Origin of the sequence: Curtobacterium sp. PhB190, from assembly GCF_004365385.1 — a bacterium.
Taxonomy (GTDB): domain Bacteria; phylum Actinomycetota; class Actinomycetes; order Actinomycetales; family Microbacteriaceae; genus Curtobacterium.
Genome location: NZ_SODN01000002.1, coordinates 223931 through 280020, shown reverse-complemented (window position 1 = coordinate 280020; position 56090 = coordinate 223931). Strand labels below are relative to the sequence as shown.

Annotated in this window: 54 protein-coding genes (2 of these 54 running past the window's edge); 24 read left to right on the top strand and 30 right to left on the bottom strand. The window is 70.1% G+C overall.

The annotated features are described in order from the left end of the window. Both EDF47_RS04065 and EDF47_RS04060 read right to left on the bottom strand, forming a co-directional pair. Positions 1-555 carry the 5' portion of an iron chelate uptake ABC transporter family permease subunit gene (locus EDF47_RS04065; RefSeq protein ID WP_243648873.1) on the bottom strand. The gene continues 522 nt to the left of window position 1, outside the view, so 555 of the gene's 1077 nt are visible here — the first part of the coding sequence; the start codon lies at positions 553-555; its stop codon lies beyond the left edge, outside the window. Beyond that, a complete protein-coding gene (locus tag EDF47_RS04060) occupies positions 552-1631 on the bottom strand; it encodes an iron ABC transporter permease (RefSeq protein WP_243834002.1) in 1080 nt (359 codons plus the stop codon). The genes EDF47_RS04065 and EDF47_RS04060 overlap by 4 nt, the downstream gene beginning before the upstream one ends. A 28-nt stretch (positions 1632-1659) precedes the next feature. Here EDF47_RS04060 and EDF47_RS04055 point away from each other — a divergent pair, with 28 nt between their 5' ends. Further along, entirely contained in the window at positions 1660-2499 is an 840-nt protein-coding gene (locus EDF47_RS04055) for a siderophore-interacting protein (protein ID WP_133937587.1), read from the top strand. Positions 2500-2682: 183 nt separating this feature from the next. Here the strand turns inward: EDF47_RS04055 and EDF47_RS04050 are convergent, their stop codons facing one another. The 3 genes from EDF47_RS04050 to EDF47_RS04040 form a co-directional block, all read right to left on the bottom strand. Continuing rightward, positions 2683-3597 carry a carbohydrate ABC transporter permease gene (locus EDF47_RS04050; RefSeq protein ID WP_133937585.1) on the bottom strand — a complete coding sequence of 305 codons (915 nt, stop codon included), beginning with the start codon at positions 3595-3597 and terminating at the stop codon, positions 2683-2685. 1 nt (position 3598) lies between these two features. Further along, positions 3599-4570, bottom strand: a complete 972-nt coding sequence (locus EDF47_RS04045; protein WP_111086244.1) for a sugar ABC transporter permease — start codon at positions 4568-4570, stop codon at positions 3599-3601. 84 nt (positions 4571-4654) lie between these two features. Then, entirely contained in the window at positions 4655-6010 is a 1356-nt protein-coding gene (locus tag EDF47_RS04040) for an extracellular solute-binding protein (RefSeq protein WP_111086245.1), read from the bottom strand. 308 nt (positions 6011-6318) lie between these two features. On the opposite strand from EDF47_RS04040, the gene EDF47_RS04035 reads away from it, so the two are divergent. Next, positions 6319-7824, top strand: coding sequence for an alpha-N-arabinofuranosidase (locus EDF47_RS04035; protein WP_133937584.1), 1506 nt, complete (start codon positions 6319-6321; stop codon positions 7822-7824). A gap of 355 nt (positions 7825-8179) precedes the next feature. Here EDF47_RS04035 and EDF47_RS04030 read toward each other — a convergent pair whose 3' ends face one another. Continuing rightward, positions 8180-9214, bottom strand: coding sequence for a LacI family DNA-binding transcriptional regulator (locus EDF47_RS04030; protein ID WP_123292307.1), 1035 nt, complete (start codon positions 9212-9214; stop codon positions 8180-8182). Between the two features lie 191 nt (positions 9215-9405). On the opposite strand from EDF47_RS04030, the gene EDF47_RS04025 reads away from it, so the two are divergent. From EDF47_RS04025 to EDF47_RS04010, 4 genes are all read left to right on the top strand, one after another. Continuing rightward, positions 9406-10353, top strand: a complete 948-nt coding sequence (locus tag EDF47_RS04025; protein WP_133937582.1) for a sugar ABC transporter permease — start codon at positions 9406-9408, stop codon at positions 10351-10353. Further along, a complete protein-coding gene (locus tag EDF47_RS04020; protein ID WP_208320961.1) occupies positions 10350-11339 on the top strand; it encodes a carbohydrate ABC transporter permease in 990 nt (329 codons plus the stop codon). The genes EDF47_RS04025 and EDF47_RS04020 overlap by 4 nt, the downstream gene beginning before the upstream one ends. Before the next feature lie 100 nt (positions 11340-11439). Continuing rightward, complete coding sequence (locus EDF47_RS04015; RefSeq protein ID WP_173169216.1) at positions 11440-12774, top strand: sugar ABC transporter substrate-binding protein; 1335 nt, start codon at positions 11440-11442, stop codon at positions 12772-12774. 70 nt (positions 12775-12844) lie between these two features. Further along, on the top strand, positions 12845-14674 hold the full coding sequence (locus EDF47_RS04010; RefSeq protein ID WP_133937992.1) for a beta-galactosidase family protein: 1830 nt from the start codon (positions 12845-12847) through the stop codon (positions 14672-14674). Between the two features lie 88 nt (positions 14675-14762). On the opposite strand, the gene EDF47_RS04005 is transcribed toward EDF47_RS04010, so the two are convergent. Together EDF47_RS04005 and EDF47_RS04000 are read right to left on the bottom strand one after the other, a co-directional pair. Next, the gene (locus EDF47_RS04005) at positions 14763-15227 is read right to left on the bottom strand and encodes a hypothetical protein (RefSeq protein ID WP_133937990.1); all 465 of its coding nucleotides are present in this window, start codon (positions 15225-15227) and stop codon (positions 14763-14765) included. After that, positions 15224-15523, bottom strand: a complete 300-nt coding sequence (locus EDF47_RS04000) for a biopolymer transporter Tol (RefSeq protein WP_133937988.1) — start codon at positions 15521-15523, stop codon at positions 15224-15226. Before EDF47_RS04000 ends, EDF47_RS04005 begins: the two co-directional genes overlap by 4 nt. A 44-nt stretch (positions 15524-15567) precedes the next feature. On the opposite strand from EDF47_RS04000, the gene EDF47_RS03995 reads away from it, so the two are divergent. Beyond that, entirely contained in the window at positions 15568-16641 is a 1074-nt protein-coding gene (locus EDF47_RS03995) for a spore photoproduct lyase family protein (protein ID WP_133937986.1), read from the top strand. Here the strand turns inward: EDF47_RS03995 and EDF47_RS03990 are convergent. Further along, positions 16629-17285, bottom strand: coding sequence for a TetR/AcrR family transcriptional regulator (locus EDF47_RS03990; protein WP_133937984.1), 657 nt, complete (start codon positions 17283-17285; stop codon positions 16629-16631). The genes EDF47_RS03995 and EDF47_RS03990 overlap by 13 nt on opposite strands. A 92-nt stretch (positions 17286-17377) precedes the next feature. On the opposite strand from EDF47_RS03990, the gene EDF47_RS03985 reads away from it, so the two are divergent. After that, a complete protein-coding gene (locus EDF47_RS03985; RefSeq protein WP_123938477.1) occupies positions 17378-17725 on the top strand; it encodes a DoxX family protein in 348 nt (115 codons plus the stop codon). Between the two features lie 22 nt (positions 17726-17747). On the opposite strand, the gene EDF47_RS03980 is transcribed toward EDF47_RS03985, so the two are convergent. Both EDF47_RS03980 and EDF47_RS20145 read right to left on the bottom strand, forming a co-directional pair. After that, positions 17748-18848, bottom strand: a complete 1101-nt coding sequence (locus tag EDF47_RS03980) for an SDR family oxidoreductase (protein WP_133937982.1) — start codon at positions 18846-18848, stop codon at positions 17748-17750. A 37-nt stretch (positions 18849-18885) separates the two neighbouring features. Next, positions 18886-19137 carry a DUF3253 domain-containing protein gene (locus tag EDF47_RS20145; RefSeq protein ID WP_235035881.1) on the bottom strand — a complete coding sequence of 84 codons (252 nt, stop codon included), beginning with the start codon at positions 19135-19137 and terminating at the stop codon, positions 18886-18888. A gap of 227 nt (positions 19138-19364) precedes the next feature. On the opposite strand from EDF47_RS20145, the gene EDF47_RS03970 reads away from it, so the two are divergent. Further along, positions 19365-20705, top strand: coding sequence for an alpha-amylase family glycosyl hydrolase (locus tag EDF47_RS03970; protein ID WP_243834001.1), 1341 nt, complete (start codon positions 19365-19367; stop codon positions 20703-20705). Between the two features lie 78 nt (positions 20706-20783). Here EDF47_RS03970 and mmsB read toward each other — a convergent pair whose 3' ends face one another. The 3 genes from mmsB to chvE all read right to left on the bottom strand — a co-directional run bounded on the left by mmsB (position 20784) and on the right by chvE (position 24735). Next, a complete protein-coding gene (gene mmsB, locus EDF47_RS03965; RefSeq protein ID WP_133937980.1) occupies positions 20784-21965 on the bottom strand; it encodes a multiple monosaccharide ABC transporter permease in 1182 nt (393 codons plus the stop codon). Further along, complete coding sequence (gene mmsA, locus EDF47_RS03960) at positions 21952-23502, bottom strand: multiple monosaccharide ABC transporter ATP-binding protein (RefSeq protein ID WP_131845834.1); 1551 nt, start codon at positions 23500-23502, stop codon at positions 21952-21954. Before mmsA ends, mmsB begins: the two co-directional genes overlap by 14 nt. Positions 23503-23604: 102 nt before the next feature. Then, positions 23605-24735 (bottom strand): multiple monosaccharide ABC transporter substrate-binding protein, encoded by a 1131-nt coding sequence (chvE, locus tag EDF47_RS03955; protein ID WP_123672475.1) that lies wholly within the window; start codon positions 24733-24735, stop codon positions 23605-23607. Between the two features lie 181 nt (positions 24736-24916). Between chvE and EDF47_RS03950 the strand changes: the two genes are divergently transcribed. Next, positions 24917-25966, top strand: a complete 1050-nt coding sequence (locus EDF47_RS03950) for a substrate-binding domain-containing protein (protein ID WP_131879540.1) — start codon at positions 24917-24919, stop codon at positions 25964-25966. 165 nt (positions 25967-26131) lie between these two features. Here EDF47_RS03950 and EDF47_RS03945 read toward each other — a convergent pair whose 3' ends face one another. The 4 genes from EDF47_RS03945 to EDF47_RS03930 form a co-directional block, all read right to left on the bottom strand. Next, complete coding sequence (locus EDF47_RS03945; protein WP_131879538.1) at positions 26132-27085, bottom strand: carbohydrate ABC transporter permease; 954 nt, start codon at positions 27083-27085, stop codon at positions 26132-26134. A gap of 3 nt (positions 27086-27088) precedes the next feature. After that, positions 27089-28057, bottom strand: a complete 969-nt coding sequence (locus EDF47_RS03940) for a sugar ABC transporter permease (RefSeq protein WP_123672474.1) — start codon at positions 28055-28057, stop codon at positions 27089-27091. Positions 28058-28131: 74 nt separating this feature from the next. Continuing rightward, a complete protein-coding gene (locus tag EDF47_RS03935; protein ID WP_131879536.1) occupies positions 28132-29439 on the bottom strand; it encodes a sugar ABC transporter substrate-binding protein in 1308 nt (435 codons plus the stop codon). Between the two features lie 4 nt (positions 29440-29443). Further along, a complete protein-coding gene (locus EDF47_RS03930) occupies positions 29444-31435 on the bottom strand; it encodes a beta-L-arabinofuranosidase domain-containing protein (RefSeq protein ID WP_131879535.1) in 1992 nt (663 codons plus the stop codon). A gap of 172 nt (positions 31436-31607) precedes the next feature. Between EDF47_RS03930 and EDF47_RS03925 the strand changes: the two genes are divergently transcribed. The 11 genes from EDF47_RS03925 (at position 31608) to EDF47_RS03875 (ending at position 45772) form a co-directional block, all read left to right on the top strand. Beyond that, the gene (locus EDF47_RS03925; protein ID WP_131879533.1) at positions 31608-32621 is read left to right on the top strand and encodes a LacI family DNA-binding transcriptional regulator; all 1014 of its coding nucleotides are present in this window, start codon (positions 31608-31610) and stop codon (positions 32619-32621) included. Positions 32622-33046: 425 nt separating this feature from the next. Further along, a complete protein-coding gene (locus tag EDF47_RS03920; protein WP_131879531.1) occupies positions 33047-34738 on the top strand; it encodes an FGGY-family carbohydrate kinase in 1692 nt (563 codons plus the stop codon). Continuing rightward, positions 34735-35478: an L-ribulose-5-phosphate 4-epimerase gene (locus tag EDF47_RS03915; RefSeq protein ID WP_243698074.1), complete on the top strand. Its 744-nt coding sequence runs from the start codon at positions 34735-34737 to the stop codon at positions 35476-35478. The genes EDF47_RS03920 and EDF47_RS03915 overlap by 4 nt, the downstream gene beginning before the upstream one ends. Then, positions 35475-37004 carry an L-arabinose isomerase gene (gene araA / locus EDF47_RS03910; protein ID WP_131879529.1) on the top strand — a complete coding sequence of 510 codons (1530 nt, stop codon included), beginning with the start codon at positions 35475-35477 and terminating at the stop codon, positions 37002-37004. The genes EDF47_RS03915 and araA overlap by 4 nt, the downstream gene beginning before the upstream one ends. 26 nt (positions 37005-37030) lie before the next feature. Next, on the top strand, positions 37031-38296 hold the full coding sequence (locus EDF47_RS03905; protein ID WP_279432382.1) for a D-arabinono-1,4-lactone oxidase: 1266 nt from the start codon (positions 37031-37033) through the stop codon (positions 38294-38296). Between the two features lie 88 nt (positions 38297-38384). Further along, positions 38385-38849, top strand: a complete 465-nt coding sequence (locus tag EDF47_RS03900; protein WP_131879525.1) for a DUF2510 domain-containing protein — start codon at positions 38385-38387, stop codon at positions 38847-38849. Positions 38850-39354: 505 nt separating this feature from the next. Continuing rightward, on the top strand, positions 39355-40278 hold the full coding sequence (locus EDF47_RS03895; protein ID WP_131879522.1) for a cation-transporting ATPase: 924 nt from the start codon (positions 39355-39357) through the stop codon (positions 40276-40278). 217 nt (positions 40279-40495) lie between these two features. After that, on the top strand, positions 40496-42160 hold the full coding sequence (locus EDF47_RS03890) for an ABC transporter substrate-binding protein (RefSeq protein WP_165932361.1): 1665 nt from the start codon (positions 40496-40498) through the stop codon (positions 42158-42160). Further along, positions 42157-43845 carry an ABC transporter ATP-binding protein gene (locus tag EDF47_RS03885; RefSeq protein ID WP_131879518.1) on the top strand — a complete coding sequence of 563 codons (1689 nt, stop codon included), beginning with the start codon at positions 42157-42159 and terminating at the stop codon, positions 43843-43845. Before EDF47_RS03890 ends, EDF47_RS03885 begins: the two co-directional genes overlap by 4 nt. Then, entirely contained in the window at positions 43842-44777 is a 936-nt protein-coding gene (locus tag EDF47_RS03880; protein WP_123291939.1) for an ABC transporter permease, read from the top strand. Before EDF47_RS03885 ends, EDF47_RS03880 begins: the two co-directional genes overlap by 4 nt. After that, a complete protein-coding gene (locus tag EDF47_RS03875; RefSeq protein WP_123672464.1) occupies positions 44774-45772 on the top strand; it encodes an ABC transporter permease in 999 nt (332 codons plus the stop codon). The genes EDF47_RS03880 and EDF47_RS03875 overlap by 4 nt, the downstream gene beginning before the upstream one ends. 1 nt (position 45773) lies before the next feature. On the opposite strand, the gene EDF47_RS03870 is transcribed toward EDF47_RS03875, so the two are convergent. The 7 genes from EDF47_RS03870 to EDF47_RS03840 all read right to left on the bottom strand — a co-directional run bounded on the left by EDF47_RS03870 (position 45774) and on the right by EDF47_RS03840 (position 51390). Continuing rightward, positions 45774-46751, bottom strand: coding sequence for a squalene cyclase (locus EDF47_RS03870; protein WP_131879516.1), 978 nt, complete (start codon positions 46749-46751; stop codon positions 45774-45776). A gap of 10 nt (positions 46752-46761) precedes the next feature. Beyond that, positions 46762-47127 carry a DUF2087 domain-containing protein gene (locus EDF47_RS03865; RefSeq protein ID WP_131845821.1) on the bottom strand — a complete coding sequence of 122 codons (366 nt, stop codon included), beginning with the start codon at positions 47125-47127 and terminating at the stop codon, positions 46762-46764. A gap of 107 nt (positions 47128-47234) precedes the next feature. Beyond that, entirely contained in the window at positions 47235-47561 is a 327-nt protein-coding gene (locus EDF47_RS03860) for a MazG nucleotide pyrophosphohydrolase domain-containing protein (RefSeq protein ID WP_131845820.1), read from the bottom strand. Next, positions 47561-48880 (bottom strand): GNAT family N-acetyltransferase, encoded by a 1320-nt coding sequence (locus EDF47_RS03855; RefSeq protein WP_131879514.1) that lies wholly within the window; start codon positions 48878-48880, stop codon positions 47561-47563. The genes EDF47_RS03860 and EDF47_RS03855 overlap by 1 nt, the downstream gene beginning before the upstream one ends. Positions 48881-48909: 29 nt before the next feature. Beyond that, positions 48910-50385 carry a cryptochrome/photolyase family protein gene (locus EDF47_RS03850; protein ID WP_133937978.1) on the bottom strand — a complete coding sequence of 492 codons (1476 nt, stop codon included), beginning with the start codon at positions 50383-50385 and terminating at the stop codon, positions 48910-48912. 38 nt (positions 50386-50423) lie between these two features. Next, positions 50424-50786 carry a hypothetical protein gene (locus EDF47_RS03845; RefSeq protein WP_123291944.1) on the bottom strand — a complete coding sequence of 121 codons (363 nt, stop codon included), beginning with the start codon at positions 50784-50786 and terminating at the stop codon, positions 50424-50426. 64 nt (positions 50787-50850) lie between these two features. Next, positions 50851-51390 carry a hypothetical protein gene (locus tag EDF47_RS03840; protein WP_133937976.1) on the bottom strand — a complete coding sequence of 180 codons (540 nt, stop codon included), beginning with the start codon at positions 51388-51390 and terminating at the stop codon, positions 50851-50853. A gap of 156 nt (positions 51391-51546) precedes the next feature. Here EDF47_RS03840 and EDF47_RS03835 point away from each other — a divergent pair, with 156 nt between their 5' ends. Beyond that, complete coding sequence (locus tag EDF47_RS03835) at positions 51547-52167, top strand: DUF402 domain-containing protein (RefSeq protein ID WP_165932360.1); 621 nt, start codon at positions 51547-51549, stop codon at positions 52165-52167. A 6-nt stretch (positions 52168-52173) separates the two neighbouring features. Here the strand turns inward: EDF47_RS03835 and EDF47_RS03830 are convergent, their stop codons facing one another. Next, complete coding sequence (locus EDF47_RS03830) at positions 52174-52671, bottom strand: hypothetical protein (RefSeq protein WP_131879504.1); 498 nt, start codon at positions 52669-52671, stop codon at positions 52174-52176. Between the two features lie 273 nt (positions 52672-52944). Between EDF47_RS03830 and EDF47_RS03825 the strand changes: the two genes are divergently transcribed. Both EDF47_RS03825 and EDF47_RS03820 read left to right on the top strand, forming a co-directional pair. Continuing rightward, on the top strand, positions 52945-53352 hold the full coding sequence (locus EDF47_RS03825) for a hypothetical protein (protein ID WP_131879502.1): 408 nt from the start codon (positions 52945-52947) through the stop codon (positions 53350-53352). Between the two features lie 52 nt (positions 53353-53404). Next, complete coding sequence (locus EDF47_RS03820; protein ID WP_123291951.1) at positions 53405-54253, top strand: ornithine carbamoyltransferase; 849 nt, start codon at positions 53405-53407, stop codon at positions 54251-54253. On the opposite strand, the gene EDF47_RS19720 is transcribed toward EDF47_RS03820, so the two are convergent. The 4 genes in view from EDF47_RS19720 to EDF47_RS03805 are tightly spaced (at most 17 nt apart) and all read right to left on the bottom strand, a layout consistent with a single transcriptional unit that may run on beyond the window. Continuing rightward, positions 54247-54387 carry a hypothetical protein gene (locus EDF47_RS19720; protein ID WP_165901085.1) on the bottom strand — a complete coding sequence of 47 codons (141 nt, stop codon included), beginning with the start codon at positions 54385-54387 and terminating at the stop codon, positions 54247-54249. The genes EDF47_RS03820 and EDF47_RS19720 overlap by 7 nt on opposite strands. Positions 54388-54404: 17 nt before the next feature. Beyond that, positions 54405-54932 carry a hypothetical protein gene (locus tag EDF47_RS03815; protein WP_131879500.1) on the bottom strand — a complete coding sequence of 176 codons (528 nt, stop codon included), beginning with the start codon at positions 54930-54932 and terminating at the stop codon, positions 54405-54407. Between the two features lie 11 nt (positions 54933-54943). Further along, positions 54944-55597 carry a signal peptidase I gene (locus tag EDF47_RS03810; RefSeq protein WP_243698073.1) on the bottom strand — a complete coding sequence of 218 codons (654 nt, stop codon included), beginning with the start codon at positions 55595-55597 and terminating at the stop codon, positions 54944-54946. Continuing rightward, positions 55594-56090, bottom strand: the 3' portion of a protein-coding gene (locus tag EDF47_RS03805) for a hypothetical protein (protein ID WP_131879495.1). It continues 388 nt past the right edge of the window; 497 of the gene's 885 nt are visible here — the last part of the coding sequence; its start codon lies off the right edge, out of view; the stop codon is at positions 55594-55596. Before EDF47_RS03805 ends, EDF47_RS03810 begins: the two co-directional genes overlap by 4 nt.

Genomic DNA, 56090 nt, shown 5'->3' with positions numbered 1-56090 from the left:
GAGGGTCGCGCTCACACCGATGCCGACCAGGATGAGCCGGTAGCTCTGCACCCCACCGCGCCAACCGAGCCCGTACACGACGGCGGCGGCGACGAGCGCACCGATCGTCGCGGCCACCGGGATCCCGCCGCTGAGCACGATCGAGGACACCGAGTACGTGCCCCCGCCGAGCACGATGGCCGCCACGGCGCCGACGCTCGCGCCCGACGTCACGCCGATGATGTCCGGGGTGCCCAGGGGGTTCCGCGTGAAGGTCTGGGTCAGTGCGCCGGCGATGCCGAGGGTCAGCCCGACGAGCGCTCCGGTGAGGACACGGGGCAGTCGGAGCGTGGTGATGATGAAGCCGTCCGGGCCGGTCTCGAGCCCGACCAGGGAGCGGAGCACGATGCCCGGGGCGATCCAGGTCGAGCCGATCGCCACACCGAGGACGACGAGCGCCAGGACCAGACCGAGCGAGGCCACCGTGTACCAGAACACCCGCGGGCGCCAGGCGAGGCCGATCGGACCGATGCGGACACCGGAACGGCCGGGCGCGCGGACCGCAGCGCCCGTCACAGGGACACCAGCGATCGGCGACGGGCGACGGCGACGAACACGGGGCCGCCGATGACGGCCAGGACGATGCCGACCTCGACCTCCGAGAACCCGCCGATCAGGCGTCCGACGACGTCGGCGAGCAGCACGAGCGCCGCTCCGACGAGCCCGGAGACCGGCAGGGTCCACCGGTGCCCGGTGCCGACGAGGGCTCGGGCGACGTGCGGCACGGTCAGGCCGACGAAGCCGATCGGCCCGGCGGCGGCGGTCGCACCGGCTGCGAGCAACGTGATGGCCCCGAGCCCGACGAGCCGCGCGACGAGCACGTTCTCGCCCAGGCCCCTGGCCAGGTCCGAGCCGAGCCCGAGCGCATCGAGTGCCCGGACGTTCAGGATCGCGAGCACCAGCCCGGCGACCAGGAACGGCCACACCGCGCCGAGGATGTCGAGTTGGCGTGCGGCGAGGGAACCGACGACCCACAGCCGGTACGCGTCGAGCGAGTCCTGGTCGGTCAGGACGACGAACGAGGTCAGCGCGCCCAACAGGGCCGAGACGGCAGCGCCAGCGAGGGCGAGGGGGACCGGGCTGGCCGTCCCGCTGCCCGCGATCGTCACCGAGAACACCACGACGCTCGCGACCAGTGCGCCGCCGAGGGCGAACCACACCGTCGCGCCGGTGCTCGTGACCCCGAACACGTAGACGCCGAGGACGACGGCGAGCCCGGCGCCCGACGAGACGCCGAACAGTCCGGGGTCGGCGAGCGGGTTGCGCGTGTGTCCCTGCATCAGGAGTCCCGCGATCCCCAGCGCCGCACCGACTGCGGCACCGATGAGCGTGCGCGGGACCCGGGAGCCCCAGACGATCGCCTCGTCTGTGGTCGACCCGGTCCGGAAGAGGCCGTCGAGCACCCGGTCGACGCTGATCCGGTTGCTGCCGAGGAGCATGCTCGCGACCGCCACCAGGACCAGCACGACGACCAGTCCGGCGATCACCAGGACGCGGCGGCGGACGGCGGTGCGGTGGACACCGAGGGCTGCTGACGCATCGGCGGTGCGGGCCTCCGAGACGGAAGCCAGGGCAGGGGAGGGGGCTGGCACGGAGAACATCTTAGGTTAGCCTTGCCTCATGGCGAAGACTCCGCGGCTCCTGCCCGAGAATCCCCGGCTCTTCCGTGCCCGAGTCCTGCGGACCGAGCGCACGACGCCGTCGATGCAGCGCGTCACCGTCACCGGCGACGACCTGCACGAGTTCCCGTTCCTCGGCTTCGACCACTGGTTCCGCCTGTTCACCGGGCGTCCGGACCAGGACGCGTTCCGGATGCCGGACCTCGACGGCAAGAAGTGGTGGCCGACGTTCCTGGCCATCCCCGAGGACGTCCGCCCACACTGCGCGAACTACACCGTCGCCGCGTTCCGCCCGATGCCCGACGGCACCGCCGAGATGGACATCGACTTCGTCGTGCACACCGACGCCGACGGCGAGCCCGAGGGCCGTGCCGCGATCTGGGCCTGCGGCGCCCGCCCCGGCGACCAGCTGGCGATGCTCGACCAGGGCTGCATCTTCGACTGCCCGGAGGACACCAGCGAGATCGTGATCGCGGCCGAGGAGACCGGCCTGCCCGGCGTGCTCGGCATCGCCGCATCGCTGCCCCGGAACGCCGTCGGACGCATCATCCAAGAGGTCCCCACCGCCGGCGACGTCCGCGAGATCGACGCACCGGCCGGGGTCGCGGTCACGTGGATCGTCCGCGACGAGGTCGACCACCACGCCGTCCCGGGCCGCGCCGCGCTCGCCGAACTGCAGCGGCACGTGCCCGTCGACGACCGCGGGTACGCCTTCGTGGTCGGCGAGTCGACCCTCGCCACCGAGGGCCGCCGGCACCTGCACCGTGCGGGTCTGCCGAAGGCGCGCATCACGTTCTCGGGCTTCTGGAAGCACGAGGCCAAGGAGTCCGTCTCCGCCTGAGCGGTGCCCGTTCCTTCCCATGGCGTGTGCGATGCCTGGTGCTTTCGGGCGTACCGTCACGAAACTTCTCGCCAGGTACGCCCGTTTCCGCCAGCTACGCCCGCGCCTGAGACGCGACCAGCACGACGGACGGGAGGCCCGGTGCCAGCTGGCACCGGGCCTCCCGTCCGTCGTGGGGTGGCGTCAGCCCTTGAGGCCGGAACCCGTCACGCCCTCCACGATCTGCCGCTGGAAGATCAGGTAGAGGATGATCAGCGGCAACGCCGCGAGGATCGCTCCGGCCTGGATGTCCGCGTAGCGCTGACCGAAGCTGCCCTGGACCGTGGCGAGCCCGACCGGGATCGTCATGAGGTCCGGGTTCGACAGCACGAACAGCGGCAGCAGCAGGTTGTTCCAGACGCCGACGAACGTCAGGATCGTCACCGCGGCGATCACCGGACGCGACAGCGGCAGGATGACCGACCAGTAGATCTTCCAGATGTTGGCACCGTCGATGCGAGCCGCTTCCTCCAGCTCCTTCGGGATGCCGTCGAAGAACTGCTTGAAGATGAACACCGCGATCACGGCGGGCACCTGCGGGAAGATGACCGACCAGTAGGTGTTCAGCAGGCCGACGGCGTTGAGCTCCTGGAAGATCGGGATGATCAGGACCTGCGTCGGGATCATGATCCCGAGGATGATGAGCAGGAACGCGATGTTCCGACCGCGGAACACCAAGCGGGACAGCGCGAACGCCGCCATCGAGGCGAACATGACCGTCAGGATGGCCGTGATCACGCTCGTGATGGCGCTGGCGAGGTACCAGTTCCAGATGTCGCCGGCCTGGAACAGTGCCGCGTAGGAGTGCAGCGTCGGGTTCCAGTTCGACAGGATCGAGTTCGCGCCGAGGGCGGCGACGCCGTTGTCGGACAGCGACGTCTTCAGGGCGAACAGGCTGGGGATGAGCCAGATGATCGCGAAGACGATCAGGATGATCCCGGCGACCAGGTTGAAGCCCTTGCCGGAGACGCCGATCTTGGCGGCGTTCGCGGGGGCGGCGGCCGAGACGCCGGTGCGGAGCTTGGCTCGGCCGGTGGTGATGCTCTCGGTGGCGGTCATGTCAGGCCCCGATCTCTCGCTTGGCGGCAGCGCGCTCGACGAGCTGCCGGATGACCGCGATCGCGACGATCACGATGAACAGGAGCACCGACGCTGCCGAAGCGGCACCGAGTCGGTTGTCGGTGAAGCCGACGCCCGTGATGAGCTGCAGCGAGACCTGGGTGGAGATGCCCGGTCCGCCGTTCGTCATCAGGTACACCTGGTCGAAGATCTTCAGGCTCGCGATGATCTGCAACAGGATGACCAGCGTCGTGGTGCGGCCGAGCAGCGGCAGCGTGATCGACTTGATCTGCTGCCAGTTCGACGCACCGTCGACGGCGGCCGCTTCGTACAGTTCGCGCGGGATCTCCTGCAGACCGGCCAGGTAGAGCACGAAGTTGAAGCCGAGGGTCCACCAGACGGTGGCGATCGCGACACCGATCATCGCGGTGTTCGGGCTGGACAGCATGCCGGAGCCCGGGGTGAGGCCGATCGCCGACTGCATGCTCGCCCACAGGCCGGTCGCCGGCGTGAAGATGAACACCCAGATGAGCGAGATCGTTGCCGACGGCAGGATGAACGGCAGGAAGAACGCCAGTCGGAAGAACCACTGGCCGCGGTTCATCCGGTTCGTCAGCACGGCGAAGACGAACGCCAGGATGACGAGCGGCGGCGTCGTGTACAGCGTGAACTGCAGCGTGTGCCAGAGCGACGACCAGAAGTCGGAGCGTCCGAGCATCTCGGCGTAGTTCGCGAACCCGGCGAAGCTGCCGAGGCCCGTGCGGACGGTCGAGGTGTTGAAGAAGCTCGAGACGATCATCCAGACCGTCGGGCCGAGCAGGAAGGCCGCGTAGAACAGGCCGAACGGGGCGAGGAAGAGCCAGCCGCTGCGGCCCTGGCCACGGGTGAGGCTGGTGCCGTAGGTGCGGTTCCGGCGCGGACGCGACGCGGTGGCCGCGTCCGTGGGCCGGTCGAGGACAGGTGCTGTGGTCACGTCATCGTGCCTTTCGCGCGGTGTTCACGGCGATCGCGTGGGTCGTGTGCCCGGAGCGTACGAGCCGGGCGGTCGTGTGCCCGGTCACAGCGGGCTCGGGGTGTTCAGGTAGGTTGCGAGCTGCGACTTGATGGCACTGAGCGCCTGTGCGGGCGACGAGCTGCCCTGCTGCACGAGCGCCAGCTGGGCGCCGACGGTGCCCTCGAAGGTCGAGCCGGAGCCGCCGTACCAGGCGGGGTCGTCGAACACGGCGGTCTCGGCTGCGGCCGCGTAGTTCGACTGTGGCTTGAGCTCCTTGTAGGCGCTGCTGTCGAAGGTCGGGATGTAGGCGGGGACGTGCCCACCCTCGGCCCAGGTCAGGCTCTGCTCGAGCATCTGCTTGATGAAGAGCATGTGCTGCTTGCGCTGCTCCGGCGTGCGGTCCTTCTTCGGCAGCACGAAGGTGTGCGAGTCCGCCTGCGTCGCGGGCTTGTCGTAGAGCTGCGGGATCGGGGCCATGCCGAACTTCAGTCCCTTGATGGACTGCGCCGTGCTGATCTCCCACTCGCCCTGCATGAAGAAGCCGGCCTTGCCGTCGAACATCAGGGACTGCGCCGTGGCGTAGTCGAGCGCCTTGTTCATCCAGCCCTGCTTGACCCACTTCTGGGTGCGGCTGGTGACCTCGTTGTAGGCGTCCTCGTTGACCGTGAGCTTCGCGCCGCCGTCGCTGATGAACGGGGTCGCGTCGTTGATCTGGTTGTACATCGTCCAGAAGAAGCGCCACGGGGTGGCGGTCTCCGGCACGACGTTGGCGACGTTGAGCGCGGTGCCGCCGGTGACCTTCGCGACGGCGGCGAGGGCGCTCTCGAACGTGTCCATGCCGGACAGGTCCTTGAGGTTGCCGTCACTGTCGAGCAGGCCCGCCTTCTTGCACACGTCAACGTTGTAGAAGAGCACGAAGGGGTGGGTGTCGAGCGGGATGGCGATGTTGTTGCCGTCGGTCTTCTGCGCCGTCCACGCCTTCTGGTTGAAGTCGGCGGCGCTCAGGCCGACGCTCGCCAGGTCCTCGGACGTGATCGGGTCGAGCAGGTCGCCGTCCCACAGCGGCTTCGCGCGGGTCAGGTGGGCGACCGCGACGTCCGGCGGCTTGTTCCCGACGGTGGCCAGTGTCAGCTTCGAGTAGTACGGGTTGCCCCACGCGAACGTGGTGGCCTGCAGCGAGCTCGATCCGCCGTGCTGCTTCGCGTAGCCGTCCTCCATCGCCTGCATGCGGAGGCCGTCACCGCCGCCGAAGAGGTTCCAGAAGACGAGCGTCTCGGGGTTGAGGGCGCTGCCGGCCAGGCCGGCCGCGATCGGGCTCGAGCACGCGGCGAGCGGCAGGACCGTCGCGGCCGCCGCTCCTGCGGCGAGGAAGCCGCGGCGCGAGAGGCGCGACGCGGGTGTTGCTGGGCGGTTCGGCATGGCATCACTCCATCGGGATGGGCCGGGCTCGGGAGCAGGGTCGGTGCTCCCGCCGGAGCATCGCTGCTCCGTTCGCGGAACACTGCTGCTCCGTGCACGAGAGCCGTGGGTCGGTGCTCCGTGAGCGCTCACATTAGCGCTCGCGAAGATCATCCGCCACCCCTTTCGCGTCGCCGTGGAACCCGGTAGCGTTTCGGTCAGGTGAGCGCTCACTTTCGTGACGGTCCGCTTCGCTACCCCTGGCGCCGGATCGAACCCGCGCACCGCACGACCCGCAGTACCCGCTCTCGCACGATCGAAGGAGATCCATGCCCCGCACACACCTCGTCCTCGACGCCGCGTTCACCGTGGGGCCGGTGCGACGTCGCCTGTTCGGCGGGTTCGTCGAGCACCTCGGCCGCCACGTCTACGACGGCATCCACGAGCCCGCGCACGAGACCGCTGACGAGCACGGCTTCCGGAAGGACGTCGTCGAGCTCGTCAAGGAACTCGGCGTCTCCGCCATCCGCTACCCCGGCGGCAACTTCGTCTCCGGCTACAAGTGGGAGGACGGCGTCGGCCCCGTCGAGCAGCGCCCGAAGCGCCTCGACCTGGCCTGGCACTCGACCGAGACCAACGAGGTCGGCCTGCACGAGTTCCAGCACTGGCTCGACCAGGTCGGTTCGGAGCTCATGCTCGCCGTGAACCTCGGCACACGCGGCACCGCCGAGGCGATCGAGCTGCTCGAGTACGCGAACATCGACGCCGGCACCGCACTGTCCGAGTACCGCAAGTCCAACGGTCGCCAGGAGCCCTTCGCCATCAAGATGTGGTGCCTCGGCAACGAGATGGACGGCCCGTGGCAGCTCGGCCACAAGAACGCCGAGGACTACGGCAAGCTCGCCGCCATGACCGCGAAGGCCATGCGCCAGATCCAGCCCGACCTCGAGCTGGTCGCCTGCGGTTCGTCCGGAGCGTCGATGCCGACGTTCGGCGAGTGGGAGCGCACCGTCCTCGAGCACACCTACGACGACGTGGACTACATCTCCGCGCACGCCTACTACGAAGAGGACAACGACCTGCCGTCGTTCCTCGCCGCCGGCGTCAACATGGACCACTTCATCAAGACGGTCACCACCGCTGCCGACCACGTGCAGGCGCAGAAGAAGTCCGACAAGCGCATCGATATCTCGTTCGACGAGTGGAACGTCTGGTCGATCACGAAGTGGCACGAGCAGGCCGCCGAGTTCACGCTCGACGAGTGGCCCGTCGCCCCGCGTCTGCTCGAGGACGTCTACACCGTCGCCGACGCCGTCGTCGTGGGTGGGCTGCTCATCTCGCTGCTCCGCCACGCGGACCGCGTCGCCTCGGCCTCGCTCGCGCAGCTCGTCAACGTCATCGGCCCGATCATGACCGAGCCCGGCGGCCCGGCCTGGCGCCAGACGACGTTCTTCCCGTTCTCGGTGACGTCGCGCCTGGCGAACGGCACGTCGCTGCAGGTCAAGGCCTCGGGTGACACCGTCGACGGCGGCAAGTACGGCGAGGTGCCGGTCGTGGACTCGGCCGCCACCGTGACCGAGGACGGCAAGGCAGCGGTCTTCCTCATCAACCGCCACCCGTCCGAGTCGACCACCGTCACGATCGACCTCGCGGGCCTGGCGGCCTCGGGCGACGTCCGTGCCGAGGGCGTCTGGGACGACGACATCCACGCCGTGAACGACCTCTCGTCCACCGAGCGCGTCGGGCTCCGCACGAACGAGACGGTCAGCCGCGACGGCGACACCATCACGATCGAGCTGCCGCCCGTGTCCTGGACCGCCGTGTCGATCGGCTGAGACGCCTCGGCGTTCGCTGCGGCGGGCGTCGAGTGAGCACAGAGGACGTCGGGCGCTCGCGCCCGACGTCCTCTGCTCGTTCGTGCGCTGGCGCGCGGCGCCGGCCGCGACTTCACGGGCCGGGCGACAGTTCACGGGGCGCGGCGCGCGTGAGGTGTCGCTGGGCGCGAAACGTGCGCGGCTGGCGGACGGGAGGACCGTGGCGGGCTGGCGCCGGGCCTCCTGTCCGGCGCGTGGCCGGTCTCACGGGCTGGGCGACAGTTCACGGGGCGCGGCGCGCGTGAGGTGTCGCTGGGCGCGAAACGTGCGCAGCGCGCAGCGCAGCGCAGCGCAGCGCGGCGCGCAGCGCAGCGCGTCAGCGCGCGGCGGGCGGCGGCGCGGTGCTCGCCCGCTCCACCAGGCGCACGGGCACCAGGTCGGGGGCGGAGGACACGGACTCGCCGTCGATCTGGGCGAGCAGGTTGGCGACGGCTCGGCGCCCGACCTCGTCGAAGGACTGGTGCACGGTGGTGAGCGGCGGCCAGAAGGAGTCGGACTCGGGGGAGTCGTCGAACCCCACCACGCTGAGCGACGACGGCACGGACCGCCCGAACTCGTGCGCGGCGCGGAGCACCCCGAGCGCGGTCTGGTCGTTGGCGGCGAAGACGGCGGTGATGTCCGGGCGTGCGGCGATGGTGAGGCCGGCGCGGTAGCCGGAATCGGTGCTCCAGCCGCCGTGGAACACCGGCGGGACGAGCCGACCGGCGCGCTCGAGGGTGTCCTGCCACGCGGCCAACCGGCGTGCGGCGGAGTACGACGAGGTCGGTCCGGCGACGTGCCAGACGGTCTCGTGGCCGAGGTCGAGCAGGTGCTGGGTGGCCTGGCGGGCGCCGTCGGTCTGGTCGGTGTCGATCGCGGGGTGGTCGGTGCTGCCGGTGGAGTCGATGATGACCATGGGCACGCCGTCGGGCAGTACCACCTCGGCCGTGTCGATGATGTGCGACTCGATGATGATCACGACGCCGTCCACGGCCTGTTCGTGCAGGCGGGAGAACGCGGAGCGCACGCCTTCTTCGGTGCGCGAGGCCATCGGCAGCAACGTGATCGTGAAGTCGGCTGCCCCGGCGGCGTCGGCGATCGCCTCGAGCGTGCGCATGTTGCCGAAGGACGCGAGCGTGAACATGATCACGCCGATGGTGCGGAAGCGCCCCGATCGCAGGGCCCGTGCGGCACGGTTGGGCCGGTAGCCCAGGGTGTCCATCGCGCGCTGCACGCGGTCGCGGGTGTCCGGGCTGACGTTGTCGAACCCGCGGGCGACGCGCGAGACGGTCTGCATCGAGACCCCGGCGGCGTCGGCGACGGCGGCCATCGAGGGGGAGCGGCGGGTGCCGGCGGGGGACTCGGTCGTCATCGGCTCGAGCTCCTTCCGTTGCGGGATCACGCAGTCTGCGTTCCCGGACGCTAGCGCATGTTGACGTTGCCATGCTATCGTCCTGACGTTCGATGTTGACGTCAACATCTGCGACCGCCAGAGCGCCCGTCACCGGGCCCGGGTCGCGGCCGAGACACCGGACACCCGAACGCAGCAGACGAAGGAGTCACATGAGCACGCTCGCAGCGCGGCCCGGCGAGGCAGCCGCAGCGCAGCCGGCAGCCCCTCGCCCGGCAGGTCGCCGGACCAAGGCGCGGGGGCGCTACACCGGCTGGCTGTTCGTCGGCCCCTTCGTGATCGTCCTGATCGCCATGCTCATCGTCCCGATCGGCTACGCCCTCTGGCTCAGCCTGTTCCGCGACCAGCTCATCGGCGGCAACCAGTTCGTCTGGTTCGCCAACTACGTTCAGCTCTTCCAGGACGCCAAGTTCTGGTCCGGCTTCGGTCGGGTCGCGATCTTCCTGGTCGTCCAGGTGCCGATCATGCTCGGGCTCGCACTCGTCGCCGCCCTCGCACTCGACAGCGCACGGCTCTGGGGCACGTCGTTCTTCCGCATCGCGGTGTTCCTGCCCTACGCCGTCCCCGGTGTCGTCGCGGCCCTGATCTGGGGCTTCATCTACGGCAACCAGTTCGGTCTGACCGGTGCGGCGAACGACGCGCTCGGCATCGACCTGCTGCAGCCGTTCAGCCCGAGCTGGGTGCTGACCTCCATCGGCAACGTGGTCACGTGGGAGTTCCTCGGCTACAACATGCTGATCTTCTACGCCGCACTCCGCACGGTGCCCGGTGAGCTGTACGAGGCCGCCGAGCTCGACGGCGCCGGCCCCCTGCGCACGGTCTTCTCGATCAAGCTCCCGGCCCTGCGCGGCCCCATGGTCATCGCCACGATCTTCTCGATCATCGGCAGCTTCCAGCTCTTCAACGAGCCGAACCTGCTGAAGACCCTGGCCCCGAACGTCATCGGCAGCGCCTTCACCCCGAACATGTACGCCTACTCGCTGTCCTTCAGCGGCCAGCAGTTCAACTACTCCGCCACCGTCGCGATCGTGATGGGCGTGATCACCGCGGTGATCGCCTACGTCGTCCAGGTCCGCGGAACCCGCCAGGAGAACCGATGAGCACCATCCAGCACCCCGCGACCGGCGCCGCCGGACCGGCCACGGTCGCGGAGGCGACCACGACGCAGCGCGACCCGCGCACCCGCTCGACCCGGGCCTCCCGGAAGGCCGAGCGCAAGGCCGAGCAGCACGTCGACGGACGCAAGCCGAAGCGTTCCGGCCTGTTGACCGCGGTCATGGTCGTCTTCGTCGTCTACTCGTTCGCGCCGCTGTTCTACCTGCTCGTGAACAGCACGAAGACGCAGGCGTCGCTGCTCTCCACGTTCGGGCTCTGGTTCGGCGGGGACTTCAACCTCTGGCAGAACATCGTCGACACCGTCACGTACAACGACGGCATCTTCCTGCAGTGGTTCGGCAACACGCTGCTCTACGTGGTCGTCGGTGCCGGTGGCGCCACCCTGCTCGCGACCGTCGCGGGCTACGGCATGGCGAAGTTCCAGTTCCCCGGACGCCGCGCAGTGTTCGCCATCGTGCTCGGTGCCATCGCGGTCCCCGGCACGGCCCTGGCGGTCCCGACCTTCCTGCTCTTCTCGCAGGTCGGCCTGACCAACACCCCGTGGTCGATCATCCTGCCGTCGCTCATCAGCCCGTTCGGCATGTACCTGATCTGGACCTACGCGGTCGACGCGATCCCCGCCGAACTCCTCGAGGCCGCCCGCATGGACGGCGCCGGCGAGTTCCGGATCTTCTTCACCATCGCGCTCCGCCTGCTCGCTCCCGGTGTCGTCACCGTCCTGCTCTTCGCGGTCGTCGCCACCTGGAACAACTACTTCCTGCCGCTCATCATGCTGAGCGACCCGAAGTGGTACCCCCTGACGGTCGGCCTGAACCAGTGGAACGCCCAGGCCACCGGGTCCGGTGCGCAGCCGATCTACAACCTCGTCGTCACGGGATCGCTCCTCACGATCATCCCGATCGTGGTCGCGTTCCTCTTCCTCCAGCGCTTCTGGCAGTCCGGCCTCGCGGCCGGGTCCGTCAAGGCCTGATCCGTCGGACGGGAGGCCCGTGGCGACCTCGCCACGCGCCATCCGGTCCGGAACGCAGCAGCCCTACCCCCCTCTCCACGAAGAAGTGAAAGGCACCCCCATGAACAAGCGTCTCCGGCGCGGGCTCAGCGCCCTCGCCATCGGCGTCACCGCCACGATCGCCCTCGCCGCCTGCGCGACCGGCGGCTCGTCGTCCGGTGGCTCGTCCGACGACATCACCAAGGCACTGAAGGACGGTGGCACCCTGACCTACTGGTCGTGGACCCCCTCCGCCAAGGCCCAGGTCGCCGCGTTCGAGAAGCAGTACCCCAAGGTGAAGGTCAAGCTCGTCAACGCCGGCACCGGCGCCGACCAGTACACCAAGCTCCAGAACACCGTGAAGGCCGGCTCGGGCGCCCCCGACGTCGCCCAGGTCGAGTACTTCGCGCTGCCGCAGTTCGCCCTGTCCGACTCGCTGCTCGACCTGTCCGGCTACGGCTTCGACTCGCTCGAGGACAAGTTCGCGAAGAGCACCTGGAGCTCGGTGTCGATCGACGACAAGGTCTACGGCCTGCCGCAGGACTCCGGCCCCATGGCGCTGTTCTACAACAAGACGGTCTTCGACAAGCACGACATCGCCGTGCCGAAGACCTGGGACGAGTACGTCGCCGCCGCGAAGAAGCTGCACGAGGCCGACCCGAACGCCTACATCGCGGCCGACTCCGGCGACGCCGGCTTCACCACGAGCATGATCGCCCAGGCCGGCGGTACCCCGTTCACCACCGACGGTGACAAGGTGACCATCAACCTGCAGGACGAGGGCTCGAAGAAGTGGACGAGCACCTGGAACGAGCTCGTCGAGCAGGGCCTGCTGTCGAAGACCGTCGGCTGGACCGATGACTGGTACAAGCAGCTCGGCAACGGTGAGATCGCCACGATGATCACCGGCGCCTGGATGCCCGGCAACCTGGAGTCCGGCGTCGCCCAGGCCTCGGGTGACTGGCGCGTCGCCCCGATGCCGACCTACGACGGCGGCACCGCCCAGACCGCGAACAACGGCGGCAGCGCCGAGGTCGTCATGAAGCAGTCGAAGAACCCGGCCCTCGCCGCGGGCTTCCTGAAGTGGCTGAACTCGTCCAAGGAGTCGACCGGCGTCTTCATGAAGTCCGGTGGGTTCCCCTCGACGACCGCTGACCTCGACTCGTCGGCCTTCCTCGACGAGAAGCCGTCCTACTTCGGTGGGCAGCAGATCAACAAGGTGCTCGTCGACGCGTCGAAGTCCTCGGACAACGACTTCACCTACCTGCCGTACCAGGTGTACGCGAACAGCGTCTACGCCGACACCGTCGGTCAGGCGTACGAGAACGGCACCTCGCTCGACGCCGGCCTCGAGGCCTGGCAGAAGGCCCTCGCCAAGTACGGCAAGGACCAGGGCTTCACGGTCTCGACCAAGTAGCACCGGCACCAACTCCCCGGGGTCGTGCGGACATCGTCCGCACGACCCCGCTGTCTGAAAGAGTCATCTCATGCGATTCGCCATCGGCGACACCGACTTCCTGCTCGACGGCGAGCCGCACCGCGTGCTGTCCGGTGCGATCCACTACTTCCGCGTACACCCCGACCTGTGGGCCGACCGGATCCGCAAGGCGAAGCTGATGGGCCTCAACACCATCGAGACCTACGTCGCCTGGAACGCGCACGCGCCGTCGCCCGGGGTCTTCGACCTGACCGGCGGGCTCGACCTCGGCCGGTTCCTCGACCTGGTCGCTGCCGAGGGGATGCACGCCATCGTCCGCCCCGGCCCCTACATCTGCGCGGAGTGGGCCAACGGCGGTCTGCCGTACTGGTTGTTCGCGGACGGCTCCGTGGGCGTCCGGCGCAACGAGCCCGGGTTCCTCGCGGCGGTCCAGACGTACCTGCAGCAGCTGGCCCCCGTGCTGGTCCCTCGGCAGATCGACCAGGGCGGGCCCATCGTCCTGGTGCAGGTCGAGAACGAGTACGGCGCCTACGGCTCCGACCCCGAGTACCTGCGTGCACTCGAGCAGATGCACCGCGACATCGGGCTGACCGTCCCGTTCACGAGCGTCGACCAGCCGATGGGCACGATGCTCGAGGACGGTTCGCTGCCGTCGCTGCACAAGACCGGCTCGTTCGGGTCGCGGTCCGCCGCGCGCCTCGAACGCCTGCGGCGGGCCCAGCCCACCGGACCCCTGATGTGCTCGGAGTTCTGGGACGGCTGGTTCGACAGCTGGGGCGAGCACCACCACACCACCTCGGCCGCGGACAGCGCAGCGGACCTCGACGTCCTGCTCGCCGCCGGTGGCTCGGTCAACATCTACATGTTCCACGGTGGCACGAACTTCGGCTTCACCAACGGCGCCAACGACAAGGGCGTCTACCGTCCGATCGCGACGTCGTACGACTACGACGCCCCGCTCGACGAGGCTGGTCGGCCCACCTCGAAGTTCCACGCCTTCCGCGCGGTCATCGAGCGCTACGCGCCCGTCCCGCCGCTCCCGGCGTCGATGGAGCCGGGTGGGTCGGGTCGACTCGCGTCCGATGGGGCGGACGGAGTCGGCCTGGAGGCCCGGATCACCCCCGCCACGGACCTCGCCGTCCGCCTCGACCGCGTCGCGTCGCTCCGCTCCCTGCTGCCCACGCTCACGACGTGGTCGGCGCACGACGAGCCGCCGACGTTCGACGCCCTCGGTGCGGCCAGCGGCTTCGTCCTGTACCGCGCCGAGGTCGACCTGCCGACCGGCGGAGTGCTGACCATCGGGGAAGAGGTCCGCGACCGCGCGATCGTGTCCGTCGACGGCGTCGTCGTCGGCGTCCTGGAGCGCGAGCACCACGACCGCGCCGTCGTCCTGCCGCCGGTGACCGGCACGCTCGAACTGCTCGTCGAGGACCAGGGCCGGGTCGACTACGGTATCCGCATCGGCGAACCGAAAGGCCTGATCGGCGGGGTCGCCGTCGACGGTGTCCCGCTGTCGCGCTGGACCGCGGCACCGTTGGCGCTCGACCCGATCGCACCGTCCGCCCTCGATGCGCTGTCCGCCGTGGAACCGGCCGACGGCGAGGTGCTCGCCGGGCCGACGTTCGCCGCGGGGTCGTTCGACCTCGACGCGGTGGACGACCGCTACCTGGCGCTCGACGGCTTCCGCAAGGGTGTCGCCTGGGTGAACGGGTTCTGCCTCGGCCGGTACTGGTCGCGCGGCCCGCAGCAGACCCTGGCGATCCCGGGGCCGGTCCTGCGCTCAGGCCGGAACGAGCTCGTCGTGTTCGAGTTGCACGCGTCGGCATCCCGCACGGCCCACTTGCTCCTCGAGCCGTCCTTGGGCCACACCGAGGGCTGACGAGGCTGGCCGCGTACCTGGTCGAAACGGGCGTACCTGGTCGGAACTTCCGACCAGGTACGCCCGATTCCGCTTTCCACCGCGGGCGTCATGGGACGTTTCGGACTTCGTGAGTCGCTGCCCACGCCCGCACCTCGAGGAGCGCCTCGCGTCGCCAGCGCCAGAGCGGGGCGAACCTCGTGCCGTCGTCCTCCCATGCTCGGGTCAGCAGCCAGATCTGCCGTCGGTGGCCGACACCGCGATCGTCGCGCCACTCGACGTACGCGTCGTCGAGCACCGCGGTGATGCCCGCACGCGGTGCGGTCCACGACGACAGGAAGCCGGAGTACCGGAGGGTTTCGTCGGACAGGTGCACGGCGACGCGACGGAGCCTGGCCGTGGCCCAGGTCCCGCCGGCGATGAAGGCGACACCGAGGACGAAGACGAACACCCGCGCCGATGCTCCGGGTACGAAGGCCACGCTCGCGAGTGCGACTCCTGTCCCGATCATCACCGGGCCGAACACGATGAGGTTCAGGATGCGGTCCAGGCGCGGCGGACGGATCGTCGTCACGGCAGAGCGTCCAGGTCGGCCAGGGCCTGCTCGGCGTCGGCGATCCGATCGGCCTCGGGGCGCGTCCACCACTCCGTGCCGCGTTCGCCCAGACCGTGCTTCGCGAGCCCGTTCCGGTGCCGTGCCGCGGCCAGCGCAGCGTCGTCGCCCGCGCGCTTCGCGGTCTTCACCGCGTTGCGCCCGCGCCCCAGGTGGGAACGGAGCGCGGCCGCGAGTTCCTCGGGCAGGGCCGGGTCGGTGCGGCGCCAGCGTCGGCCGTTCACCAAGAAGTAATGGTCGTCGGCTTCGGCGGTCATGCCCCGAGTCTGCACCGTCAGTGGTCCCCGGTAGACAGGAGTCGATGAGCAACGACCGCGCCCGCCCGATGCTCGACGTCCGTCGGATCTACGCCGAGCCCGCTGCCCTCGAACTGCAGCGCGGGCAAGAGGTGATCGGGCGCTGGCCGGACGCCGAGATCGTGCCGGTGGAGTCCCACTGGAACATCCCCGAGGTGCACGGCGATGAGCGCAACGTGCAGCGGTGGGTCCGGATCAAGACCGAGGCGCTGGTGCTCGGCGTGAAGAAGTCGTTGATCACGCGACCGAACGGCCGCTCCGCCGACTTCATCGCGCCCTCGACGGCGAACGGCTGTGCGATGGCGTGTGCGTACTGCTACGTCCCGCGGCGCAAGGGCTACAGCAACCCCGTCACGGTGTTCGCCAACATCGACCAGATCACGAAGCACGTCGCTCGCAACATCGCGAAGCAGGGGCCGAAGACCGAGCCGAACCAGTGCGATCCCGAGTCGTGGGTGTACGACATCGGCGAGAACAGCGACTGCTCGGTCGACGCGATGATCAGCGACAACGTCCGTGACCTGTGCGACCTGTTCCGGATGACCCCGACCGCGAAGGCGTCCTTCGCGACGAAGTACGTCAACCGCGAGTTGCTCGACTGGGACCCGATGGGCCGGACGCGCATCCGGTTCTCGCTCATGCCGCACGACACCGCGAAGGTCACCGACATCCGGACGAGTCCCGTCGCCGAGCGGATCGCTGCGGTGAACGAGTTCGTCGACGCCGGCTACGAGGTCCACCTCAACTTCTCGCCCGTCATCGTCACCCCGACGTGGGAGTCCGACTGGACCGAGCTGCTGCGGCAGGTCGACGACGTACTGTCACCGGCCGCCAAGGCGCAGATCGCGGCCGAGGTGATCTTCCTCACGCACAACCAACCCCTGCACGAGGTCAACCTCGGCTGGCACCCGAAGGCCGAGGACCTGCTCTGGCGCCCCGACCTGCAGGAGCAGAAGGTGTCGCAGAACGGTGCGGTGAACGTCCGCTACCGGTCCGGGATGAAGGGGCAGCTCATCGAGCGCTTCCGCGAGCTCGTCGCCGAGCACCTGCCGTCCTGTCGGATCCGCTACGCCTTCTGACGGTCGGCGGGCTGGTGACGCTCCGCCAGTGCCCGACGGACCTGGTCGCCGCGCAGGGGGCGTCCGGCCAGCACGCCGCGCGGGATGTCCGCCGCCCGGAACCCGTCGAGCACCAGGTCCACCCAGCGTCGGTACGCCTCGGGCGCGACCCGGCCGAAGGTGCGGATCGTCTCCGCGATCGACAGCTGCAGGAGTGCGACGTCGGCCAGCGTGGCGTCGGCGCGGAGGACCGCGGCCGCCTGCCCGGCTGTGAAGAGGGCGTCGATCCCGTCCTGCACGGCGATGCGGAGCCGGAGGAGTTCCGGAGCGTCGCGGTAGTCGGTGGTCATGAGTTCGCTGAACCCGGTGCGGCGCGCCTCGATCGCCGCCGTCTCGCGGACGAAGGTCGCGAAGCCCTCCCACGGGTCCGAGGCGGACAGCTCGCGGCAGTGCTCGACGAGGTCGAGCACCTCGTGCATCGGCTCGACCAGGACGGCTTCCCACAGCGCCGCTCGGGTCGGGAAGTGCCGGTACAGGGTCGCGTTGCCGAGTCCCGCTGCGACCGCGATCGGTTCCAGTGCAGCCTGGAGGCCGTGGTCGGTGAACGCGGACCGGGCCGCGTCGACGAGCGCCTGACGGTTCCGGGCGACGTCTCGGCGGGTCATGCACCGAGCCTAGATCGCGTGGCCGGGAATACGGGGAGCAGTCCCCGGTTTGAAACGGGGACAAGCATCCGTTTCATCACCTGGAGTTCCCCGTGCACATCGCTGCCGTCGTCCTGTCCCTCGTCCTCGCCGTGGCCCTGCTCGGGTCGGGCGTCATGAAACTCGTCCGCAACCCGAAGATCGTCGCCTCGATGCAGGCCGTCCACGTCACTCCCGCGCAGATGACGGTCCTCGGGGTGCTCGAGGTCGCCGCTGCCGCCGGGCTCGTCATCGGCATCTGGTGGGTGCCGCTCGCCATCGCCGCGGCCATCGGCGCGGTGGTCTACTTCGTCGGCGCCGTGGTGGCGCACCTCCGAGCGCACGACAAGGACCTGCAGGGCGCCGTCGTCCTGCTGGTGCTGTCGGTCGCGACGCTCGTGGTGCTCCTGCTCGCGCTGTAGCCCGCTGTCCCGGGCCGACGGCTCAGGGGATGAGTCGGTCGGCCCGGTAGCGCGCGAACAGGTCGGCGAACGCGCGTTCGGTCCGGCGGAAGGCCGTGAACCCGGCCTCGCGGCTCTTCGCCATGTCGGTGACGACCTCCATCGCGCGACCGAGGTCGGCGTCGGTGTGCCACCACGAGGCGAGTCGCGTGATGTCCGCCTCTGCCAGACCGTGTCGCTCGGCGATGCCGGCCCACTCCGACTCGTACGGCGCCATCTGCTGCTCGAGCGGTCGCGGCTCGTCCTGGTACCCGACCGCGCGCGCCGGGTCGACGCCGAGGTGCGCCGCGAGGCGCGGCCACATCCAGCGCCACCGGAAGACGTCACCGTTCACGATGTTGAACGCCTCGTCGGCACCCTCGGGTGCGGTCGCCGCCCAGACCATCTGCTCGGCGAGGATCCCCGCCTCGGTCATGTCGGTCAGGCCGTTCCACTGCGCCTCGCTGCCCGGGAACACGAAGTCCAGGTCGAGCTCCTTCGCGAGCGTCGCCTGCACCGCGATCGTCAGGCCCATGTTCATGGCGTTGCCGACGGCGTGCCCGATCACGGTGTGCGAGCGGTGCACCGACCACGTGAAGCCCTGGCGCTCGGCGGCGGCGAACAGTTCGTCCTCTTGTGCGTAGTAGAAGTTCGGGGTGTCCAGGCGGGGCTCTTCCTCGTGGAAGGGCGTGTCCGGCATCTCGCCCGCGGCGTAGGCCTCGAACGGGCCGAGGTAGTGCTTCAGCCCGGTCACCAGCGCGACGTGCGCCAGCGGGGCGTGCGCGAGTGCGGCGAGCAGGTCGCGGACCATGCCGCCGTTCACGCGGATGTTCTCCGCCTCCGTCTCCTGGCGCTGCCACGCGGTGAAGAACACGTGCGTGGCACGCTCGTCGGCCAGCGCGGCGCCGAGGCTGTCGGGATCGCGGAGGTCCGCGGCGACGGTCCGGACGTCCTGCTGGGGGAGCGGTCGGCGGGACAGCGCGGTCACGTCCCAGCCGAGGTCGAGCAGGTGGCCCACCAGGGCGGAGCCGGTGATGCCGCTCGCTCCCACGACGAGGGCTCGGGGCTGGACGGGGGTCGGTTCGGTCGATCCGGTTGCAGTCATCCCCGTCCCCAACCGACGGTGCGCGACAGGTGTTCCCTCACCGCGGGCGGCGGATGCGGATCGGGCCCTTCGCGGTCGACGGGTCCACGACGGAGCCGCCCTGGGTGATCTCGACCTCGCCGCGCGCCATCATGCGCTGGGCCGCTCGACGGGCGGGCTCCATGAGCGGGCGCCAGTCGTCCGGTTCGAGCGACCGAGCGACCTCGGACGGGCAGATGCTCGAGGTGCGTGCCCGTGCGGCGAGCAGCTCGTCGATGCGCTGTTCGAGTGCCAGGTCCGTCCGGTCCACTCCGTGGCGGCGGCAGGCGCGGGAACACCACTTGGTTTCGGGTGCCGCCGTCGACGGCATCCGACGGCCGCACGACGCACAGGTCCGATCGGCCTGTGCCGACTCCGACGCCGCAGCGTCCGCTTCCGTCCTGATCGCACGTCCCATGCCCACATCCTCGTCCTGTCGTCCCTGTCCGTTCCCAGCACAGGAGCGCCCAGCACAGGCGCGGCTGGCAGTGTCGAGGGGTGAGCACCGACACCGCACCGTCCCGTCCGCCCGAGCCCGCCTGGGTCCCGCACGTCATGTGGTGGCACGTGTACCCGCTCGGGTTCGTCGGGGCGGACGTCCGCCCGGGGGTGCCGGTCGAGGAGCGCGCCGTCGAGCACCGTCTCGGCCGCATCGAACCCTGGCTCGACCACGTGGTGGACCTCGGCTTGAACGGCCTGGTGCTCGGGCCGGTGTTCGCGAGCTCCACCCATGGCTACGACACGGTGGACCACTTCCGGATCGACCCTCGGCTCGGCGACGACTCCGACTTCGACCGTCTGGTGTCCGGGGCGCACGAGCGGGGGATCCGGGTCCTGCTCGACGGTGTCTTCAACCACGTCGGCCGTGAGCATCCGGCGTTCCGGGCGCTCGAAGAAGAGGGACCGGACGCGGCGACCGCTGGCCTGTTCGCGATCGACTGGTCGGGGTGGACGCCGGGGCAGCCGGTTCCCGTCGGGTTGTTCGAGGGACACGACATCCTCGTGGCGCTGGACCACGACAGCCGAGCGTCCGAGGACCTCGTCGTGCAGATCATGACGCACTGGCTGGAGCGCGGGATCGACGGCTGGCGCCTCGATGCTGCGTACGCGGTCCCACCGGCGTTCTGGGCCAGGGTGCTGCCGCGGGTGCGCGAGCGGTTCCCGGACGCGTGGTTCAGCGGTGAGGTGATCCACGGCGACGCGGCGGCGATCGCGCGGGAGTCGACCATGGACTCGTTGACGCAGTACGAACTGTGGCAGGGCATCTGGCACGGCATCGCGGACGGCAACGGCCACGAACTGGCGCACGCGATCGAGCGGCACGACGCCCTGCTCGAGACGTTCGCCCCGACGACCTTCATCGGCAACCACGACGTCACCCGCATCGCGAGCGCCGTGGGGGAGCAGTTCGCCGGGCACGCGGCCGCGGTGTTGTTCACCGTCGCCGGCACCCCGATCGTCTACGCGGGCGACGAGTACGGCTGGACCGGGGTGAAGGAGGAACGCGCGGGTGGCGACGACGCGGTCCGACCGGAGTTCCCGGACACACCACCCGCAGCGGGCGATCTGACGCACGCGTACGAGGCCCTGATCGCCCTGCGCCGCCGCAACCCGTGGTTGCACCGGGCGCACACCGACGTGGTGCACTTGACGAACACGGCGGTCGTCCTGCGGACCGCGACGTCGGACGCGGCCGTGGTGACCGCCCTGAACCTGTCGGCCGATCCCGTCGAGGTGCCCGCGGCGGATGCGACGCGGGTGGAGGCGGGCGGCGCGGATCTCGGGGACGGGACCCTGCGCCTCCCGGCCAGGGGTTGGGCCGTCGCGTCACGATCGTGAGCAGAAAAGGTCGGGTCCCCACAGAGGACCCGACCTTTTCTGTTCACCAAGCGACCGCGAACGCGACCGCGCGCATCCCTACTTGCGCGCGGCAGCAGCCCGACGCTTGTTGAACACGTCGAACGCGACGGCGGCGAGCAGGACCAAGCCCTTGATGAGCGACTGGTACTCGGTGCCGACGCCGAGGATCGACATACCGTTGTTGAGCAGACCGATGATGAGACCACCGACGATGGCGCCGGGGACCGTGCCGATGCCGCCGGTGACCGCTGCGCCACCGATGAACACCGCGGCGATGGCGTCGAGTTCGAAGCCGTTGCCCGCACCGGGTGCCGCCAGGTTGAGCTGACCGGTGAAGACCACGCCGGCCAGGGCCGAGATGACTCCCATGTTGACGAACAGCATGAACGTGAGGCGCTTCGTCTTCACGCCGGACAGCTGCGCGGCCAGGGCGTTGCCGCCGATGGCGTAGACGTGGCGGCCGAACACCGCGCTCCGCATGATGACCGAGTAGATCACCACGAGTGCGCCGAGGATGACGAGCACGATCGGGGTGCCGTTGTAGCTCGCGAGCAGCAGGGCCACGTAGACGACCAGCACGACGCCGAAGACGAGCTTCACGATGAACCAGGCGAACGGTTCGCTCTCGAGCTGGTACTTGCGGCGGGTGGCCCGGCCGCGGAACGCCGTGACGGCCATGACGGCCGCGGCGGCGAAGCCGAGGATCATCGTGAGCGGCTCGTACCCGGTGGTGCCGAACGACGGCAGGAAGCCGGACCCGAGGGCACGGAACCCGTCCGGGAACGGCGAGATCTGCTGGTTGTGCAGCACGATCTGCGCCGCACCGCGGAAGGCGAGCATGCCGGCCAGGGTGACGATGAACGCCGGGATCCCGAAGTAGGCGATCCAGAACCCCTGCCAGGCGCCGACGAGCGCTCCGACGACGAGGCAGAGCACGACGGCGATCGGCCACGGGATGTGCCACTGCGTGATCATCACGCCGGCCATGGCGCCGGTGAAGGCGACGACCGACCCGACGGACAGGTCGATGTGCCCGGCGATGATGACCATCACCATGCCGATGGCGAGGATGAGGATGTAGCTGTTCTGGACGATCAGGTTCGAGACGTTGATCGGGGCCAGGGTGATGCCGTTGGTCGTCACCTGGAAGAAGACGACGATGACGATCAGCGCGATGAACAGGCCGATCTGTCGGAGCTGCCCGGTGAGGTAGCCGGCGGCGGACTTAAGCGCGTTCATTGACAGGGGTCTCCCGTTCCTGGGTCATGTACTGCATGAGGACCTCTGGGGTGGCCTCGGAGCGGGGCACATCGGCGGTGATGGTGCCCTCGGAGAGTGTGTAGATGCGGTCGCAGATGCCGAGGAGCTCCGGGAGCTCCGAGGAGATCACGATGACCCCCTTGCCCTGGTCCGCGAGGCTGTTGATGATCGTGTAGATCTCGTACTTCGCACCGACGTCGATGCCGCGGGTCGGCTCGTCGAGGATGAGCACGTCCGGGTCGGTGTACATCCACTTCGACAGGACGACCTTCTGCTGGTTGCCGCCGGAGAGCTTGCCCGTGATGACGTCGACGTTCGGTGCCTTGATGTTGAGGTTCTTCAGGAACTGCCCGGCGACCGTGGTCTCCTCCGACGCGTTCACGAAGCCCCAGCTGGCGAGCTTGCCGAGCGCCGACCCGGAGATGTTCCGTTTGATGTCGTCGATGAGGTTCAGGCCGTAGCGCTTGCGGTCCTCGGTGACGTACGCGATGCCGTGGTCGATCGCCTGCGACACCGTGTGGGTCTTGATCGGCTCGCCGCGCTTGTAGACGGTGCCGCTGATGCCGGATCCGTACGACCGGCCGAACACGCTCATCGCGAGTTCGGTCCGCCCGGCGCCCATGAGTCCGGCGATGCCGACGATCTCGCCGGCTCGCACGTTCAGGTCGACCTGGTGGATGATCTCGCGTGACCCGTCGAGCGGGTGGTGGACCGTCCAGTCCTCGATCCGCAGGAGCTCCTCGCCGATCTTCGGCTCGTGCTCGGGGTACCGGTTCGACAGGTCGCGGCCGACCATCCCGCGGATGATGCGGTCCTCGGAGACGTCGTCGGCGTGCATGTCGAGCGTCTCGATGGTCTTGCCGTCGCGGATGATCGTGACCTTGTCGGCGATCGCCTTGATCTCGTTGAGCTTGTGGCTGATGATGATCGCCGTCATGCCCTCGGCCTGCAACGAGCGGATGAGCTCGAGCAGGTGCGCGGAGTCGTCGTCGTTCAGGGCAGCGGTGGGCTCGTCGAGGATGAGGAGCTTGACCTTCTTCGACAGTGCCTTCGCGATCTCGACGAGCTGTTGCTTGCCGACACCGATGTCCACGATCTTCGTGACCGGGTTGTCCTTGAGGCCGACGCGCTGCAGGAGCTCGGCGGCTGCCAGGTTCGTCTTGTTCCAGTCGATGAAGCCGCCCTTGGACCGCTCGTTGCCGAGGAAGATGTTCTCGGCGATCGACAGGAACGGGCTCAGCGCGAGTTCCTGGTGGATGATGACGACGCCAGCGGCTTCGGAGTCGTTGATGTTCGCGAACGAGACAGGTGCGCCGTCGAGCAGGATCTCGCCCTCGAAGGAGCCGTGCGGGTAGACGCCCGACAACACCTTCATGAGGGTCGACTTGCCGGCGCCGTTCTCGCCGCAGATGGCGTGGACCTGTCCACGCTCGACCTCGATCGAGACGCCCTGCAGGGCCTTCACGCCGGGGAACGTCTTGGTGATGTCACGCATCTCGAGGATCGTGTCCGTCACGTCGACCGCCTTCCGTGGTGCGCGCCGTGGCGCGCGGATGGGGCGGACGGGAGGCACGGGGCGGGGTCGACCCGTGCCTCCTGTCCGACAGGTGGGTTGCGACTACTTCAGGTCGGCTTCGGTGTAGTAACCCGAGTCGACGAGGACTTCCTTGTAGTTGTCCTTGGTGACGACCGTCGGCTGGAACAGGAAGGTCGGGACGACCTTGACCTTGTTGTCGTAGCTCTTCGTGTCGTTGACCTCGGGCTTGTCACCGGTGAGCAGGTCCTCGGCCATGGTGACCGACTGCTTGGCGAGCTTGCGGGTGTCCTTGTAGATGGTCGAGTACTGCTGACCGGCGATGATCGACTTGACCGAGGCCGCCTCGGCGTCTTGGCCCGTCACGATCGGCAGCGGACGGTCGCTGGTGCCGTAGCCGGCACCCTGCAGTGCCGAGATGATTCCGATCGAGATGCCGTCGTACGGCGAGAGCACGCCGTCGAGCGTGGTGCCGCCCGAGTACGACTTCGCGACGAGGTTCTGCATGCGGGCCTTGGCGGTCGCCGGGTCCCACTGCTGCGTGGCGGCCTGCGAGAGCTGGTCCTGACCGGACTGGATCTTCAGCGTGCCGTCCTCGAGGTACGGCTTGAGGGTCTTCATGGCGCCGTTGAAGAAGAAGCTGGCGTTGTTGTCGTCGAGCGAGCCGGCGAAGACCTCGATGTTGAACGGGCCCTTCTCGCCGGTCTTCTCGCCCTTGTCGTCGAGGACGCCGAGGCCGGTGAGCAGGCTCGTCGCCTGGTCGACGCCGACCTTCTCGTTGTCGAACGACACGTAGTAGTCGACGTTCTTGTTGCCCGTCAGCAGGCGGTCGTAGGAGATCACCTTGATGCCGGCCTTGGCGGCGGCGTCGAGCTGGTCGGAGAGGGCTCCGCCGTCGATCGACGCGATGATGAGGACCTTCGCGCCCTTCGTGATCATGTTGCTGACCTGCTGGGCCTGCTGCTGGACCTTGTTGTCGCCGTACTCGAGGTCGACCTTGTAACCGGCCTTCTCGAGGTCGCTCTTGACGGCGTCGCCGTCCTTGATCCAGCGTTCCGAGACCTTGGTCGGCATGGCGACGCCGACGAGGGCGCCCTTGTTGTCGCTGCTGCTGCCGCCGCCGTCGGTGGACGCGCGGCCACCGGCCGAGCAGCCGGCGAGTGCGATCGCGATGCCGAGGGCTGCTACGCCCGCGATGATCCTGCGCTTCGTCATCGAAGTACCTCTGTTCCTCTCGCGTCGTCCTCGACGCGCTCAGGTGCCGGGGCTGCTGTGCCCCGAGGGATGTGCTCGTGTGAGCGCTCACATACTGGGGCTTTCGTAACGGGGTGTCAACTCGACCTGACCGTTTCGCGATCTTGCCGCGCGGGCCGGACTGCGCGGTACGGTTGGCCTCGTGACGACCACGACCGCCCCAGGGGGCACGGGCGGCAAACGCCGGAAGGCTCCGACGATCTTCGACGTCGCCGAGCGTGCGGGCGTCTCCCACCAGACCGTCTCGCGCGTGATCAACGGCGACCCGACGGTCCGCGACGCCTTCCGCACGCAGGTCACCGACGCCGTCCACGACCTCGGCTACCGGCCCCGCGCCGCCGCCCGCGCACTCGCCGGGGGGCGGAGCCGCGCGCTCGGCATCATCACCGCCGGCGACGCGCTGTACGGCCCGTCGAGCACCGCGATCGGCTTCGAACGCGCGGCCCGGTCGGCCGGGTACCACGTGCTGCTCTCCACCCTGCCCGAGGAACCGACGCCGTCCGACCTGTCCGGTGCACTCACGACGCTGCTCGCGCAGGACGTCGCCGCGATCGTGCTCGTCGCCGCGGACAACCGGGTGCTCGACGCCCTCGGGTCGCTCACCGTGCCGGTCACCGTGCCGGTCGTCGTGTCCAACGCCGTGCAGCGCGACGCCGTGCGGACCCCGGCGGCGTCGACCGTCGCCGCGGTCGCGATCGACCAGGCCGCCGGGACGTCGCTCGTGATGGAACACCTGTTCGGGCGCGGGTACCGGCGGATCGTGCACATCGCCGGCCCGCCCGTCTCGCAGGAGTCCGAGGTGCGTCGCGCCACGTACGTCCGGATCATGCAGGACGCCGGCCTCGAGCCCGTCGTGCTCGACGGCGACTGGACCCCGGGGAGCGGGTTCGCGGCCGCGCGGCACATCGACGTGACGGCCGTCGACGCGGTGTTCGCCGGCAACGACCAGATGGCGCTCGGGGTGCTCCACGCCTTCGCCGACGAGGGCCTGCGCGTGCCCGACGACATCGCGGTGGTCGGGTTCGACGACGTGCCCGAGGCCGCGCACTTCACGCCGCCGCTGACCACCGTGCGGCAGGACTTCCGGGCGATGGGGGAGCGGGTGCTCGACACCGTGCGGGCCCTGGTCGAGGGCGAGCCGCGCGACGAGACGTTGCTGGCGCCCGAGCTCGTGGTGCGCCGCAGCGCCTAGCTCGGCGGACCTCGCACGGTGCGAGGGGTGGTGTCGAACGGTGCGAGGTTCCGTGCTCCGTGCGAGCCACCGGGCCTGGCACGGAGTACGGAACCTCGCACCGGAGCGGGCCCTCGCACGGTGCGGGGCCGTGTCAACCTCGCACCGGCCGGGCTGACCCGACCGTCAGCCCTTCAGCGCGCCGGACGACAGGCCTGCGACGTAGAACCGCTGCAGCCCGACGTAGAGCGCGATGCACGGGATCATCGCCACCACCGACCCGGCGACGAGGTTGCCGTACGACACCTGCCCGTACGCCCCGGTCTGCAGGTTGAGCAGCGCCACCGGCAGCGTGTAGAGCGAGTCCTTCGTCAGGAACGTCAGCGCTCCGAGGAACTCCGTCCACGACGCCAGGAACGCGTACAGCGCAGCGGTGGCCGCACCGGGCAGCAGGAGCGGGCGGAGCACCGACACGACGACCCGGAAGCGTGAGGCACCGTCGACGAACGCCGAGTCCTCGAGCTCGGTCGGGATCGACTCGAACGCGTTCCGCATCACGAACACCCCGAACGGCAGGTTCACCGTCGTGTAGAACAGCACGAGCCCGAGCAGCGAGTTCGTGAGTTTCATGGCGTTCATCTCGAGGTACAGCGGGGTGAGGATCGCCTGGAACGGCACCATCATCGTCAGCAGCACCAGACCGAACACGATGCCCGACCCCCGGAACCGGAAGCGGGCGAACCCGTACCCGGCCATCGTGGCGATCACCGCGGTCAGCACCGCGGTGGCGATCGACACGATCAACGAGTTGAACACGCCGGTCAGCAGGTGTGACGACGAGCTGAAGACGGCCGCGAAGTTCTGCCAGCCGAGCTGGAAGAAGGTCGCGGGGTCGGCGGCCTGCGTGATGACGGCCTCGGACTGGAACGCCCGCAGGACCGACCACAGCAGCGGGACACCGAAGACGAGCACCGACCCGACGCCGGCGATCACGTACAGGGTGCGTTTGACGGCGGTGTCGCGGGGGTGCCGGACGCTGCCCTGGTGGTGGCGCCGGCCGCGTCCGTCGCCGGTGGTGGTCAGCGTGCGGGTGGACAGGTCCGGCGCTGCGAGTCCGGCACGGGAGGTCGTGGTGCTCATGGCTCAGTCCTTCTCTCGCAGTGCCCAGAACTGGAACACCGTGACGGCGGCGATGACGACGACCAGGGCGATCGACTCGGCGGTCGCGGCGCCGAGCTGCAGGTTGACGAAGCCACGGTTGTAGATCGCGTTGACGATCGTCGTGGTCTCGGTCCCCGGCCCGCCCTGGGTCAGGATGTAGAACTGGTTGAACGCGAGCAGCGAGCCGATCACCGAGATGATGGCGCTGAGGGCGATGGTCGACCGGATCATCGGCAGGGTGATGAGCCGTTCGGTCTGCCACCAGGACGCGCCCTCGAGCTGCGCCGACTCGTACACCTCGTCGGGGATGCCCTGCATGGCCGACATCAGCAGCACCATCGTCAGGCCGGACACCGCCCAGACCACGAGCACGCAGATGAGCAGCGTGGCGAGGGGGCCGTTGACGAGCCAAGCGGTGCTGCCGTCGGTGATGCCGAGCCAGCGGAGCACCATGTTGACGGCTCCGGAGTTCGGCTGCGCCTCGAGCACGAGCATGAACGACAGCGTGGTCAGGCCGACGACGTACGGCAGGAAGAACACCGTCCGCAGCAGGGTGCTGCCCCGTCGCCGTGCCCGGATGAGCACCGCCAGGAAGTAGCCGAGCACCAGGATCGGCACCGTCACGATCGCGGTGTACAGCAGCGTGTACCCGATGGCGTGCACGAACGTCGGGTCCTGGAACAGCGTCAGGTAGTTCTGCAGCCCGATGAACCGGTACGGACCGATCAGGGGCCAGTTCGTGAACGAGATGTAGAGCGCGAACACGAGCGGCGCGAGGACGAACACCGCGACGAAGACGATCGCCGGGGTGACGAGCACGGCGCCGGCGCGCGGCGGGTGCGTGAGCGACCCGCGGGACGGACCCGGGCGGCCCGAGCGGCCCGGGCGGCCGGCGCCGCGGCCGACGGTGGGGCGGCCGGCGCCGGTCCGTCGGTTGGAGATGGTGGTCATGTCTGCACCTCTCTGTGCAACGAGCGAGCGAGCGAACGAGCGAACGAACGAGCGAACAGGCGAGCGGGCGACGGTCAGGCCTGGACCTGGTCGAGGATGCGGGTGTAGTCCGCCTGCGCCGTCTTCATCGCGGCAGCGGTGCCCGAGCCGAACACGGCCTCGCGGAACATCGCGAAGTACGGTGACGACGGCTGGTTGTTGAGCAGGTTGTACGCCAGGGTCTGCGGCGCGTAGCCCTTGTCGATGGCGTCGAGCGGGCCGAACGCCAACGGGAACCGCTTCCGGTACTCGGGCGTCGCGGCGTCCGAGCGGGTGGGGAAGTACCCGCCGTCGGGCAGGGCCTGCTGTTGCTGCAGGCCGTTCGCGTACTGCATGAACGCCCAGCCGCCGGACGGGTTCGCCGCCCCGTTCGGGATGCACATGTTGTCGCCGCCGTCGAAGAACGACCGCTGGCCGTCCCACGACGGGATGAGCACCGTCTGCATCTTCGCCCGCATCGCCTTGGTGGCCGCGGGCACGGTGGCGCCGTACGAGGTCGGGAAGATCCCGACCTTGCCGGCCCGGAAGTCCGCGCCCCACGTGGTGCCGGCGTCCGAGTACGTCGCCTTCGACAGCGAGCCGTCCTTCCAGAGCTGCCGGTAGAACTCGAGCATCCGTTCCAGCGCGTCGTTGCCGGTGATGTTCGCCGTCTGGGAGCCGACCTCGCCGGACATCATGTCGACACCCGTTGCCCAGACGTGCGGCTGGGTGACGAAGCCGATGATGCCGGCGGCGTTGCCGGAGATCGACCACCCGTAGACGTCGTCGTCGAGCTTCCGGATGGCCTTCGCCGCGTCGAGCAGCGTGGAGAGGTCCTTCGTGGAGTCCTCGACGTCGAGCCCCGCCCGGTCGAACAGCTCGGTGTTGACGAACAGCTGCGAGTTGTCCGCCAGGTAGGGCAGCCCGTAGTACCGGTCGCGGTACTCGAGCAGCCGCAGGTGGCCCGGCGAGATCGCGTCGAAGTAGTCGAGGCCCTTGACGACGTCGGTCAGGTCGGCGAACGCCTCGCGGAAGATGAACAGCTGCGAGTTGATGTCGTCGATGTCCACGACGTCCGGCGGCTCACCACCGCGGATGGCCGTCGCGAGCTTCGTCACGTACTGACCGTCCGGCACCGGGGTCAGCTCGACCTGCAGCTTCGGGTTCGCCTTGTTGAACCCGGCCACGGCCGAGGTCAGCCCTGCCTGGGTCGCGGACCGGCACCAGACGTGCACGGTGCCGGTCGCGTCCTTCCCGAAGCTCGCCACCTTCGCGTCGACCTTCGGCAGGGTGCCGGAGCACCCTGCCAGGGCGAGTGCTGCGCCGCCGGCGACACCGCCGACCAGGAACGCTCTGCGGTCCATCAGATCACCGCGCCAGCGGGAGCCACACGCGCATCGGCGCTGCGCCCCGGTTCGCCCAGGCGTAGTAGGGAACCGCGGTCGCGGTGACGGCCGGGAGGCCCGTGGTGGCGTTCTCGGAACCGGCCACGTCGCCGACGTTGGTCGCGTCGAGAGCGTTCGTCGCGCCTCCCGGCCCGTCCAGCCGCTGGTACGGCCACGATGCCTGCTCGTGTCCGGCCGGGGCGTGTCCGGGCACGCGCAGCGTGACGATGCCGTCGAGCAGGTCGTCGCGACGTTCCTCGGTGATCGGTGCGACCGCGTCGACCGTCAGGTCGTCGACCGTGAAGCCCTGCTGGTCCGCCTGCTCCACCGCGTACACGAGGGGGCCGCGCTCGATGGCGACCTGACCGCGGGCGGCGTCGATGCGGGTGTCGGCCACGTACCGGTGCGGCGTCGTGTCGAAGACGAGCTCGACCGTGTCCCCGGCGGTCCAGTGCCGGTCGACGACGTGCAGCGTGCCCGGCTCCGGGTGGGCCGTACCGTCCGGTCCCTGCACCGTCGTCGTGTCCGACCAGACCGGGATCCGCAGACCGAGGGCGAGCGGGCCGTCCTCGGTGACCGTGACGACCACGCGGCCGTCGTGCGGGTAGCCGGTCTCGACCGACACCGGCCCGAGGTCCGCCGTTGCGTACTGGTGGATCTGCAGGCCGCCGTCGGTCGCGGTCGCCAGGTAGCCGTCCAGGCTCGCGAACGTGCGCATGATGTTCGGCGGGCAGCAGGCGCAGTCGAACCAGCCTCGGCGCCCGTGAGCGGGGGAGCGGTTCTCGTCCTGGTGCGCGTGGTCCCGCTGCTGCAGGGGGTTCACGTAGAAGTACTCGGTGCCCGCCAGGCTCACGCCGGCCAGGAACGCGTTGTACAGCAGGCGCTCGATCGCGTCGGCGTAGACCGGCTTGCCGGTGGCGAGCAGCAGGCGCCACGCCCACTGCACACCGCCGATGGCCGCGCAGGTCTCGGCGTAGCCACGGTCGGTCGGCAGCTCGTAGGGGTCGCCGAACGCCTCCCAGTCCCAGCGCGCCCCGAGGCCGCCGGTGATGAACGCCTTCGTCGCCATCATGTCCGCGAACTGTCCCTCGCTCGCGGCCAGCAGCTCGGTGTCGCCGGTCTCGATCGCGACGTCGACGGCGCCGGCTGCCAGGTACACGGCGCGGACGGCGTGGCCCTCGACGGTCGTGGCCTGCCGACTCGGCACCCGGTCGGAGAAGTACGTCGGCTCGCCGCCGGCACGCTCGATGATTCCCGTGCCGCGGGCGTCGACGAACCAGTGCGCCAAGTCGAGGTACTCACGGTTGCCGGTCTCGCGGTACAGCTCGACGAGGCCCATCTCGACGACGGGGTGGCCGTCGACGTCGCGGGTCTTCGGCGTGCCGTCCGGTGCGGTCCCGTCGCCGAACGTGCGGACCAGGTGGTCGGCGTTCTTGATCGCGACCTCGAGCAGGCCGGTGTCGCCCGTCGCACGGTGCTGTGCCACGGCCGCCTGGTAGAGGTGGCCGGCGCAGTACATCTCGTGGCTCCACTTGAGGTCCGTGTACCGCTCGCCCTTCCCCCGGATCTGCTGCACGGAGTCGAGGTAGCCGTCGTCGGCCTGCGCCTGGGCGTACAGGGCGGTGACCTCGCGCTGCAGTTCGAGCAGGTCCTCGGACGGGGCGCGGCCGTACTCCCACGCCACCGCCTCGAGCCACTTCGTCACGTCCGAGTCCATGAAGATCGGGCCGGTGGCCTCGCCCTCCTCGAGCCCCGCGGCGATGCGCAGGTTCCGGAAGTTGCCGGCGGTCTCGAGCAAGGCGTACCCGCCGCGGACCGCGTCACGGCCGTTGCGCTCCTGCCGGAGTGCCCAGAAGCCGCCGGTGATCCGGGCGTCGCCCGTCGGCAGGGGCCGGAGCGTGAGGTGCGCGTCGGCGGTCGGGAGGACCGGGGTCGCGGTGTGCGCACGGCTGTCGGTCGCGAGCGTGGTGGTCATGTCGCCTCCTTGCGATGTGACTGGGACCGTCCCGGTGCCGCCGTTCGTGCAGCGTTTCGGAAAACGGTTTCTGCGGTGGACGTTACGACACTGGTCTTCGCCGCGCAAGGGGGCTGGTGGGTTTTCTGCGTATGCTCATCGTCACGTCCCGCGATCCGGAAAGGAACTTGCCGTGACCCTCGAGCGCACCGGTGCCGACCGCAGCACGCAGCCTGTCCGGATCACCGACGTCGCCGCGCTCGCCGGGGTGTCGATCGGCACGGCGTCGAAGGCGCTCAACGGCACCGGACAGCTCCGCGACTCCACCCGGGCACGGGTCAAGGACGCCGCCGAGAAGCTCGGGTTCGTGGGCGACGCCCGGGCCCGTGCGCTGTCCTCCGGCCGGACCTACACGGTCGGCATGATCACCACCGACTCCTTCGGTCGGTTCTCGATCCCGGTGCTCCTCGGTGCCGAGGACGCCCTGTCCGCCGGACAGATGGCGGTCCTGCTCTGCGACACCCGCGACGACCACGTCCGCGAGGCCCACTACCTCCGCTCGCTTGCAGCCCGCGGAGTCGACGGCATCATCGTGACCGGACGGTCCGCCGACCCGCGACCGCCGATCGACGTGGCGATCCCGGTCGTGTACGCGTTCACGCCGTCGACCTCGGCCGACGACGTGTCGATCACCCTCGACGACTCCGCCGGGTCCGCGCTCGTCGCCTCGCACGTGCTGACGCTCGGGCGGCAGCGGGTCGCCGTCGTCACCGGGCCCGCACGGCACCGTTCCGCCGAACGTCGGGTGGCGGGCGCGGCCTCCGTGCTCGGGTCGCGACTGGTCACGCCGCCGCTGTTCGGCGAGTGGTCGGAGCGGTGGGGGCGCCAGGCCGTCGACGTGCTCGCGCGGCAGTCGCCCGAGGTCGACGCGATCGTGTGCGGCAGCGACCAGATCGCCCGCGGCGTGTGCGATCGGCTTCGGGAGCTCGGACGCTCGGTCCCCGAGGACGTCGCCGTCACCGGGTACGACGACTGGGACGTGATGGCGCTCGCCTCGAGGCCGCCACTGACGACGGTGGACCTGCGGCTCGAGGAGCTCGGGCGCGTGGCCGGGCAGGCGTTGCTCGGCCTGATCGACGGCGGTGCGGCCGCCTCGGCGACGGTCACCCCGTCCCTCGTCATCCGCGAGAGCACCGCCGGCGCGTAGCCCGCGCGCCCGTCCGCCCGTCGCGCCCGTCGCCGAGGTTCCGAAATCTCGGCATCTGGGCGGGACTCCGAGCCGTTCGTGGGACCTCGGCGCACCGGCGGCGGCGAGTCGTGGAACCTCGGCGGGGAAGGGTCGGGCGAGTCGTCGCCGCGTCGGGGTCCGTCGGGACGCGCCGAAGGCCGTTGCCCGGGATTGCCGCTCGGCGCCCGGGGTTCCGAGATTTCGGCATCTGGGCGGGGATCCGAGGCGGTCGTGGAACCTGGGCGCTGCGCGGGCGGCGAGTTGTGGAACCTCGGCGGACGTGAGCGGGGTGTCTCGACTGGTGGGGCAGGCGAGCGGGCGGCGCGCCCGGACGTTGCGAGAGTGAGCGCTCACGTGCCAGGATGTGAGCGCTCACGGAGGACGACGGAGTTCTGGAGGAACGCATGGGCGACGACCCCACCCAGCAGGTCGCGAACGGCCGCACGACACTCGGGATCGAGCTCGGCTCCACCCGCATCAAGGCATGCCTGGTGGACGAGGACCTCGTCCCCATCGCCGCCGGCTCCCACGAGTGGGAGAACGAGTTCGTCGACGGCCGCTGGACCTACTCGCTCGACGCCGTCGAGACCGGCCTCCGGGCCGCGTACGCCGCGCTCGTCGCCGACGTCGAAGCGCAGTTCGGCGTGCGTCCGACCACCTTCCGCGCGGTCGGCGTGAGCGCGATGATGCACGGCTACCTGGCGTTCGACGCCGCGGGCGACCTGCTCGTGCCGTTCCGGACCTGGCGGAACACCTCGACCGGGCCCGCAGCCGAACAGCTCAGCGAGGCACTGGCCTTCAACGTGCCGCTCCGCTGGTCGATCGCACACCTGTACCAGGCGGTCCTCGACGAGGAGCCGCACGTGGCCGAGGTCGCGGGCATCACGACGCTCGCGGGCTACGTGCACCGACGACTCACCGGACGGAACGTGCTCGGCGTCGGGGATGCGTCCGGCGTGTTCCCGATCGAGGGCGGCCCCGTCGACAGCGGCCCTGGAGACCCGGGCGCGAAGGACTTCGACCATGCGATGCTCGCCACCGCGCAGGACCTGATCGGTGTGCCGGACCTGCGGTCCCTGCTGCCCGAGGTCCTCGTCGCCGGTGCCGAAGCCGGTGAGCTGACCCCCGAGGGCGCCGCGTGGCTCGACCCCACCGGCACGCTCGAACCCGGCGCGCCGCTCTGCCCGCCCGAGGGCGACGCCGGCACCGGCATGGTCGCGACGAACGCCGTCGCACCCCGCACCGGCAACGTCAGCGTCGGCACGAGCATCTTCGCGATGGTGGTCCTCGAGCACCCGCTCAGCACCCCGCACGAGGAACTCGACGTCGTGACCACCCCGGCGGGCGACGCCGTGGCGATGGTGCACTGCAACAACGGCGCGAGCGAGATCGCGAGCTGGGCGAAGGTCTTCGGACGGTTCGCCGAAGCGGCCGGGCAGCCCCTCGACGTCGACACCGTCTACGCGACACTGCTCACCGAATCGATCGCGGACAGCACCGACCCCGACGCCGGCGGCCTGCTCTCGTTCAACTACCTGGCCGGTGAACCGGTCACCCACGTCGAGGACGGCCGGCCCCTGCTGCTCCGCACCCCCGACGCCCGCTTCACCCTGGGCAACCTGGTCCGCTCCGAGGTGCACGGCGCGTTCGCCACCCTGGCGATCGGCATGGACGTGCTGCACGGCGAGCAGGTGCAGGTCGACCGGATGACCGCGCACGGCGGGCTCTTCCGCACGCCGGGTGCCCCGCAGCGACTGCTCGCCGCGGCACTGCGGGTGCCGATCGCCCTCGAGGAGACCGCGGGCGAGGGCGGGGCGTGGGGCATCGCCGTCCTGGCCGCCTACCTCGAGCACACCGACCAGCAGCTCGCCGACTTCCTGTCGGACACCGTGTTCGGCGGGGACGCCGTGCACGTGGCCGAGCCCGAGCCGGCCGACGTCGACGGCTTCCAGACCTACCTGGGCCGCTACCGGGCCGCACTGCCCGTGCAGGACGTGGCGGCGGCGGCGACCCGCCCCAGCGCGACCACGCGCCCGACCGAGCAGACCGACGGCGCCGACCCGCGCCTCCCGGCAGAGCAGGAAGCGACCCGATGACCGACGCGACCCAGCAGAACGCGACCCAGCACGCCGACGCGACCGACCCGACCACGCGCCAGGCAGTGGCGACCACCCGGGAACGCGTCGCCCGCCTGCACGGTGAACTCGTCCGCTACGGTCTGGTGATCTGGACCGGCGGCAACGTCTCCGAGCGTGTGCCCGGCACCGACCTGTTCGTCATCAAGCCGAGCGGCGTCTCGAGCGACGACCTGACCCCGGAGAACCAGGTCGTCTGCACCCTCGACGGCGAGCCGGCCGACGGTTGGGGCAACGCGCACGGACCGAGCTCCGACACCGCCGCGCACGCCCACGTGTACCGGAACATGCCCGAGGTCGGCGGTGTCGTGCACACCCACTCGACGTACGCGACGGCGTGGGCCGCACGAGCGGAACCCATCCCGTGCGTGATCACCGCGATGGCGGACGAGTTCGGCGGGCCGATCCCGGTCGGGCCGTTCGCGATCATCGGTGACGACTCCATCGGCCACGGCATCGTCGAGACGCTGACCGGCCACCGATCCCGCGCGGTCCTCATGCAGAACCACGGCGTCTTCACCATCGGCAAGGACGCGAAGGACGCCGTCAAGGCCGCCGTGATGTGCGAGGACGTCGCCCGCACCGTGCACATCGCGAAACAGGGCGGGGACGTGGTCCCGATCGCGCAAGCAGACATCGATCGACTCTTCGATCGCTACCAGAACGTCTACGGACAGAACCCCGAAGGAGCCATGCAATGACGCAGGAGACCACCGTCGACCCCCAGGCCACGCTCGACGGCTACGAGGTCTGGTTCCTCACCGGCTCCCAGGGGCTGTACGGCGAGGAGACGCTGCGCCAGGTCGAGGAGCAGAGCAAGGCCGTGCACGCCGAACTGGCCGGCGCGCTGCCGGTCAAGCTCGTCTGGAAGCCGGTCCTGAAGGACGCCGACGGCATCCGCCGCGCCCTGATCGAGGCCAGCGCCGACGACAAGGTCATCGGCGTCACCACCTGGATGCACACCTTCAGCCCCGCGAAGATGTGGATCGGTGGCCTGCAGGCGCTGACGAAGCCGCTGCTGCACCTGCACACGCAGGCGAACGTCACGCTGCCGTGGGCGGACATCGACTTCGACTTCATGAACCTCAACCAGGCCGCGCACGGCGACCGTGAGTTCGGCTACGCGCTCGCACGCCTCGGTGTCCGGCACGCCACCGCCGTCGGGCACGTCTCGGATCCTCGCGTCCAGCAGCGAGTGTCGAACTGGACCCGTGCCGCAGCCGGCGCCGCAGCAGTCCGTGAGCTGAAGCTCACCCGCTTCGGCGACAACATGCGCTACGTCGCCGTCACCGAGGGCGACAAGACCGAGGCGGAGATCGAGCTCGGCGTGCAGGTGAACACCTGGGCGGTGAACGAGCTGGCAGCGGCCGTGTCCGCCGCGTCGGACCAAGAGATCGACGCGCTCGTGGCGACCTACGAGCGCGACTACGACGTCGACCCGTCACTCCGCAGCGACGGCGGCGCACGGCACGCCGCGCTCCGCGACGGCGCCGCCATCGAGATCGGCCTCCGCACGCTCCTGCAGCAGAACGGCTCCGCCGCCTTCACCACCAACTTCGAGGACCTCGGCACGCTCAAGCAGCTGCCCGGCCTCGCGGTCCAGCGCCTGATGGCGGACGGCTACGGCTTCGGCGCCGAGGGCGACTGGAAGACGGCCGTCCTGGTCCGTGCGATGAACGTCGCCGGCGCCGGACTGCCCGGTGGTGCGAGCCTGATGGAGGACTACACCTACGACCTCACGCCCGGTGCTGAGAAGATCCTCGGTGCCCACATGCTCGAGGTCTCGCCCACGCTCACCACCACGAAGCCGACGCTGGAGATCCACCCGCTCGGCATCGGCGGCAAGGACGACCCGGTCCGCCTGGTCTTCACCGCCGACTCCGGCGAGGCCGTGGTGGTCGCGCTCTCCGACACCCGCGACGGCTTCCGCCTGACCGCGAACGTCGTCGACGTCGTGCCGCCGACCGAGGCCCTGCCGAAGCTCCCCGTCGGCCGTGCCGTCTGGGAGCCGCGCCCGTCGTTCCCCGTCGCCGCCGAGGCCTGGCTCACCGCCGGCGCCGCCCACCACACCGTGATGACGACGGCCGTCGGTCTGCAGGTGGTCGAGGACCTGGCGACCATGGTCGGCACCGAGTTCCTGGTCATCGACGAGCACACCACCGCCCGCGGGTTCCGCGACGAGCTGCGTCTCCAGCAGACGTGGCACCGTCTCGACCGCGGCTTCTGAGGGACGCGGACCGTACGATGAGCGACGTGATCGCAGAGCAGCGCACGCGGACGAACTGGGCGGGCAACGTCACCTACCGGGCGTCCGGTCTGGCGCGTCCGACGTCGGTGGCCGCGTTGCAGGAACTGGTCGCGTCGACCCCGCGCCTGACGGCGCTCGGCTCACGGCACTCCTTCAACACGATCGCCGACACCGACGCCGTGCAGGTGTCGTTGCAGGACCTGCCGCCGGTGCTCGACATCGACACGTCGCGTCGTGTGGTCCGCGTGGCCGCCGGCATGACGCACAGTCAGGTCGCGGCCGGTCTGGAGGCCCGTGGCTGGGCACTCGGGAACCTCGCGTCCCTGCCGCACATCTCCACGGCCGGGGCCGTCGCCACGGGCACGCACGGCTCCGGCGTCCGCAACCCGTCGCTCGCGCAGGCGGTGGTCGGGCTCGACGTCGTCCGCGCTTCCGGGGCGATCGAGCACGTCGATGCGTCCTCGCCGGACGGGGCCCTCGACGCCCACCGGGTGGCCATCGGTGCGCTCGGTGTCGTCACCACGGTGGAGCTCGCGATCGAGCCGACGTTCGAGGTCGCCACGACGGTGCACCTCGACCTGCCGTGGGACGCGGTGTCCGCCCACTTCGACCAGGTCATGTCCGACGCCTACTCGGTGTCGATGTTCACCTCGTTCGACGACCGCGGCGCCCGGCAGGTCTGGGTGAAGCACCGCGTGGACGAGCCCTCGCCCACCGTCGACCTCGTCGCCCTCGGAGCGCGGCCCGCCACCGGCCCCGTGCACCCGGGGGAGAACGACCCCGCCGGCGTCACCGAGCAGGGCGGCGTCCCCGGGCCGTGGGCCGAGCGGCTGCCGCACTTCCGGTCCTCGTTCACGCCGTCGACCGGTGCCGAGATCCAGGCCGAGTACTTGATCCCGGCAGCGTCGGCAGTGTCCGCGCTCGCGGCCCTCCGTCCGCTCGAGTCGGTGTTCGCGCCGATCCTCATCGCCGCCGAGGTCCGCACGATCGCACCCGACACCGCCTGGCTCGCGCCGTCGTCCGGTCGGCAGTCGGTCGGCATCCACTTCACGTTCCGCCGGGACGCCGCTGCCGTGGCGGCCGCGGTGACGCGGATCGAGGAAGCGCTCGCGCCCTTCGACCCGCGGCCGCACTGGGGCAAGGTGTCCGGCGTGAGCGTCGAGCGCCTGCACGAGGCGTACCCGCGGCTGTCGGACTTCGCCGCGGTCGCCCGCGACGTCGACCCCACGGGCCGGTTCCGCAACGCGTACCTGGCGCGCGTCCTGTCCTGACGGGGCGTGCCGCGTGGCACCACGACTGGGGCGTGCGCGTGACGACGCCGGTTCCGTAGCCTCCTCGGAGGCAACGGAGGGGAGCACAGTGACGCTGCCGATCGCCGGGTGGTACCCGGACCCGCAAGATTCGAACCGCACACGGTGGTGGGACGGAGCACGCTGGGGAGCACTCGCACCCCAACCTGCTGCAGCTGTCCCCACGCCACAGTGGGAGCCGGCACCGCGTCCGCCCGCGCCGTCGGAGTACCGCGCGGCCGTCACCGAGCAACCGCTCCGAGGGAGGAAGGCCCGGATCGCCAAGGACCGGGCGACCCGTGCAGCGAATCCGTTCGGGTACGCCGGGCTGGTCCTCGCGCTGCTCGGGTTCATCGTCAACGTGTTCGCGATCCCCGGCATCCTGGGGATCGTCTTCGGCGCGATCGGTCTGGCACGCGCCGGGCAGCTCACCGGGCAACGGATCACCGGGTTCGGAGTCTCACTCGCAGCGGTCATCCTCGGGCTGGCGGCGTCGGCTGCCTTCGTCGTGCGAGCGGCACAGCTGCTCGCGTGACGACAGGTGTCCCGCACCGTTGAGCGCGATGCGGGACACCCGGGTCCTCAGTCCCTGCGGGACAGGTCGATCAGGAGCCTGACCACGGTCACGAGCAAGCTCGCGATCCCCAGCCAGGGCACCCGACGCCTGGACCGATCATCGGTGTCGTTCGACATCGGTGACCTCCTGGTGTCGTCGCCGGCTGACACGAGGAGCTTCGACCAAGGGATGCGTCGCCGAGCGTGCTCGGCTACCATCGGTTCCGAGCGTTGGACTCGGGATGGTTGGTTCATCCCTTGGCTTTCCACTCGGAAGGCAAATCGAAGCCCGGAACTGTTGTCGCAGTCCCGGGCTTCGAGCTTTCGCCCGGATCGCGCTCCGGCGGTGGCGCGACCGGGTCAAGCCTACGACGAACTGTCCGGTGACATTCCGGTCGTTGCTCACAGCGGTTTCCTGCCGGATGTGCGGGCGACCCGCCGGTTCGTCGCTGGGAGCGCACATGTGCATCCACAAAGGTCGGGGGATGGCGAACTTCAACCGCATCCTCGGCATGGCCTCGAAGGTCATCGACAAGCAGCTCCAGAAGCGTGGGCAGGGGGACGGTGCGCCCGGCAACGGAGCGCAGCGCGCTGGCGGGACCGACTGGCGTGACGTCGTCCGCGGTGCAGCGGACCGGCTGACGGGCGACGACCGGAGCCAGCAGCAGCGGCCGCAGCAGCAGTACGGCCAGCCGCAGCAGCAGCAGTACGGCCAGCAGCAGTACGGGCAGGCGCCCCAGCAGCAGTACGGCCAGCAGCAGTACGGGCAGCCGCAGCAGCACGGCCCGGCCGACTCGGACAAGGTCGCACTCGCGAAGTACGACTACCTGCTCCGCACCTCGTCACCGGACCAGCTCGAGCAGGTCCACCACGACGCCTTCGCCCGCCTCACCCCGGCGCAGCGGCAGCAGGTGCGCAACCGCCTGAACTCCGAACTCCCGCCGCACGAGCACCTGCGCGACGACTCGGCGGGCGGCATGGCGCGCGCGATGACCCGCGGCGAGGTCCGCCGTCCGGGCCTGATCCGCCGCGTCCTCGGCGGCTCGAGCAACGGCAACGGCAACGGCCGCGGGCGTGGTGGTGCCTTCGCCGGCGGTGCCGCGGTCGGCGCCGGCGCGATGGCGCTCGGCGGCATCGGTGTCGCGGTCGCCGGGGGAGCGGTGCTGAGCGCCGCCGCCGGGCCCGTGCTGGCCGAGGCAGCGAACCTCGGCGTCGACTTCGACGGCATCGCCTCGGGCATCGGCGACCTCGGACTTGCCGACCTCGGGGCCGACCTCGGCGGCGGCTTCGAGGGGATCGCGGGCGAGGGTGAGCAGCTCCTCGGCGGCCTCGGTGAGCAGGCGTCGGGCCTCGGCGAGCAGGCCTCGAACCTGGGCAACGACTTCCTCGGGGGCCTGTTCGACCGCTGACCCACGCCCCTCGGGTGGGCTCGGTGCAGATCCATCGGGAATAGACGGACGTCGCGCGGCACTTGGATTGTTTCGTCGTGCGACGTCTGTCGCACGTGTGATTCGGACGGGCGACCGCCGCGGTGTCAGGATGGACGCCGCCCGGCGACCCGGTCCGTGCAACCACAGCGGCTGCAGCACGGTCGCCACCACCCTTCCCACGAGGAGCACCACCGTCATGAGACGCCCGAACCGCCTGACGATCACCGCGGCCGTCGCCGCAGCAGCAGCCCTGGTCCTGACCGGCTGCTCGGGTGGGAGCTCGTCCGACGACGGTGACGGCACGGCCAAGGGCGGCACGCTCAACATCCTGACGACGGCCACCGCGGTGCACCTCGACCCGGCGACGAGCCAGAACCTGAACATCACCACCTTGGGTCTGGTGCTCCGCCGGCTGACGGCGTGGGACGTCGAGCCCGGCAAGGCCGCCAAGGTGGTGCCGGACCTGGCTACGAACACCGGCGACTCGAGCGACGGCGGCAAGACCTGGACGTACCACCTGAAGGACGGGCTGAAGTTCCAGGACGGCACGCCGATCATCACGAAGGACATCAAGTGGGGCATCGAGCGCTCGTTCGCGCCGACCCTGACCGGTGGCCTGAGCTACCACAAGTCGCTCCTGGTCGGTGGCGAGGACTACAAGGGCCCGTTCGACGGCAAGACCCTCGACAGTATCGAGACGCCTGACGACTCGACCATCGTCTTCAAGCTCAACGCCGCGTACGGCGACTGGCCGTGGCTCGTGTCGATGCCGGCGTTCGCTCCGGTTCCCGACGGCGACGGCACGGACACGGGTGCGTACGACAACAAGCCGGTCGCGTCCGGGCCGTACCAGGTGCAGTCGAACACCCAGGGCTCGCAGATCACCCTCGTCCGGAACAAGGAGTGGAGCGCGAAGACCGACGACGTCCGCACCGCCGGCCCGTCGAAGGTCGTGTTCAAGGAGAGCCAGGATCCGTCGACCGTCACGCAGACGCTGATCGCCGACAACGGTGACGCGAAGGACTCCTTCGGCGCGAGCTACCTCGGCGCAGCCGAGCTGAACCAGGTGCGGAGCAACCCCGCCGCCCAGGACCGCCTCGCCACGTCGAAGGCCGGCCCGATCAACTACATGGCGATCAACACCCAGAAGGGATCGCTCAAGGACCTCAAGGTCCGTCAGGCCCTGCAGTACGCCGTCGACAAGAAGTCGTACCGGATCGCTGCGGGCGGCGCGCTCGCCGGTTCGTACGCCACGACCCTCATCACCCCGGGCATCGCGGGCCGCGAGGACTACGACCTGTACAAGCCCGGCGCGAACGGTGACGTCGCGAAGGCGAAGCAGCTCCTCAAGGACGCGGGCGTGTCCGACCTCAAGCTGACCCTGGCGACCCAGAACGACCCGACCTACCTCGCCCAGGCGCAGGCGCTGCAGTCCGGCCTCAAGCGCGCCGGCATCACCGTCACGCTGAAGCCGCTCGACGCGGACTCGTTCTACACCGCGACGACCGACGGCACCGACTTCGACCTGGCGCTGTTCAGCTGGCAGCCGGACTTCCCGAGCGCGAACGCCAACATCCAGCCGCTCTACGACTCGTCGCAGATCGGTGGCGGCGGCTACAACGTCTCGAAGTACAGCAACCCCGAGGTCGACGCGCTGATCAAGAAGGCCAGCGCCACCGTCGACCAGCAGGACGCGCAGAAGCTGTGGGTCGAAGCGGACAAGAAGATCATGGCCGACGCGCCGATCGTCCCGCTGACCTACGCGAAGCAGTCGTTCCTGGCCGGTTCGAACGTGCAGAACTTCCAGATCGCGGACTTCCCGGCGTACCCGAACTACCTCAAGGTCTCGCTCGCGAAGTGAGTTCGCCGCTGCTCGAGGTCGAGGGGCTCCACGTCGCGTTCGGCGACGCGGAGCCCGTCGTCCGTGACGTCTCCTTCACCCTGACCCCCGGTCGTGTGCTCGCCCTCGTGGGGGAGTCCGGCTCCGGCAAGTCCGTCAGCGCCATGAGCGTGCTCGGCCTGCTGCCGCCCGAGGCGCGGGTCTCCGGCAGCGTCCGGTTCCGTGGCGAGGAGCTCGTCGGCGCCTCCGACGACACGCTCCGTGCCGTTCGCGGCGCCGGCATCGGCGTCGTGTTCCAGGAACCGATGAACTCGTTCACGCCGGTCCTGTCCATCGGCACGCAGGTCGCCGAGGCGATCCGGGCGCACCCGACGGACCTCGATCGAGCAGCGGTGTCAGCTCGCGTCGACGAGCTCCTGCGTGCCGCAGGCCTCACCGACCCCGAGCGCATCCGCAAGGCCTACCCGCACGAACTGTCCGGCGGGCAGCTGCAGCGCGCCATGATCGCGATGGCCCTGGCCGGGGACCCGGTCGCGCTGATCGCCGACGAGCCGACGACCGCCCTGGACGTCACGGTGCAGGCCGGGATCCTCGACCTGCTCCGCCGACTCGGTCGCGAGCGCTCCCTGGCCGTCCTGCTCATCACGCACGACATGGGTGTGGTGGCGGACGTCGCGGACGAGCTCCTGGTGATGCGCCGCGGCGACCCCGTCGAGCACGGCCCCGTTGCCGAGGTCTTCGCGCACCCGTCCGCCGACTACACGCGCGAGCTCCTCGCCGCCGTCCCCAGCCTGGAGGCCCGTGGCGGCCCCGCCGACGCTGCTGCGGATGTCGAAGGGGACCCGTCCACTGCCCGGGCCGACGTGGCGCAGGCGAGCCGATCCTCCCGTCCGCTGGTCGCGCAGCTGCGCGACGTCGCCGTGCGGTACTCGCGCCGCGGCGGACCGACCGTGTCGGGCATCGACCTGGACCTGCGGGCCGGCGAGACCGTCGGGCTGGTCGGGGAGTCCGGGTCCGGCAAGTCGACCATCGGCCGCGCGCTGGCGGGGCTGGTGCCCGTCGTCGAGGGCTCGGTCGAGGTCGACGGCAGCGACCTGCGGACCGCCAGGGGCCGACGGCTCCGCGAGCTCCGCAGCCGCGTCGGCATCGTCTTCCAGGATCCGGCGTCGTCGCTCAACCCGCGGCAGACCATCGGCTGGAGCATCGCCGAGCCGTTGCTCGTGCACGGGACGGCCTCGGCGGCCGATCGTGCGGAACGCGTCCGTGAACTGCTGACCGCCGTGCAGCTCGACCCGTCGTGGGCCGAGCGGTTCCCGCACCAGCTCTCCGGCGGGCAGCGCCAGCGCGTCGCCGTCGCGCGGGCCTTGGCGCTCCGTCCGGCGCTCGTCATCGCCGACGAGCCCACCTCGGCACTCGATGTGACCGTGCAGGCGGCCGTGCTCGACCTGCTCGCGCAGCTGCAGGACGAGTTCGGGTTCGGCATGCTCCTCATCAGCCACGACCTCGCGGTCGTCCGGCAGCTCGCTGACGAGGTCGTCGTCCTGCACGACGGTCGCGTGGTCGAGCGGGGGACCACGGACGCCGTGCTCGACGACCCGCAGCAGGACTACACGCGCATGCTGCTCGCAGCGGCGCCCGTCGCCGATCCCGTGCGACAGGCGGCCCGCCGCGAAGCCTGGCGCGCCTGGGAAGGAGTGTCCTCGTGACCGCCAACGTCGTCGAGCGCCCCGTGGCCTCGTCCGGACGCACCACCGGCTTCCGCGCCGTGGTGCGCCGCATCCGGCAGGACCGCTGGGCCGTGACCTCGGCGGTCGTCATCGTCGTGTTCCTCGTGGTCGCCGTCGCGGCGCCGCTCATCAGTGCCGTCACCGGGCAGGACCCCTACGGGTACGACATCGACGCGCTCAACTCGTTCGGGGCGCCGAAGGGCTTCGGCGGGGGGATCAGCGCCGAGCACTGGTTCGGCGTCGAGCCGCTGACCGGTCGCGACCTGTTCGCGATCGTGACGTACGGTGCCCGGACGTCGCTCGGCATCGGGCTCGCCGCGACCTTCCTGTCGATCGTCATCGGGGTGCTCGTCGGCGTCACCACCGGCTTCTTCGGCGGCTGGTACGACCGCGTGCTCTCCCGCGTGGTCGACGTGATCTTCGGCTTCCCGTCGCTCGTCTTCATGATCGCCCTGACCGCGATCGTGCCGACGTCGTTCCCGAAGCCCGTCCTGGTCGTGCTCGTCATCGGGTTCTTCGGCTGGCCGTCCGTCGCCCGCGTGGTCCGCGGCCAGACACTGTCGCTCGTCAGTCGGAACTACGTCGTCGCCTCCACGGCGATGGGCGCTGGCCGGTGGCACGTCATCCGCACCCAGCTGCTGCCGAACCTGGCGGCGACGATCACCGTCTACGCGACGATCTCGATCCCGTCGATGATCGGCGCCGAAGCCGCGCTGTCGTTCCTGGCGGTCGGCGTGACCCCGCCGACGCCCTCGTGGGGCCGCAGCATCGGCGACGCCGTCGGTTGGGTGCAGACCGACCCGATGTACCTCGTGTTCCCCGGAGTGGCACTGTTCCTCATCACCCTCGCGTTCAACGTGCTCGGCGACGCGCTGCGTGACGCCCTCGACCCGAGAGGAGCACGCCGATGAGCACCTTCCGCTTCATCGCGATCCGCGTCCTCGGTGCAGCCGTCGTGCTGCTCGTCGTCGCCGCGATCACCTACGCACTGTTCATGCTGCTGCCGACGAACCCCGCGCGGGCGATCTGCGACAAGCCCTGCACGCCGGACCGGCTGCGCGAGGTGCAGGCGTTCCTGGGCACCGACAAGCCGTGGCTGGCGCAGTTCGGTGCCTACCTGGCGGGGATCTTCACCGGCCGCACGTTCGGCAGCGGCGCGTCCGTGATCACCTGCGCCGCACCGTGCTTCGGGTACTCGTTCCAGCTGCACGAGAGCGTCACCGACCTGATCCTGTCCCGCCTGCCCGTCACCGCGTCGATCGCCGTCGGTGCCGCCGTGCTGTGGCTCGTCGCCGGGGTGTTCGGCGGAGCCGTCTCGGCGCTCCGTCGCGGCACGTTCGTCGACCGGGCCGTGATGACCGTCGCGGTCGCCGGGGTCTCGTCGCCGGCGTACCTGATCGGGTTGCTCGGCATCCTGCTGTTCGGGTTCGTGCTCGGCATCCTGCCGACGAGCGGGTACGTCGCGTTCACCGACGACCCGGTCGGCTGGTTCACCCACCTGATCCTGCCGTGGTGCGTGCTCGCGTTCATCAGCGCCGCGATCTACGCGCGCCTGACCCGTGGCGAGATGCTCGAGTCGATGTCGCAGGACTTCGTGCGCACCGCTCGGGCCAAGGGCCTGCGCGAGCGCCAGGTCGTCGTGCGGCACGGACTGCGTACCGCGATCCTGCCGGTGGTGACGCTGTTCGGACTCGACCTCGGGTCGCTGCTCGGCGGTGCGGTCATCACCGAGAAGGTGTTCTCGATGCAGGGCCTCGGCGCGCTGCTCATCGACGCCGTGCACACCCTCGACCTGCAGGTCGTCGTGGGCTTCACGTTGTTCTCGGCGCTGTTGATCGTCACGGCGAACGTGATCGTCGACGTGGTCTACGCGTTCGTCGACCCGCGGGTGCGGCGCCGGGCGTAGCTCAGGTGGCGTCCCACCAGCGCAGCACGCGGGTGCCGTGGAGCGTGAGCCACTTCGACGGCTCGCCCTCGGGGACGTCGACCTCGAACCACTGCCGACCCGGCGGCCGCGTTCCCTGGGTCCACGTCCCGTCGTCGTTCCTGGCGGCACGGACGACCTCGATCGCCTCGGCCGCCCGGGCGTCCGGCGCGGTACCGTCCTGCAGCGCAGCAACCCGCAGGTGGTCGGTGACCCGGAGCGCCGAGTAGATCCAGCGCAGCGGGTACGCGAACCGGGTAGCCCACGGCCCGACGAGCTCGCCGTCGTGCTTCCGGAACAGCAGCCGTCGTTCGAGCAGGTACTCGGTACCGCGGAGTCGAGCCGCTCGGAGTTCCGCTGCTCGGGGGTGGTTGCCGCCGGTCAGCTGCTCGTGCTGCAGGAGCCCCTCGATCACGTTGAGGGTCGAGTGGAACGACGACACCGTCGACCCCTCGATCCACTCGCAGTTCCAGCCACCGTCGTCCAGCTGGTGGTCGAGGAACCACTCCGCCAGCTGCCCGACGTCGGCACCGAGCCAGGCGCCGTTCGCCAGGGTGAAGGCGTTGATGCAGCAGTCGACCTCGCCGCTCCAGTAGGGCAGGTCCTCGTACTCCCAGCGGCTGTTCGTCGCGAGCCGAGCAGCCGTGTCCCCGAGGACCGCGGCGTCGAGCCCCCAATCGCGCAGGGCGTTCAGCGACCAGGTCGTCGCCGTGTAGGGCTGCCCGGGCTCGTCCGCCTCGGGACCGTCGAAGTCGAAGTCCGCCGGGAAGTACGCGCCGCCGGCCCACTGCCCGTCGGGGTCCTGGTGCGCGAGCATCGCCGCCCCGAGACCCTCGGTCGCGACCCGCGCCCGGGTCTGCTGCCACACGGACGGCGGCGCACCGACCAGATCACGCTCGACCTGCCACCGGATCGCCGGGTCCGAGTCGAGCAGCCACTCGACCACCGCGTCGTCGTTCATGGCGCGGAGGCTACGCCGTGCGGAAGCCCGCCGCCACGTACCGGTAGGACGAGCCGTCGTCGGTCCGATCGACCACACCGAGGTCGACGGCGTCACGTCGGACGATCGCGACGTCCTCGCAGAACATCGCGATGGCGGCGTTCAGTACCGCCTCGGTGACCGGGCGTGACGATCCGAGTCGCTCGAACACCAACTCGACGATGCGCGTCGACAGCGGGAGCCGCTCGTCGTCCTTCACGGGCATCCGGTGGATCCGGTCGAACTCCAGGAGCGCGGCCGGCGCCTGCAGACGCTGCAGATCCTGCGCTGTACGGCCGAGCAGCGCCACATCGGGTCCGTCCGCATCCAGCCAGTCGAACGCGCTGACCGCGGACATGGTCCGCTCGTCGAGCTGAACGCGATCGACGAGCGCTGGGCGCAGTGTCCGGCTCGCCACCGCCGACACCACCTGCCGTGCACGTGCCAGCGGCTCCGTGGCCCTGCTCAACCTTCCGCCGCCAGCCGATCGGGGTGCCACTTCGCCCACTTCTCACGAACAGCGGCATCGAGCGGGACGTCGAAGTGCCGCGCGATGAGCAGGACCTGCGCGAGGACGTCCGCGATCTCGTCCCGGAAACCCTGCTCGATCTCGTCGTCCGTGCGGCCCTTGCGCCGAGCCTGACCCGAGCGCGCGAGGAACGCCTGCGTGAGTTCACCCACCTCTTCGCCGAGCTTCAGGACGAACCACTCGTCGGTGCGGTCGATGCCGTGCCGCTCGGCGTAGAACGCGGAGACGGCCTCGACCTCGTCGCTCAGGTCCTGGACGTCCATCAGAAGTAGGTGATGCCGTGCGGGGTCCGCGGGGGCAGGAGCATCGCGCGCAGCAGCTCGATCGACGCGGGGTCCGCAGCGCGGACCAGGCCGGCGGCCGCCAGGGTGACGGGCGAGACCGACCCGATGAGCAGCGCTCCGAGCTCTGCCACGTCGAGCTGGACGTCGGAACCGGCCACGTCGACGTCGTCGGCGATGCGCGTGACGCTGCCACGGGCCTCCTGGACGTCCAGCCGGTACGTGCCGGTCGTGTGGCCGAGCGCATCGGTGACCGCGAGTGTCAGCGAGCCGTCGACGGCGAACGGCCGCGACTCGAGCACGGCGGCCACGTCGAGGACGCGCAGCCAGACGTGGTCCTCTTCGTGGTCGACGTCGTACGCACGGTTGTCGCCGAGGGCCGCGACGATCGGGTCGTCGAGGCGCGAGCGGTTGTACTTCACGACGTCGTTCAGGTCGATCGACAGCACGAACTCCCACAGCGCCGTGTAGGCCTGGTCGTTCGCGTAGACCAGGTCGACGATCTCGAGTGCGGTGTCGGAGGACCCGTCTTCCTTGACGCGCCAGGTGACGTACCCGTCGATCTCGTCCGTGCCCTCGGCGCGGTGCACCGCCGCACGGACGTCCTTCGCCTTCTGGCCGTCGTTGCCGAGCAGTCCGAAGACGACCGGCCAGGTGCCCGCGTTGCGGACCATCGAGCCGGGCGTGCGGGTGTGGAAGCGCTCGAAGACCGCCTTGCCGGGGCCGTCGGCGAGCCACTGCGGCGTGACGACGGACACCGAGCCCGACGTCGGGGCGAGGAGGGGGAGTGCGCGTTCGCGACGTACGCGCACCGCGCGCTCGCGGATCGCGCTGCCGAAGCCGAAGCGGCGGTAGATCGTGCCCTCGGACGCGGTCAGGGACGCCACGGCGTAGCCCTCGGCGACACCGCGCTCGAGCGCGTGCGTCATCATGCGGCGCAGGATGCCGCGGCGACGCTCGGTGGGCCGGACGGTGACCGCGGAGATGGCCTGCGTGTCGACGGACGACCCGTCGCCCCAGCTCAGTGCCTTGCGGAACCACGTGAAGGTGCCGGCGGGCCAGGTCTCGTCGACGGACCCGGGGAAGGGCTTCCGGACGTAGACGCCCAGGAAGGTCTCTTCGTCGGCGATGAAGTGGGACGCCATACGGGCTGCACCTTCGGCGTCCGGATCGGCTTCGTGGAACCCGAGGCCGACGGCCTGCATCCACGATCCGGTCTCGGCGTTCGGTGCCCCCTCGTCATCCGTCCCGGGCGCGAACTCGCGCAGCTCGTAGCGGTCGTCGAATGCCTCGTTGCTCACGCTCACGACCCTATCGGGACCGGGTGACGTCACGGCAAGGTGCGACGGGCCTCCTGCACGATGACCTCGTCGAGGTCCGCCAGCGACCGCATCTGCTGCAGCGGGCGGGCCATCCGGTGGTTGTCACGGAGTGCCGGCTCGGTGCGCGCGAGGAACGCCCAGTACCCGGCCGTGAACGGGCACGCGTCGTCGCCGACCCGCTTCGTCGGGTCGAAGCGGCAGCCCCCGCAGTGGTCCGACATCCGGTCGATGTAGCGACCGCCCGACGTGTACGGCTTCGTGGCGACCATCCCGCCGTCGGCGTGCTGGGACATGCCGATGATGTTCGCCGGCATCACCCAGTCGGTGCCGTCGACGAACACGTCGGTGAACCACTCGGTCAGGTGCACCGGGTCGTAGCCGCGCTGCAGTGCCCAGTTGCCGAGCACCATGAGGCGCTGGATGTGGTGCAGCCAGCCGTGGTCGTGCAGGCCCTCGATCGCGGTCCGCACGCAGACGGCGTCGATCTCCGACGCGTCGAGCTCGCGCCACCAGTCGGGCAGGCGTCCGTGCGCGCCGAGGGCGTTCTCCGATGCGCCGTAGTCGTCGCCGAACCACCAGTAGAGGTGCCAGACGTAGTCGCGCCATCCAGCGACCTGGCGGACGAAGCCCTCGACGCTGGCGAGCGGTGCGGCCTCGGTGCGGTGCGCTTCGAGGGCGGCGTCGATCGCCTGCCGCGGATCGAGCACCCCGAGGTTCATCGGCACGCTGAGGAGCGAGTGCGCCATCGTCCAGTCGTTCGTCAACGTTGCGTCCTCGAACGGCCCGAAGTCGCCGAGGCGCACCGCGACGAAGTCGTCGAGCGCACGCTGGGCCTCGTCCGCCGTCACCGCGAACCGACGGGTGTCGTCGCGGCCGACGAACCGGGCGGTGCCGTCCCGCTCCCATCGGTCCAGGTCGTGCCGCACCTGGTCGTCGATGTCGTCCTCGTCCGGCCACCAGGGCTCGGGCAGCCCGAGGGTCGTCGCGCCCTTCGGCGGCGGCTGGCGGTTCTGGTCGTCGAGGCTGAACTTCCCACCGATCGGCTTGCCGTCGCGCAGCAGCCAGCCCTCACGGCGCCGGACACGCTCGTAGTGGTCCTCCATGCGGAACCGACCCGTGCCCTGCGCCGCCCACTCCGCGAACTCGTCCTCGTCGGTCACGAACCCGCGGCTCGGCAGGATCACGGTGCCCCGGCTCCAGTGCCGGATCTGCGCGCGGAGGGTGCGGGACGGCGGATCGATCGCCTCGAGGTCGTCGCGGCCGGTCAACGCCTCGCGGAGGGTGTCGACCTGGACGAGCTCGGCACGGTCACCGAGTTCGTGGACGCGGTGGCGCAGGGCACTCAACCAGAGGTGGGCCTTCGCCCGGTGGACGGGGCGAGCGGTGAAGAACTCGCGTGCCTCGACGACGAGCGCGGGACCGCCGTCGTCGAACAGGGGGCCGTACTGTCCGGGGAGGACCAGGCGACGACGTTCGGAGGGCATGGGTGGACCGTACCCAGCGAGTGGGGTGGAGCTGTCAGTCAGGGGCGTTCGTCGACGAGGGCGATGAACCGGCTGCCGATGCCCTCGACCTCACGTCGGGTGAGCCCCGCAGTCGGTTCCGGCGCCTGGTACGGCTCGTGGTAGTCGCACATCAGGTAGTCCCACTCCGGCCACCACTTCTTCGGCCGCGCTTCTTCGGCGAACGCGCAGACGACGCACTCGAGGCGGACCCAGACCTTCTTGGCACCCGTGCGGTTCGCTCGGGACTGCACGAGCCACGCGGGCGGATCCTGTTCGATCGCGTCGAGTTCGGCTTCGCTGAGACGCGAGGGGATTCCGTGGTGGGTCGCCATCTCGAGGGTGATGTCGAGTCGAACGGCGGCGTCGCGTCGGGAGAGCATCCGACAAGATTAGGTTCTGTCGGGGCGCAGTGCTCGTCGGAGCGCTCGGTGCCGGTCGGACCGTTCAGTGCCCGTCGAGGGCGTGGCATCCGCCGTCGAGGACCCAGCCCGCGGCCGTGACCTCGGCCGTGCCGTCGCGCTGGACCTCGCCGATCAGGCACCCGGACATCTCGACCTGTGCCTCGAACAGCACCTTCCCGCCGGTCTGCGTCGTCACGATCCAGCGGTTCGGTGCTCCGACGCCGTCGAGGATCTCCTCGACCGCGGGCTGCAGGACCGGGGTCGACTGCGCGGCGAGCTCCCGCTCCACCTGAGCACGTGCGACGTCGAGCGCTGCCGCCGACTCCGCGCTCAGGTCGGTGCGGTCGTGGTGCCGCTTGTTGAGCCCGTACTGCGGTGGGCTGTCGGCGCCGGGGCCGGCGCCGTCCCCGGAAGTGGCGTACGTGCCCGCAGCGCCCGTCGGTTCTCCGGTCGTGGCGCCGGCCTGCGTGCTGCTCGTCGACGGGCCGCTCGAGGCCGTGCTGCTCTCGACCGCGCAGCCCGTCAGCACGATCAGCGCGAGCAGCGCCCCGGTCACCGATGCGGTCGTTCTGTGGTCCCCCATGAGCGGCATCCTGACAGAGCGCGGGGGAGAGCACGGGGCTCGACACCGGATCGTGATGCAGGGTGCGGTGACCGAGAACTCCTGTGAGAGCATCACCGGATGCACGGCGATGTTGCGAACGACGTGCGGAGCGAACCGTTCCGCTCCGGTGAATCCGTGGTCCTCCGCAGTCTGCACGCGCTCGGTTCGCACGGTCGAGCCGTCGCCTTCGCCGTCGCGGGTCGAGTCCTCGTCGATGACGACGACGTCGCGGTGGTCGCGAGTCCGCTCGGCTCCGCGGTCCGTCGCCGGGCCGGTACCGGCAGCGGACCTAACGCGCGGCTCGTCCTCCCCTCGGACTGGGACGGCTCCTACGTCGAGGACAGCTGGTTCGGAGCGACCGTGGTCCGCGTGCACCCGAAGGGCGCAGCGTGGTCGGTGTGGCGCTGGCACGATGGGACGCAGTGGCTGCCGGACTGGTACATCAACCTCGAGCTGCCATGGGTGCGTACCTCCGTCGGCTTCGACAGCCAGGACTGGACCCTCGACGTCATCGCGACCCGAGACGATGCGGGCCGCTGGTCGGTTCGGTACAAGGACGAAGACGAACTCGCGTTCTACACGGACGAGGGCCTGGTCACGGAAGCAGACCGCGCGATGATCGAACGCACCGGCGAGGATGCCGCTGCGGCCGTGCACGCGGGCTCGTTCCCGTTCGAGACCGACTGGTCGCGGTGGGTGCCGGACCCGAACTGGTCCGCTCCGCAGATGCCGGCAGGGTGGGATGTCGTCCGCTAGCTCCGCTCAGTGCGTCTGCGCTGCGAGATTGGCGTAGGCGGCGGCGTACCAGCTGACGGTCGAGTCACCTGCCGTCGGCCCGATGGTGATCGAGTCGGCCGACGTCACGACGTAGAGGTCTTCGTCGTGGCCGCACTGGACCGAGCGCGCCGCGAGCTCCCTGCCGGTGTCAGCGCCGTCGGCGATGCGACCACCCCAGACGGCGATGCGGACGGTTCCGTGTCCCTGGCAGGCGACGGACACGCGGACGTGTGCGCGCTCGCCGCCGTCTGCGACGCCCAGGGACAGCCGACTCGACGCGTCGTTGGTCCCGGCACCAGCGCCGAGTTCGCCGGGCTGGTCCGCCCACCGATCCTGGACGTTCTCCATCCAGGCGGAAGCGTCGTCAACCGGCGTCGCACGGCCGGAGCAGGCGGTGAGCGACACCACGATCACGAGCGTCAGCCCGATGATGCTGCTCCATCGGCGGCGGCGCAGGTGGTCGTGCACAGACGAGGCATTCATGTCGATCACAGTGTCGTGCACGCCGGCCGCGCTCGCACCCTCCCGTTCTGGCGTCGTACGCTGGGCGAGTGGTGAGCGCGATCGTCCTCGTGATGGCCGAGTACATGGTGGACGACTCCCCGCTCTGGTACCGCGGGTCGCGCGAGTGCATCGGGAGCGTTGATGCGGGAGCACTCGGGCTGAGCAGGCCGCTGCGCGACGACCTCCGGGCGTGGAACGACGTCTTCGATTCCCACGGGGAGCCCGACTTCGACTGGCCTTCCGGAGCGGTCCGTGGCTCATCGCGTCGAAGCATTCGTGCTCGCGAGCCGTGTGCAACTCGAGCTCGGTGACGATGCTCATGTCTGGTGCGGAGCCGGCGCCGGCATCGACACGGTGGCCGAGGCGGGTACTGCCGTCGTGCTGCCGAGTGCACGGCCCGGAACCGATGTCGAGTTCTTGCGTGACGGGGAGCGGGACGTCCGGTCGGCACGCGCCGCGGGTACTGGTGATGGCACCGCGAAGGCGATCGTGCACTGGCGTGCCCTCACCGAACGAGTCGGGACGCCGTTCGGTGACGCCGAGACCCGCGCACTCGGGCTCCGGACGGCAGCGCGCATCCAAGCCGATGTCGGCGTTGGTGCCCAGGTGGTCTTCCTCAGCGGCGCATCGGTGGCGTATCGATCGGACGAGTTCGGCTGAGGCTGACACCCTCCAAGCACACGCTGTTCCGGACAGTCCCTACGGTGGTGGGATGCGTTCTCTCGCCAAGCTCGATGACTGGTCTCCGTCCGACGTCCATGCGGTCTTCGAGCTTGCTGACGCGTACCAGCACGGCCGGGGACCGGTGACGGCGGGGTCGGCAGCCATGTTCTTCCCGCCGACCAGTCTGCGAACCAGGGTGACGTTCGAGCAGGGTGCTTCGCTGATGGGGCTCGGTCCGATCGTGTTCCCGGACACGACGCTCGACAAGCCAGAGGCGCTGGCAGACGTCGCCCGGTACCTCGTCAACTGGGTCGACATCATCGTGGTGCGTCACCGTGACCTCGCCGTCATCGAGGGACTGGTTGCCGCGCATGCGCTGCCTGTCGTGAACGCCATGACCGACGAGAACCACCCGTGCGAGGTCCTCTCCGACCTCTACGCACTGCGGCAGCGTGGGGAGATCTCGTCGCTCCGCTTCCTCTTCGTCGGGGCGGACGGCAACATCGCCAGGGCATGGCAGGAAGCTGCTCGAGTCCTGCGACTCGACCTGGTCCAATGCTGCCCGGCCGGCCTCGCAACGCCGGGCGCTGCATGGACCGACGACCTCGAGACTGCCGTGCGGTCGGCGGACGTGATCCTGACGGACGGCCCCGGAGCGCACGCCGACGCCCTTGAGTCGTACCGGATCACCGCGGCGCTCCTCGACCTCGCGCCGACGGGAGCCCGCTTCGACCCGTGTCCGCCGTTCGTGCGTGGCCGTGAGGTCAGCGCCGATGCCGTGGAACACCCCGCGTTCGTCGGGCACGGGTTCAAGGCCGCACTGCTCCCGGTGCAGCAAGCAGTGATGGCGTTCTGCCTCGGTCTCGGACCGTCGGGCGGCTCCGCCAGCCGTCAGTAGTCGGGGTCCTGCCGGTCCTGGTCCTGCCAGGGCAGCATCCGACCGGCGACCAGCGACAGCACGCCCCCGAACATGAAGACGAGCAGCACCGCCCACCAGGGGTTGCGTCGTTCGCGCGGCTGCTGTCCGTCCATGCCGTCACGATAGCGGGTCAGTCGGTCGCACCCCGGGGCGGTTCGACGAGCAACCCGACGCGGTCGGCCAGGTAGTCGGCGAGCGGGACGGCGGAGCCGGCAGCCGGTGACCAGCGGACGAGCGGCACGTCGTCCTCGACGAAGAGCACCCCGGTCGAGCCGACGAGCGTCCCGTCCAACGCGATCGCCGTGGCGCCGTGGTTGACGGTGTCGCCGGCCGCGAAGTGTCCCTTCGCCGCAGCAGCACGGTAGGCCCGACGGACCTCGGCGGAGACCGACTGGAACTGCGCCCGGCCCGGATCGGTGACCCGGGTGATCGCCCCGGTGGCCCAGACCCGACCGCCGGACTCGAGCGACGACCCGATCAGCAGCGCACCGACCCGCCACACGCGACCGAGGGGCCGCATGGTCGCTTCGCGGCGGATGCCGAGCACCGCCTTCGGCTGCGCGTACTCGCCGAGCGCCTCGTCCGGCACCCCGGCGGCACGGAGCCGTCGTGCAGCGTCGTCGAGCAGTTCCCTCGCTCGCTGCACTCCGTCGGTCACGTCCACCGAGCCTAGACCGGGGCCTGCCCCGAGCCCCGGTGCGATGCCCTGCGGCGCCCGTGACCGGCCGTCGCACGTCGCCCGCGCCCGCACGCCCCACGTCGACGGCGCGCGGCCGTGACCGTGCCGATGGTGATCATCACGCCGCCGTACGCCAACAGGACGCCGGCGACGGTCGGGATGAGCCAGCTCCGCGAGCCGTTGACGAGCTGGTTGACGACACCGATCTCGGGGATGCTGTACCAGACGACTCCCCGGATCTGCGCGGCGGCGACGGGGTCCGGGTCGGCCTTCGCGTTGTTGTCACCCTTGAGGACGAACGTGCGCGCCCCGTTCGACGACGAGGACACCGAGGTCACGCGGTGGCTGATGACGGCCGGCTGGCCGGAGACGATCTGGTAGGTGACGACGTCGCCCACCTCGATGTCGTCGACGGCGGTCGGGCGGACGACGAGCAGGGTGCCCGGGGGCAGCGTCGGCTCCATCGACTGGGTCAGGACCGTCAGCGGCATCGACCCGGTGGCCTTGGGGACGACGATGAGCACGACGGCGAGGGCCGCGACGAGCAGGAGCAGCCCGGTGCTGAGACCGAGGACGACGGCGTGCACGACCGCACGCCCACCGGAGCGCTCTGCACGTTCGGGACGAGCCGCCGCGCGGGTCACGCGCCGCACCGGATCGCCGCGCCGTTGTTCTGCGTGAAGAGCGTGACCGGGCCGCTGCCGGCGACGGTCGAGGTCGGGTTGCCGGCGCTGTCGAGGACCTTGACCGTGACGGTGAGCGTGCCGGAGGTACCCGCGCTCGCCGGGATGTCGCTCGGGGCGATGGTGATGAACGCCGAGTAGTCCTGGGCCTTCTGTCCGACCGGCGTGGTCCCGACGTAGGCGGCGTACCAGGTCTCCTTGGGGCGGCCTGCGGCGTCCCAGGTGACGTCGACGTAGTTGCCGCTGTGGTCGTTGCAGGTCAGCGCTGCTTCCGCTGCCGAGGTGTTCAGGTAGAAGCCTCCCTGCACGACGCCCGAGGTCCAGCTGCCGCTCGCCACGGTGAGGTTCACGTTCACGTTGGCCGTGGCGGATGCCGGCGCCGAGGACTTGGGCGTGCTGCGGGTGCACCAGATGGCCGAGGCGCCGGCGGCGAGCTTGGACGTCATGCTCGGCA

Bases quoted from the DNA above. Each gene is read 5' to 3' on its own strand.
- EDF47_RS04055 (WP_133937587.1), top strand. From the start codon at position 1,660: ATGGCGAAGACTCCGCGGCTCCTGCCCGAGAATCCCCGGCTCTTCCGT.
- EDF47_RS04050 (WP_133937585.1), bottom strand. From the start codon at position 3,597: ATGACCGCCACCGAGAGCATCACCACCGGCCGAGCCAAGCTCCGCACC.
- EDF47_RS04040 (WP_111086245.1), bottom strand. From the start codon at position 6,010: ATGCCGAACCGCCCAGCAACACCCGCGTCGCGCCTCTCGCGCCGCGGC.
- EDF47_RS04035 (WP_133937584.1), top strand. From the start codon at position 6,319: ATGCCCCGCACACACCTCGTCCTCGACGCCGCGTTCACCGTGGGGCCG.
- EDF47_RS04030 (WP_123292307.1), bottom strand. From the start codon at position 9,214: ATGACGACCGAGTCCCCCGCCGGCACCCGCCGCTCCCCCTCGATGGCC.
- EDF47_RS04025 (WP_133937582.1), top strand. From the start codon at position 9,406: ATGAGCACGCTCGCAGCGCGGCCCGGCGAGGCAGCCGCAGCGCAGCCG.
- EDF47_RS04020 (WP_208320961.1), top strand. From the start codon at position 10,350: ATGAGCACCATCCAGCACCCCGCGACCGGCGCCGCCGGACCGGCCACG.
- EDF47_RS04015 (WP_173169216.1), top strand. From the start codon at position 11,440: ATGAACAAGCGTCTCCGGCGCGGGCTCAGCGCCCTCGCCATCGGCGTC.
- EDF47_RS04010 (WP_133937992.1), top strand. From the start codon at position 12,845: ATGCGATTCGCCATCGGCGACACCGACTTCCTGCTCGACGGCGAGCCG.
- EDF47_RS04000 (WP_133937988.1), bottom strand. From the start codon at position 15,523: ATGACCGCCGAAGCCGACGACCATTACTTCTTGGTGAACGGCCGACGC.
- EDF47_RS03995 (WP_133937986.1), top strand. From the start codon at position 15,568: ATGAGCAACGACCGCGCCCGCCCGATGCTCGACGTCCGTCGGATCTAC.
- EDF47_RS03990 (WP_133937984.1), bottom strand. From the start codon at position 17,285: ATGACCCGCCGAGACGTCGCCCGGAACCGTCAGGCGCTCGTCGACGCG.
- EDF47_RS03980 (WP_133937982.1), bottom strand. From the start codon at position 18,848: ATGACTGCAACCGGATCGACCGAACCGACCCCCGTCCAGCCCCGAGCC.
- mmsB (WP_133937980.1), bottom strand. From the start codon at position 21,965: ATGAACGCGCTTAAGTCCGCCGCCGGCTACCTCACCGGGCAGCTCCGA.
- chvE (WP_123672475.1), bottom strand. From the start codon at position 24,735: ATGACGAAGCGCAGGATCATCGCGGGCGTAGCAGCCCTCGGCATCGCG.
- EDF47_RS03945 (WP_131879538.1), bottom strand. From the start codon at position 27,085: ATGAGCACCACGACCTCCCGTGCCGGACTCGCAGCGCCGGACCTGTCC.
- EDF47_RS03940 (WP_123672474.1), bottom strand. From the start codon at position 28,057: ATGACCACCATCTCCAACCGACGGACCGGCGCCGGCCGCCCCACCGTC.
- EDF47_RS03935 (WP_131879536.1), bottom strand. From the start codon at position 29,439: ATGGACCGCAGAGCGTTCCTGGTCGGCGGTGTCGCCGGCGGCGCAGCA.
- EDF47_RS03930 (WP_131879535.1), bottom strand. From the start codon at position 31,435: ATGACCACCACGCTCGCGACCGACAGCCGTGCGCACACCGCGACCCCG.
- EDF47_RS03920 (WP_131879531.1), top strand. From the start codon at position 33,047: ATGGGCGACGACCCCACCCAGCAGGTCGCGAACGGCCGCACGACACTC.
- EDF47_RS03915 (WP_243698074.1), top strand. From the start codon at position 34,735: ATGACCGACGCGACCCAGCAGAACGCGACCCAGCACGCCGACGCGACC.
- araA (WP_131879529.1), top strand. From the start codon at position 35,475: ATGACGCAGGAGACCACCGTCGACCCCCAGGCCACGCTCGACGGCTAC.
- EDF47_RS03895 (WP_131879522.1), top strand. From the start codon at position 39,355: ATGGCGAACTTCAACCGCATCCTCGGCATGGCCTCGAAGGTCATCGAC.
- EDF47_RS03890 (WP_165932361.1), top strand. From the start codon at position 40,496: ATGAGACGCCCGAACCGCCTGACGATCACCGCGGCCGTCGCCGCAGCA.
- EDF47_RS03875 (WP_123672464.1), top strand. From the start codon at position 44,774: ATGAGCACCTTCCGCTTCATCGCGATCCGCGTCCTCGGTGCAGCCGTC.
- EDF47_RS03870 (WP_131879516.1), bottom strand. From the start codon at position 46,751: ATGAACGACGACGCGGTGGTCGAGTGGCTGCTCGACTCGGACCCGGCG.
- EDF47_RS03865 (WP_131845821.1), bottom strand. From the start codon at position 47,127: ATGTCCGCGGTCAGCGCGTTCGACTGGCTGGATGCGGACGGACCCGAT.
- EDF47_RS03860 (WP_131845820.1), bottom strand. From the start codon at position 47,561: ATGGACGTCCAGGACCTGAGCGACGAGGTCGAGGCCGTCTCCGCGTTC.
- EDF47_RS03850 (WP_133937978.1), bottom strand. From the start codon at position 50,385: ATGCCCTCCGAACGTCGTCGCCTGGTCCTCCCCGGACAGTACGGCCCC.
- EDF47_RS03845 (WP_123291944.1), bottom strand. From the start codon at position 50,786: ATGCTCTCCCGACGCGACGCCGCCGTTCGACTCGACATCACCCTCGAG.
- EDF47_RS03840 (WP_133937976.1), bottom strand. From the start codon at position 51,390: ATGGGGGACCACAGAACGACCGCATCGGTGACCGGGGCGCTGCTCGCG.
- EDF47_RS03830 (WP_131879504.1), bottom strand. From the start codon at position 52,671: ATGAATGCCTCGTCTGTGCACGACCACCTGCGCCGCCGCCGATGGAGC.
- EDF47_RS03820 (WP_123291951.1), top strand. From the start codon at position 53,405: ATGCGTTCTCTCGCCAAGCTCGATGACTGGTCTCCGTCCGACGTCCAT.
- EDF47_RS19720 (WP_165901085.1), bottom strand. From the start codon at position 54,387: ATGGACGGACAGCAGCCGCGCGAACGACGCAACCCCTGGTGGGCGGTG.